Raw genomic sequence first — 57,671 nt, forward strand, 5'->3', positions numbered from 1 at the left:
ATGAACTCGGCAACGAGCACGGACGGGAACGAATCGTCTGCCCGCCCCGCGCCGGTATTCATGAACATGACAGGAGGTCAATGATGAAGAACTGGAACAAGACCGCACGCGTCGTTCTCGCCACGCTCGCTACCGGCGGCGCGCTGCTCGCAGCCGGCTCGGCGTTCGCCCAGTCGTCGCCGTATGCACTGGCCGACGGTCCGGCGCCCCAATACTCGCAGGCGCACATGGTGCCGGTCGGCGTGTCGATCAACATCGGCTGGCATGGCGACCGTTACTACGACGGTCACCGCTACTGGGCGCATGACGAATGGATGCACCGCCATCCGCACGATCCGGGTCCGCAGCACTGGCACGACGACGATCATCGTCCGCCCCCGCATCACGATTACTAACGTGATCGCCGCGTCGTCGGCCCCCGTTGGCGGGGCGTCGGCGACCGGGTAGCAAAGCCGAAGGCCGGTCTCTTCCGGGAGGAGAGACCGGCCTTCGGTGTATCTGGACGTCACCGCGTGGACGTCACCGCGCTCGACACCCGTCGAGCGTTCAGCGCTTCAGGGCATCCGCGCGCCTTGCAGCCACGGGTCGACGCGTTGCGGCGTCGCGTCCGGATCGACTGCCGCGACGATGCGCGCGCGCAGTCCCTTCGCGTAGTCGTTGCCATGCAGCGGTGCGACGCGTGCGATCGACGTCGCGCCTTGCTGCTTCGAGAACACCGGATCCTCGCTCTGCGTCGTGCGCTGGATGTGGTGATCGCGATACGGCGCGAGACTCATCAACTGCACCATCAGCGTCTCGGGAAAGAAGATCTGCCCGACGTGCGACACGTGGTTGGCCGCGTGCGCCGCGCCCGTGCCGCGCACCTTGAAGTGGATGTGATTGGTGCGTCCTTCGTAGAGCCCAGGCACGATCGACTGAAACGTCACGAGACCCTCGCGATTCGTGCGCTGGATACCGCGCAGGAAGGTCAGGTGATCGCTGGGTTCCATTTTCGGCGGCGGGCCGGGTGGCCCGGGTGGGCGGCCACCGCCGCCCGGAGGCGGCCCCGGCGGCTGTCCGCCTGGTGGTTGTCCTCCGGGTGGCGGACCATCGTGCGGCGGTCCGCCATGCGCATCGTCGAAGCCGCCTGGCGGCGGCATGTCGGGCGCGTGGCCACCACCTTGCGCCGAGCCCCATGCCGGAGGCGGTCCCGGCGGCGGCCCGCTCTTCGTGAAGCCCGAATAGAGGCCGTTGGCGTCGCACTGCCAGATGTCGACGATCGCATCGGCGAGCGGCACGCAGCGGCGCGCATCCATCAACACGATGTCGAGTATCAGCGGCACGCCGGGCTTGCCCTCGGTGATGTCGCTGCGCAACAGTTCGTCGTCGAGATAGTACGGGCCGACTTCCTGCTCAGGGCTCAGCTTGCAGAGTGCGGGATCGGTCGGTACGGCCCACGCGCCCTTCGAAAGCGGCAGCGCGGCGCCGAGTGCGAGCGTCGTCGAGAGAAACCGGCGGCGCGAGAACGGTGCTTCGAAAACCATGAAAAGCCTCGGGAAATTGCGTTCCGCCCAATGTATGTCGAAAGCCTTCGATTCGCGATTACGAGGCTCTTACACCGCCTTAACGGAAGCGCGTTCGTCATTGCGTCGCGCATGCCGTCGGGCTGCGAAAATTAATCGGGACGACGAACGAAACGATCGAGGCGCGCCGCGCGGCTCACAGGTCCCCGCCTTGAGTCGGGTCGCTTTCGAGCCGGTAACCGACGCCGTAGATCGAGCGGATCAGGTCCTGGTCGGGGCGGATAGCCTGCAGTTTGCGGCGCAGGTTCTTCACGTGCGTATCGACGGTGCGGTCCGCGACCACGCGATGATCGTCGTACAGCCGCCGCAGCAGATGGTCGCGCGGGAAGATGCGGCCCGGCGTGGAATGCAGCAGCGCGAGCAGACGCAGTTCGATCGGCGTCAGGCTGAGGTCCTTGCCGTCCAGCTGCGCGATGTGCCGGTCGACGTCGATCACGAACGGCGAGGGCGACGGGCTGCCCGCCGGCGTCGTCTTCGAGGCCGCTTCGACGCGGCGCAGGATCACCTTCACGCGCGCCACCACTTCGCGCGGGCTGAACGGCTTGCACACGTAGTCGTCGGCGCCGAGTTCGAGGCCGAGCAGACGATCGATTTCGTCGACGCGCGCGGTCAGGATGATCACGGGCAGGTCCGAAAACGTGCGCAGTTCGCGGCAGATTTCGAGGCCGCCGCGGCCGGGCAGCATCAGGTCGAGCAGGATCAGTGCGGGTGGCCGCGCCTGCACGGTGGGGATGACGTCGCGGCCATCCGCGATGACCTTCGTGTCGTAGCCCTCCGCGCGCAGATAGTCGGTCAGGAGCGCGGACAGCTTGGGCTCGTCTTCGACGATCAGGATCAGGGAACGGTTGACGTCGTCGGTCATGTCGGAGATTTGAGGGAGTGAAAACGCATGTTGATCCACAGGCCGCCGAAGGGCGACCGCATCGCGGTAATCGTGCCGCCGTGCTCGCGCACGATGTGCTGACAGAGCGCAAGACCCAGACCCGCGCCGCCGCTCTGGCGGCTGCGCGAGGCATCGACGCGGAACAGCCGGTCGAACAGATGCGGCAGCATGGGTTCGGGTACCGCGGGAAACGAATCCTGCACGTCGATCTGCACGAGGTCCGCATCCGCGGTGACGGCGACGCGAACCTTGCCGCCCGGGTCGGTGTAGCGCACGGCGTTTTCCAGCAGGTTCTTCAGCAGCTGCGTGAGCCGGTGCGGGTCGCCGGACATCAGCGCGGGCTCGTCGCCGAAGTGCGTTTCGAGCGCGAGATTGCGCGACGCGAGCCGCTCGCGGAACGCTTCGGCGGCGGACTCGACGAGCGGCGCGACGTCCACCGGCACCTTCTCGAACGACAGCGCGCCGATGTCGGCGAGCGACAGCTCGTACAGGTCGTCGATCAGCTGGCTCAGCATCGCGACCTCGGATTGCAGCGACGCGATGGTCGTTTTGTCCGGGCTGCGCACACCGTCTTCGATCGCTTCGAGTTCGCCGCGCAGCACCGCGAGCGGCGTGCGCAGTTCGTGCGAGATATCGGCAATGAAGTCGCGCCGCGCGCGCGCTGCCTTGTCGAGCGAATTCGCGAGCTGGTTGAAGTCGACCGCGAGCTGATGCAGCTCGTCGCCGCCTGCTTCGGGTACGCGCGCCGAATAGTCGCCGCTCGCGAGCCGGTGCGTGGCGAGCACCACGCGCCGGATCGGCGCGAGAATCAGCCGCGCGAGCACCATCGCGAAGGCAGCCGCGAGCAGCGCCGCGAAGCCGACGATGATCCACGTCGCGCGCACCTGCTGCGACTGGAACTGCCGGTCCGCGGCGTACAGCAGGTTGCTGGGCGATGCCACCACCAGCCAGCCGACGGTCTGGCCATTGACCGTGACTGCCTCGCGACGCGCGTCGGGCATCGGCGGCGGTCCGTTGCCGGCCACGCGCTGCATCTGCGTGTCGTACAGCGCGGTAGGGGGCGTGCGTTCCGGACCGGGGCCGAAGCCGGGCCCGAATCGGTCGGGCGGACCGTTGCCCGGGCCGCCGTTCGCGTTGTTGCCGCCATTGCCGCCGCCCGCGAAATCCGGCGGCGGGCCGGGCGGACCGTCGAGCGGTGCGCCGGGAGGCGGCCCTGGAGGTCCGCCCGGCGGACCCTGGAAGTCGCCGGACGGCGGGCCCTGGTCGTTGCCGTTGTTCGCGCCGGGTGGCCCGAAGCGGCGCTGGAAGCCGCCATTCGAGCCGTTGCCTGAGCGCGTGCCCAGCACGGTGCGGGCGACCAGCGCGTTCCATGCGCTCTGGTTGTTGCGCAGAAAGTCCCAGTTGCCGTGTTTCGCGTATTCCGTTTCGAGTCCGCGCGAGAGCTGTTCGGTACCGGCCGCGGCCTGGGCGCCGAGGTAGTCGATGAAGCCGCGCTGGAAGCTCAGCCGCACCGCGACGCCCATCGCGACCGCCACGAGAATGCAGGCGGCCGAGATGGCGAGGAACAGCTTCGACGTGATGCCAAGTTTCATGCGCGGATTCAGCGGCAAATCGGGCTGTGCTCGCACGCGGGACGTGATGCGGCGGGGTCCGGTGCGACCCGCTGCGGCCCGTGAGCGCGATCAGCCCACTGAAAGGTTTGGTATGGACGCGCATTGTCGCGCCTGGGCGCGGCCTTTGCACGACCTGTCAGTATCTTTCACATTTTCTCCGCATTTCCCCCATTCTGACTGCACAGTTGGTTTCTAAGATTCAGTCCTGTGATACCGGACGAGCCGCGTGCCCGTCCTCCCGGATGAATCCAGCAGTACAGAGAGGGTGTAACCGCGATGACGATCCAGCTTCTTCTTGTCGAACCCGACCAGGCCGTGCGCGACGAACTGCGCGCGCATCTGCAGAAACATCAGGTCGAGATGTCGGTGCTCTATGACGCGACCTCGCTGGTCCGGCGCCTCGAACTCGAAGTGCCGTCGGCGATCGTGCTGCGTCATGGCCTGCCGGCCATCGATGGCATGGCGGCACTGCGCCGGGTGCGCGAGGCGGGCTTCGATATGCCGGTGATCATCGTGAGCCGCTCGGCTGAAGTGATCGACAAGATTCTCGCGTTCGAACTGGGCGCGGACGACTACATGGTCGATCCGTTCGATCCGCACGAACTCGTCGCGCGTGTGCGCAATTCACTGCGCCGCCGGAATCAGGAGAGCAGCGCGACGCCGGTGTATCGCGAGCGCTTCCGCTTTGGCGACTGCGAGCTCGATTTCCTCGGCCGGCGTCTCTTCAGGAACGGCTCCGAAGTGCGTCTGCGCGCGAGCGAATTCGCGCTCCTGAAGATTTTCGCGACGCATCCGATGAAGACGCTTTCGCGTGCACGCATCATCGGCATGCTGGGCCGCACCGGTACGGGCGAAGCGGAGCGCGGGCTCGACGTGCTGGTGTTCCGCCTGCGCGCCGCGCTGCAGACGTCGCCGTCGGGACGTCAGTACATCCAGACGCTGCGCGGCCGTGGCTATATCTTCGTACCGGACGACAAGGTGGCGGAGCTGCAGATCGAAGACGATATCGAAGCCGATCACGAGCCGTTTGCGATGCCGCGCCGGGTCGTGCGTTACGACGCGGTCGTGCAGTAACGGAAGTTCGATCCAGCTGAATGAACTCGGGCCTGCCATCGCTATTGCGATGGCAGGCCCGATGCTTTTGACGCGTTAGAAACGGCTTGGCAGCTACTCAGATGCCGCTTAGAACCGATAGCCGATCGATGCGAACGACACGATCGGATCGAGCTTGATCTTCGTGGTGCTCGTCACGGTGCCGACTGTCGACGAATGCGTGGTCAGCGTGGCTCGGGTCGACAGCCACATGTACGAGATCGACAGGCCGGCGGACCAGTGCTTGTCGATGTTGTAGACGAAGCCCGCGTTCGCGACCGGCGCGAACGAGCTGCTGAGCTTCGCGGTCGTCGCGCCTTCGAGCGCCGTTCCATACGTCGACGAATACAGGAACGAGCCGCTCGAGATCGCCGAGCTCAGGCTGACGCCGCTATACCAGACGTACGCGCCGCCCACGCCGACGAACGGCCGGAAGCGGGCGTTTGCGTCGTTGAAGTAGTACTTGAAGAGCAGCGTCGGGCTCCATTCGTAAGCGGTGCCGAGCTTGCCGAGCTGCGCAAGCGAGCCGGTGCCCGACAGCGTGAATTTCGGCGGAATGCCGAACACGCCTTCCGCCGCGATGTGGTCGGTGATGAAGTACGCAGCCGTGATGCCGAGCGTATCCGTGTCGTCGACGCTCGCGCCGGTGCCCGACTCGGTGACGCTCGTACCGGCCGCGTTGACGGTCAGCGGTTTGCTCGAGTCCTGCGGCGCGAGATGCAGCCAGCCGAGGTTCACGACCACGTCGCCCGCGCTCTGTGCATGTACGGCAGTGCTGGCCAGCAAGGCAGCTGCCATGGCGATGGATCGAATCTGCATTGTCCTGTCTCCTCCGTTTTTGTCGGTTTGGTTAAAAAGGGTGAGGACGATTCTAATCACGCGATCATGTGGATTGTTTCGTGGTCCGTAGGTAAATGCCTCTGGGATTTGGTAAGGAATTCAGCACCCGCGATTGCCGCGGATGAACGCATGCGGGCGGGCGAGGGCCGTTTCTTGTATAACGTGGTCTGATTCGATCCACTCTTTTCCAGCGGTCATATGTCCACTCATTTCTACGACCCGCTCGAGGGTCACGGTCTTCGTCACGATCCGTTCAAGGCGATCGTCGCGCCGCGGCTGATCGGGTGGATCTCGTCGCGCGCGCCGGACGGCACACTGAATCTCGCGCCGTACAGCTTCTTCGGCGCGTTCGCAACGTTCCCGCCGGTGATCGGCTTTTCGAGCGAAGGCTACAAGGACAGCATCCGCAATATCGAGGCGACCGGCGAGTTCGCGTGGAATCTTGCGTCGAAGCCGCTCGCGGAGCAGATGAACCAGACCTCGGCGCCGGTAGCGAGCGAGGTCGACGAGTTCGCGCTTTCAGGACTCACGCCCGCGCCGGGACGCAACATCGCGGCGCCGCATGTCGCGGAGTCGCCTGCGTCGCTCGAATGCAAGCTGTTGCAGGTGATCCGCCTGAAGTCGCTCGACGGCAAGGAGATGGACAACTACCTGGCGCTTGGCCAGGTGGTCGGCGTGCACATTCGCAACGAGTATCTGAAGGACGGGCTCTTCGATACGCACGCGGCGCAGCCGGTCATGCGCGCGGGCTATCGCGCCGACTACGCGGAGATCGGCGCGATGTTCCAGATGATCCGCCCGAGCGCGTGAGGCTATCTCGCGATGGCGGTGCGTTTAGCCGCGCGCGCCGTGCCACGTTCTCAGCAGCAACGCATTCGTCACGACGCTCACGCTCGAAAACGCCATCGCCGCGCCGGCGAGCATCGGATTGAGCAGACCGAACGCCGCGAGCGGAATCCCGATCAGGTTGTAGACGAACGCCCAGAACAGGTTCTGGCGGATCTTGCGCCACGTGCGGCGCGAAATGTCGATCGCGTCCGCGACGAGCGACGGGTCGCCGCGCATCAGCGTGACGCCGGCGGCGTGCATCGCGACGTCGGTGCCCGTCGACATCGCGATGCCGAGATCGGCCGCGGCGAGCGCGGGCGCATCGTTGATGCCGTCGCCGACCATCGCGACGATGTCGCCCGTGCGGATCTTGAGGTCGCGCAGGATGCGGGCTTTGTCGTCGGGCAGCGCCGCTGCGTGATATTCGTCGATGCCGAGTGCTGCCGCGACGCTTGCGGCGCTGCCCGCGTTGTCGCCGGTCAGCAGTACGCTGCGCACGCCGATGCGGCGAAGCTGCGCGATCGCATCGCGGGCGGATGGCTTGACCGTGTCGCCGAAGGCCAGCAGCGCCAGCACCGCAGGCGCGTGATCGACGCGCATCAGCCACGACACCGTGTTGCCTTGCCGCTCGAGTTCGCGCGCTCGCGTCGTGAGCGCGGCGGGTAACGCGATGCCGAGTTCGTCGAGCCATCGGCTGCTGCCGACCGCGAAGCGCGCGCCGTCGATGTCGGCTTCGATGCCGCGGCCGGGCACGGCACGCGCGGCGCTGGCGGTGACGGTTGACGCGCGTGCCGTGGCGGTTGTGCCGGCGCTGGAAGCGACCGTGGCCTCTTCTTCCGATGCATCGCCACGGTCCTCCGCTTCACGAGCATCGACGAACGCCAGCAATGCATGCGCAAGCGGATGCTCGCTATGCCGCTGCACCGCGGCCGAGAGCCCGAGCGCCTTCGCGCGATCGACACCCTCGGCGGCTTCGAACGCAGTCAGCGACGGCTTGCCGAGCGTCAGCGTGCCGGTCTTGTCGAACGCGATCACGGTCACGCGGTGCGCGAGTTCCAGCGCTTCCGCGTCCTTGATCAGCACGCCGCGCCGCGCGGCCGCGCAGGTGCCGGCCATGATCGCGGCCGGCGTCGCGAGGCCGAGCGCGCACGGACACGCGATGACGAGCACCGCGACCGCGTTGAGGATCGCCGTCTCGCCATGAGCGCCCGCCAGCAGCCAGCCGATGAGCGTCAGCGCCGCGATCACGAGGATCGCCGGCACGAAGATCGCGCTGACGCGGTCGACGAGACGCTGGATCGGCGCCTTCTCCGCCTGCGCGCTTTCGACGAGCCGGATGATCCGCGCGAGCGTCGTTTCCGCGCCGGTCGCGCGGACGGTCACCGCGATCGCGCCTTCGCCGTTGATCGCACCGGCCGTTACGCGCTCGCCGGGCTGCTTCGGCACCGGCAGGCTTTCGCCGGTGATCAGCGATTCGTCGACGTGCGAGCGTCCTTCGAGCACGTCGCCGTCCGCCGGAATCCGCTCGCCCGGTCGCACCACGACCACCATGCCGACGCGGACCTGCGCGAGCGGCACGTCGCGCTCTTCGGCGGCCGCACCGGTGCCGGTGCGGATGCGCGCGCGTTCCGGCCGCAGCGCGTTGAGCGCGCGGATCGCGTCGGTGGTTTGCCGCTTCGCGCGCGCTTCGAGCCATTTGCCGAAGCGCACGAGCGTGATCACGACCGCCGAGGCCTCGAAGTAGAGCGCGCCGGTGTCGCCGGGATGCGCGATGAGCTGGTACACGCTCACCCCGTACGCCGCCGACGTGCCGAGCGCGACCAGCAGGTCCATGTTGCCGGCGCCGGCGCGGACCGCGCGCCAGGCGGCGCGGTAGAAGCGCGCGCCGAACACGAACTGCACCACGCTGGCCAGCGCGAGCTGGAGCACGGCTGGCAGGATCGCGCCGCCTGGATGGGCGCCCGCGCCGAGCCAGTCGCCGATCATCGGCATCAGCAGCGGCACCGTCAGCACCGCCGACGCGACCACTGCGAGCCATTCGCGGCGCGCGATCTCGTCGGGGGAGCGCGAGGCGCTTTTTGGGTGTACGGCGGCTTCCGCTTCGGCTTCGTTTTCAGCTGTCGGCACCGACGGCCCCACGTGTGACAGCAGCGTCGCGTCGTAGCCGGCCTTCTGCACGGCGTCGAGCAACTGCGCGGTCTGCGTCGCGGCGGCGAAGCGCACGCTGGCTTTTTCCGTCGCGAGATTGACCGACGCATGGTTGACGCCCGGCACTTTGGCGAGCGCCTTTTCGACGCGTGACGCGCACGACGCGCAGCTCATGCCGCCGATCGCGAGTTCGGCGGTGTCGTCGGAGGCGGATTCGGCGGGCTCGGGCGCGGCTGGGGGCGGCGCAACGACCTGCGCGTCATAGCCGGCGTGGCGAACCGCCGCGGCGAGCGTTCCGGCGTCGATGGGCGTGGCGGTGCCGACGGTGGCGCGTTCGGTCGCCAGATTGACGGACGCGCGGACGACGCCCGGCACTTTCGCGAGCGCCTTTTCGACGCGCGACGCGCACGACGCGCAGCTCATCCCGCCGATTTCGAGTTCGGCGGTGTGGCGCGGCGAATCAGGTGTGGCGCCGTCTTGCGGGCGTTGGGGAGCGGAGAGATCGGTCATGGTGATCAGAGCTTGACGCAGCATCGTGCTGCCGATGAAAGCAGTATCGACGTTCCCATCATGGGAAGGTCAAGCTCCGATCGCCCATCGCGGGCAAAGCGGGTCAGAAGGACGGCGGCGCGTCGAACATCGCCTGCGCGACGTCGCGCTGGCTTTCGTGCTCGCGCGATTGCAGCGTGGTTGCGGCGCCGCGGCGGTCTTCGGCGGCCTTGTTCTGGCCCAGCTTCCACTTGCCGGTCAGGCGCTCGACGGGAATTTCGATGCCGACGATCGCCGCCAGCATCTGCGAGATGAAGTCCGCGGGTGCGTCGCCCATTTTCCACGGCGTCGCTTCGCCGGCTTCCATCTTGCGCGTGAGCCGCGCAACGAGGCCACGCACGAAAGGTTCACCGTCGCGCACGATGATGTTGCCGTGGGCGTGCACGACCATGTAGTTGTAGGTCGGCACCTGACGGTGCGCGTCGTGCTTGCTCGGATACCAGGACGGCGAGATGTACGCCGAGGGCCCCTGGAAGATCACCAGCGCCTCCGCGCGATCCGCGGCCTCCTGCCAGACCGGGTTGCTTCGCGCGACGTGCGCGCGCAGCGTGCCGTGCGGTCCCTGCGCCGGGTCGAACTCGAACGGAATGTGATTCGCGTCGAGGCCGTTCGGACCCATCGTGACGAGCGCGCCGAGCGGATGGTCGGCGATCAGACGGTGCAGCACTTCCGTGCGCTCTTCGGCGAAATGGGCGGGGATGTACATGGGTGCTCCGGGTGGCGGGCGAGAGTCGGATCCAGTCTGCTGGCACGGCCGGGGCGTTGCTTGCGGACGCGCTCCGCGGGAGCGCTTTGCGACAAACACTGTCAAAGGACGCATCCCGCTCTTGCCTGGCCGTCAAGGATACGCTACAACCCGTTTTCGGGATCAGAAAGATCTGCTGAGCATTCGACGTGTATCCGTGTCGCGTAGCGCTCCGGCTTTCGAAACCGATTCCCATCGATTGCATGTTCGCTCGCCCTACGAATGATAAAAAATCGTCGAGACCCGTTTTCGCTTCAACGCACCTGCGTGTCGATCGCGGGCTTCGCATTGCTGGCAGCGTGTTCCACGCCGCCCAAGCTGGAGCCGCAACCGACCGGCTGGATCAAGGATGAAGTCGCCGACTCGTACGTGTTTGGCTACCCGCTCGTGGTGATGGACGCCGCGCGCGTTCAGGCGACGGGCACGGGTCCGGGGCAGGCGCCGGCCAATACGCTGCACAACGGCGCCGAGCTGCCGCCGCCCGGTACGGCGAATCCGCCGCAGCCGAACGTCGACACGGTGATGTCGACCGCGTGGCTCGATCTTTCCGCCGAGCCGGTGATCCTGTCGCTGCCGGATTCGCGCGGGCGCTACCTCGATGCGCGCGTGCTCGACATGTGGACGAACGTGGTCTGGTCGACCGGCCTCGATGGCGGCGGCCGCTATCCGGGCGTGCGCCGTCAGACCGTCGCGTTCGTCGGGCCGGGCTGGAAGGGCAATCTGCCCGATGGCGCGAAGCGCATCGACGCGCCGGGCCGCTATCTGTGGGTGGCGGTGCGGATCCAGTCGAACGGCGGGCACGATCTCGCGCAGGTGCGCAGGCTGCAACGCGGGATCCATCTCGAACCGCTGTCGAGCTATACCGACGACGAACCGACGGAACCCGTGGAAGGCGGTCCGGCCGATCTCGGGGCATCGGGCAGCGTGAGTTCGCAGGTCGCCGCGCTCGATCCGACTGCGTTCTTCAGCCGCCTCGCCGATGCGCTGCCGGACAATCCGCCGTCGCCGGCCGACCCGCATGCGCTGAAGATCCTGTCGGACCTCGGCGTGAAGCCGGGCGCGGCCGCCGCGCTGCCGACCAACGCCAGCGATGCCGTCGCCGCCGGATATGCCGACGGCCGCACGCGGGTCGCCGCGCCGCCGTCGAACCTGCTCGGCGCGAACGGCTGGACGTGGATCGCGGACGGCGCGGGCAACTACGGTCAGGACTACGCGCTGCGTTCGTATGCGGCGAGCACCGAACGCGGCCTCGGTACGCGCGACGACGAAGTGCGCGCCACCGCCACGCAGGATTCCGCGGGCGCGGCGCTGAACGGCGACAAGCGCTACGTGATCCATTTCACGGCGCGTCAGCTGCCGCCGGTACGGGGCTTCTGGTCGATCACCGCGTACACGAAAGACGGCGCGCTGGCGGACGAAGGCAAGGCGGTACGGCAGGCGGTCGGCGACCGCGGCGGCTTGCGGCGCAATCGCGATGGTTCCGTCGACGTGACGGTGTCGTCCGCCCGGCGCGGCGCGAACTGGCTGCAGGCGCCGCAGGGCGACTTCGTGCTGGTGATGCGGCTCTATGCGCCGAAGCCGCAGGCAACCGACGGCTCGTGGGCGCCGCCCGCGGTGACGCGGCAGTGAGCCTGGCGACATATACTTCTTTGCGCAGTCCGAGATTCCCACTCGCGGCGGATCGCCGCCGCGCCAACGGCGACCGAGCATGGCAAGTCTCGACAAAGCTCCATTCAGTGCTTCTCTCCGGGCGGTCCGCGGCGTAGCCAGCGCCCGCTGGACCCGCCGGCTCGTCATCGGTCTGCTGGTGTTTCTCGTGGTGGTCGGCCTGCTGGGCTTTTTCGCAGCGCCGCCGCTGATCCGTCACATCGCCCAGCAACAGCTGAGCCGGCAGCTCGACCGGCCATCGACCATTGGCCGCATCGCGCTCAATCCGTACACGCTCGCCTTCGAGGCCGACCGCGTGCATATCGGCGAGCGCGGCGGCGACGGCAATTTCGTCGACATCTCGCGCATCATCGTGCAAACGTCGTGGACGTCGCTGCTCCACCTCGCGCCGATCGTCGATGAGGTGAAGATCGACTCGCCACGCTTCCACATCATTCGCTACGATGCGCAGCGCTTTAACTTCTCCGATCTGATCGAGAAGTTCTCCAGGCCGTCGCCGGAACCGTCCAGCAAGCCGACGCAGTTTTCCATTTCGAACATCCACCTCGAAAACGGCCGGATCGAGTTCGACGACCGGCTGCTGAAGGTCCAGCACGTCATCGATCAATGGAGCCTCGGCATTCCGTTCATCGCAACGCTGCCGTCGAAAACCGACATCTTCGTGCAGCCGATGCTGCGCGCGCGCATTGACGGCGAGCCGCTCGCGATCGACGGCAAGACCAAGCCGTTCGCGACGTCGCGCGAATCGGACGTCACGCTGCGCTTCGACAATTTCGACGTGCCGCGCCTCCTGTCGTACTCGCCCGCGAAGCTGCCGGTGACGGTGCGGGCGGGCACGCTGTCGATGGATCTGCGGCTCAACTTCATCATGGCCGACGACAAGCCGACGCTGCGCGTGAGCGGTACGACCGATCTCACGCATCTCGACGTCGTCGACCAGAACCAGGCGCCGCTGCTGCAGGCGAACGCGGTGCACGTCGCGGCGGGCATGCTCGAGCCGCTGCAGAGCGTCTATCACTTCGACGACATCCGCATCGACGCGCCGAGCGTGCATCTCGCGCGCGATAAATCCGGCACGCTGAATCTGGAGCGGACCTTCGCGCCGGCTCCGGCTGCGGCTTCTGCTGCGGCGCAGCCTGCATCCGGCGTGGCGGCCTCGACAGCGAGTGCCGCGTCTGCGGCGAGCGCGCCCGCGGCGGCATCGGACGCCGCGGCGGCCGCGCAGAAGGCGCCGCCGCTCGACCTCTCCATCAAGCATTTCGCGCTCAACGGCGGCACCGTCGAGATGGTCGACCAGACGCCGGCCACGCCGGTGACCGTCGGGCTCGAGCACATCGGCGTCACGCTCACCGACCTGTCCACGCTCGCGAAAACGCCCGCGCACTACACGCTGAACACGGGCTTTCGCGATTCGCCGGGCTCGCTCGGCGTGACCGGCTCGCTTGGCTACGCGTCGAAAACCGCCGACGCGACGATCGATCTCGACAGCCTGCATCTGCCGCCGCTGCAGCCTTACCTGAATACGGCGACGGCCGCGCGCGTGATGGATGGCGCCGTCGGTGGCCATGTGGTCGTCAATGCGGACTGGGGCAAGTCGCCGGCCGCGGTGCAGGTGGGCGACAGCACGGTGAACCTGAAGTCGCTGAAGGTGGCGCTGCCGAATGCGTCCACGCCGGCCGTCACGCTCGCGGACGGCAGCGTGCACGTGAAGCAGGTGGATCTGGCGGCGCGCACCGCGCAGATCGACGCGGTGGACCTGACGGGGCTCGGCATCGACGCGCAGCGCCTGAGGGACGGCAGCATCGATCTGACCGCGCTCGCTGGGCCGCACGAAGCCGCGCAGCAGCGCACGGCGGTGCGCCACGTGCAGACGGCAGAGGCCGCGGGGCCGGCGTGGCACTACCGGATCGACGAGCTGAACCTGAAGGACGCGAGCGCGAACTTCACCGACAACACGACGCCGCGTCCGGTCAAGCTCGCGATCGCGCCGCTGCAGCTGAAAGTGCAGCAGATCAGCGACGATATGAGCCACCCGCTGCCGATCGACCTGCAGGCGACGCTGAACCGCAAGGGCACGCTCGGCGTGACGGGCGACGTGACCGCATCGCCGCTCAAGCTCGGGCTGAAGCTGAACGCGAACCGGCTCGACGCCGCGGCGTTCGAGCCGTACTTCGGCAGCAAGCTCAACGCGACCGTCGCGAGCGCGCTGCTCAACCTGAACGGCGACGTCGCGCTGAGCCAGCCACCGAAGGCGTCCGCGCCGAGCGTGTCGTATCGCGGCGATGTGGCGCTCGTCGACGTGCGGATGCTCGACAAGGCCACCTCCGACCCGTTTGCCGGCTGGCGTTCGCTCGCGCTGTCGAACCTGAAGGCGACCTACGACGCGCACGGCACCGACGTCGATGCGGCGCGCGTTACGTTCGCGGGCTTTTACGGGCGCGTGCTGCTCAATCCGCAAGGCAAGCTGAACCTGAGCGACGTGGTTGCGCATGAGAGCGGCTCGCCGCAGTCGCTGACGCGCGACAAGAACGCGAAGGGCGGCCGCGAGCCGATTCCGCTGTCGCCGCAACCGGCGTCCGAAGCGAGCGCCGAAACGGCGGTGTCGCCGCCGGTGGCGGCATCGTCCGCGGCGACGGTGGCGACGGCCGCCGCGGCTTCGGCGGCTTCGGCGGCGGGCGCGTCGAAACCCGGCCCGACGGTCACCGCCGCTACGCCGCCGCAAAGCCCGGTGCGCCTGCACTTCGGCCAGCTGCTGCTCGAAGACGGCCGCGTGAACTACACCGACGACTTCATCAAGCCGAACTTCACCGCGAACCTGGTCAGCATCCAGGGCAAGGTGGGCGCATTCGGCACGCAATCGACGACGCCCGCGCCGGTCGACATCGCCGCGAAGCTGGCCGCGAACGGTCCGATCTCGATCCGCGGCACGGTCAATCCGCTGATCGCCAAGCCGGCGCTCGATCTGACCGCGAGCGCGCACGACATCGAGCTGACCAATCTGACGCCGTACTCCGCGAAGTACGCGGGCTACCCGATCACGAAGGGCAAGCTGAACGTCGATCTGCACTACAAGCTCGACAACGACCAGCTGAGCGCGAACAACCACCTGTTCATCGACCAGCTGACCTTCGGCGATCACGTCGACAACGACACCGCGACGCATCTGCCGGTGCGCCTCGCAATCTCGCTCCTGAAGAACTCGCGCGGCGAGATCGACGTGAACATCCCGGTGTCGGGCTCGCTGTCGAATCCTGAGTTCAGCATCGGCGGGGTGATCTGGCATGCGGTGCTGAACCTGATCGAACGGGCCGTCACGGCGCCCTTCTCGCTGCTCGCGAACGCGTTCGGCGGCAGTAGCGAGGAACTCGGCTACGTCGAGTTCGCACCCGGCTCGGCGAAGCTGTCCGACGCGGCGGACCAGAAGCTCGACACGATTTCGAAGGCGCTGACCGACAAGCCGGCGGTGAAGATCGACCTGATCGGCCGCGTCGATCCGGCCGTCGACGAACCCGCGCTGCGCACCGAGTATGTCGACCGGCTGGTGCGGCAGCAGAAGCTGAAGGACACCGTCGGCAACGGCGAGAGTGTCGATCCGTCCACCGTGACGGTCGACCCGAAGGAATACGACAAATACCTGAAGGAGGCCTACAAGAACGGCGACTTCAAGAAGCCGCGCAATTTCATCGGCCTGACGAAGAGCATTCCGGACGACGACATGAAGAGCGCGCTCGCGCAGAACGCGCCGATCAGCGACGCCAGCCTGCGCGAACTCGCGCAGCAGCGCGCGCAGGCCGTCCAGCAGTATTTCGACGGCAAGGTGGACAGCAGCCGCGTGTTCATCGTCGCGCCGAAGCTCGATGCAAATGGCATCAAAGACAAGGGCGCGACGACACGCGTCGACTTCGGTTTGAAATAGACGCGCTCACCGCAAGGTTCCGTGCCTGTATCGGAATTGTCCGAGAGGATTGTTTCGCAACGCACGCTACGATCTCCAGCTACCCGCGACCCCGGGGCAATGCCCCGCCAGTGGCCCGACCCACGAAGTCGCACGACGCATCGTTCCTGGAGTACTTTCGGTTGGCTACTATCCTGATCGTTGACGATCACCCGGCGTTCCGGCTGGTCATCAAAACTCATCTGCTGCAAATGCCCGATGTCGACCTCGTGATCGAGGCCGACAACGGCCAGTCCGCTGTCGAACTGGCGCGCCAGCACACCCCGTCCCTCGTCGTGCTCGATCTCGACATTCCCCGCATCAACGGGCTCGACGTCATTCCCCGCCTGAAGCTGATCGATCCGGAATCGCGCGTGCTGATCCTGTCCGGACAGGATCCCACCACGTTCGTGCCGCGCGCGATGCGGGCGGGCGCGCACGCGTTCGTCGGCAAGGCGCAGGACCTGCGCGAATTCACCCGCGCGGTCGAGGCGGTGATGGCCGGCTACACGGTGTTTCCGCTCACGCGCGGCGTGGCGGGTACGCTGGTGGAAAACGCGTCAGACGAGGCGCACAAGCTTGCGCAGCTGTCCGACAAGGAACTCGTGATCCTGCAGATGCTGGCGCGCGGCATGTCGAACCAGGCGATCGGTGAGGCGCTCTTCATCAGCAACAAGACGGTCAGCAGCCACAAGACACGCGTGATGAAAAAGCTGATGGTCGACTCGCTCGTCGAGCTCGTCGATTTCGCGCGCCGCAGCCGCATCACCGCCGGGCACTGATGAGCCCGCATCCCATCCCCAGCGCGAACGGCGCCCGGCCGCTTTCCGCGCCGCGCGAGACGATTCTCGAAGCGCAGATTCTCAGCCTCGCATGCGGCAATCAGTCCACCGCCATTGATCTGATCCGCCTGCTGGCGGAGACGAATCAGAGCCTGCTGGGCTCGATGCAGAAAGCGTTGCACGAAGCGCGCTGGACCGCACTCGCGTCGGAGGCGCACCGCCTGCTCGGCGCCGCGCGTCTGATCGGCTGGCGCACCCTGTGCCGAATGACCACACGCGTCGAAGCGGCGGCGAAAGCCGGCGATCGCGAAGCCGCGCGAACAGCGCTGCTGATGCTCGAAAGCGTGATCGCTCGCCTCGATGCATCGCTTGCGCGGCTCCTCGACACGCATAAAAAAAGCCCGACCTGAGTCGGGCTTGAAGTCGGCTGCGCGCTCCGAAGAACGCGCAGCACCTGCAAAAGTGCAGACCGTTACGCTGCGAGCAGCGAACGCAGCACGAACGGCAGAATCCCGCCGTGCTTGTAGTAGTCGACTTCGATCGGCGTATCGATGCGCAGCAGCACCGGCACGCGTTGTTCCTTGCCATCCTTGCGATGGATCACGAGCGTCACTTCCTGTTGCGGCTTGAAGTCGTCGCCGAGACCTTCGATATCGTAGGTCTCTTCGCCGGTGATGCCGAGCGACTGGATGCTGTCCGAGCCCTTGAACTGCAGCGGCAGCACGCCCATGCCGACCAGGTTCGAACGGTGAATCCGCTCGAAGCTGCGCGCCACGACCGCCTTCACGCCCAGCAGCTGCGTACCCTTGGCCGCCCAGTCACGCGACGAACCCGTACCGTACTCTTCGCCGGCGAACACGATGGTTGGCGTGTCCGCGTCGATGTACTTCATCGCGGCGTCGTAGATCGACAGCTGTTCGCCGCTCGGCTGGTGAATCGTCAGGCCGCCTTCCACGCGCGTGCCGTCGGCCTTCGCCGGGATCATCAGGTTCTTGATGCGGACGTTCGCGAACGTGCCGCGCATCATCACGTCGTGGTTGCCGCGACGCGAGCCGTAGCTGTTGAAGTCGGCCTTCTGCACGCCGTTTTCCTTCAGCCACTTGCCGGCCGGCGAGTCTTCCTTGATCGAGCCGGCGGGGCTGATGTGGTCGGTCGTTACGGAGTCGCCGAACACGCCCAGCGCGCGGGCGCCCTGGATGGTCGGGATCGAATCGGCCGGCGTCATCGAGAAGTCGCTGCCGAAGAACGGCGGCTCAGCGATGTAGGTCGACTTCGGCCAGTCGTAGACCTGACCTTCTTCGCCCTCGATCTTGCTCCACAGGTCGCCCTTCTTCGTGAGCTGCGCGTAGTTCTTCTGGAACGCGTCGGCGTTCAGCGCGAACTTCAGCAGCGCGTTGACTTCGTCGCTCGTCGGCCAGATGTCGCCGAGGTAGATGTCCTTGCCGCCCTTGCCCTTGCCGACCGGCTCGGTCATCAGGTCGCGCGTGATGTTGCCGGCGATCGCGTACGCGACGACGAGCGGCGGCGACGCGAGGAAGTTCGCGCGGATGTTCGGGTGGATACGCGCTTCGAAGTTACGGTTGCCCGACAGCACCGCGGCCGCGACGATGTCGTTCTTCACGATCGCTTCGTTCAGCTCCGGCGTCAGGTCGCCGGCGTTGCCGATACAGGTCGTGCAGCCGTAGGCCGCGAGTTCGAAGCCGAGCTTCGACAGGAACGGCAGCAGGCCCGTCTTCGTCAGGTACTCGGTGACGATGCGCGATCCCGGCGCGAGCGACGTCTTGATGTGCGGCGCGACCGTCAGACCGGCTTCGACCGCCTTCTTCGCCAGCAGGCCGGCGGCGAGCAGCACGCTCGGGTTCGACGTGTTCGTGCACGACGTGATTGCGGCGATCAGCACGTCGCCGTTCTTCACGTTGACGCCGTTGGTCGTCTTGTAGTCGGCGTTCAGGTCGTCCGCTTTCTTCGCGAAGCCGTTTTCGCCGACCGGCTTCGAGAACAGGTCCGTGAAGGTCGACTTCACGTGGCCGATTTCGATGCGGTCCTGCGGACGCTTCGGGCCTGCCAGCGACGGCGCCACGGTGCCGAGATCCAGCGTCAGCGTCTTCGTGAAGTCGATCTGGCCAGCCTTCGGCACGCCGAACAGGTTCTGCGCCTTGAAGTAGTTTTCGAAGGCCGAGATTTCGGCTTCCGTGCGGCCCGTGCCCTTGAAGTAGTCGATCGTCTTTTCGTCGACCGGGAAGAAGCCCATCGTCGCGCCGTATTCCGGCGCCATGTTGCCGATCGTCGCGCGGTCCGGCACGCCGATCGAGGCCGTGCCTTCGCCGAAGAATTCGACGAACTTGCCGACGACCTTCTCCTTGCGCAGCATCTCGGTGATGGTCAGCACGAGGTCGGTCGCGGTCACGCCTTCGCGCAGCTTGCCCTTCAGCTCGACACCGACCACGTCCGGCGTCAGGAAGTACACCGGCTGGCCCAGCATGCCGGCTTCCGCTTCGATGCCGCCCACGCCCCAGCCCACCACGCCGATGCCGTTGATCATCGTCGTGTGCGAGTCGGTGCCGACGAGCGTATCCGGGTAGTAGACGGTATCGCTGCCGTCAGCCTTCTTGTGCACGCCGCGGGCCAGGTATTCGAGGTTCACCTGGTGCACGATGCCGACGCCCGGCGGCACGACCTTGAACGTGTCGAATGCCTGCATGCCCCACTTCATGAACTGGTAGCGCTCGTTGTTGCGCTGGAATTCCAGTTTCATGTTCAGATCGAGCGCGTCCTTCTGGCGGAAGTAGTCGATCTGCACCGAGTGGTCGACCACGAGATCGACCGGCACGAGCGGCTCGATCGACTTCGGGTTCTTGCCCGCGCGTTCCGCGACGCCGCGCATCGCAGCGATGTCGGCGAGCAGCGGCACGCCGGTGAAGTCCTGTAGCACGACGCGCGCCACCACGAACGGGATTTCGTCGACGCGGGCTGCGTTCGGCTTCCAGTTCACGAGTTGCTCGATGTGCTCTTCCGAGATCTTCTTGCCGTCGTAATTGCGCAGCACAGATTCCAGCACGAGACGGATCGACACCGGCAGGCGATCGATCTTGACGTTCAGTGCCTTACCCAGTTGCGGCAGCGAGTAGAACTTCGCCTTGCCGGAACCGCTATCGAATTCCTTCAGCGTTTTGTGGAGATTGTGGGCCATGGTTTTTCCCTGGTGTGATTCGCTTGAGTCGCGGATGGAACGTTGCCTTGCTGATTCAGATGATGCTGATGCGTTTCGATACTGTCCGTACTAGATGCATGTGACGTTGTCGTGAACCCGCGGTACGCGATGCATCGCGCGGTTCAGCGCTACGTCGGAAATCGCGGCCTGCCGTTGCAGTGCAAAGCGGCGCGCGAGCATTCGTTGCGGGCTTCGCGACCGGCAGCGTTATGCCGCGGATGCGGCGTCGCTCGTGGCCAGCCGGATACCCGGTGGATACAACGTGAAGCTGAAGCGCCTCGAGTCCGTTGCCCGGCGGAGCGTCGCCGCTCCCGGCGCGAAACGCGACGGAAGCGAAGCGGGCAATCGTGAGCGGTGCGGACATCGAGGCTTCCCGGACGTGGCTTAGTTGTTCGGGTTCTTGATCAGCTCGTTCGACTGCGTCGGAGCCGGCGCGCCTTGCGTCATTTCAGCCGTCTTGCATTCGTCGGCGAGACGCGAGCTGTCCTTGTCCGAGAACAGCATGGCCTTCGACGGGATCACGACGAGGTCCATGCCCGATGCCGCATCGTGGAAGCGGTCGGCGCCGGTCGTCGTCGATTCGCGCGGCAGGTTGTAGTTCTTCTCGGCCCAGTGCACGGTGACGATCTGGTCACGCTTCATGTCGCCCTTCAGCATGAACGATTCGCCATCGGCGCACGACCACTTCACCGAACCGTCCAGAATCGGATCGACCTTCGCTTCCTTCGAGGGGTTCGGCTTGCGCTTGATCAGACGACGTGCCGGAGCCGGGCGCTTCGACTTCGGCTTCGCCTTGGTCGCCGTCGTGCTCGAAGCCTGAGCGAAGGCGCTGGGCGCGGCCAGCATCGTCGTGGACAGGGCGCCGACAAGCGCGGCGATCAGCAATTTATTCATGGGAGAAAACCTTTTAAATCAAGATATTGGATGAGTACTGGATGGCCGTTGCCGGCGTCTCCATCCGGTCGGGCTCGCGCGCCTCGGCTGCGCACAGCACCCGCTATTTTCTCCTATTTAGCGGCGCGAACTTCAAATTCTCGGGTCCGGTGTAATTTGCACTCGGTCTGATGATCTTGTTGTCGATGCGTTGCTCGATGATGTGCGCGCTCCAGCCGGCAGTGCGCGAAATCACGAAGAGCGGCGTGAACATCGCAGTGGGCACGCCCATCATGTGATACGACACCGCGCTGAACCAGTCGAGATTCGGGAACATCTTCTTCGCATCCCACATGACCGTTTCGAGGCGTTCGGCGATGTCGAACAGCTTCAGGTTCGACTGCTCTTTCGAGAGTTTCTTCGCGACGTCCTTGATGACCTTGTTGCGCGGGTCCGAGATCGTGTACACGGGGTGCCCGAAGCCGATCACCACTTCCTTCGCTTCCACGCGGCGGCGAATGTCCGCTTCCGCTTCATCCGGCGTCTGATAGCGCGACTGGATTTCGAATGCGACCTCGTTCGCGCCGCCGTGCTTCGGGCCGCGCAGCGCACCGATCGCGCCGGTGATCGCCGAGTACATGTCCGAGCCCGTGCCCGCGATCACGCGGCCGGTGAACGTCGACGCGTTGAATTCGTGCTCGGCGTACAGGTTCAGCGACACATGCATCGCTTCGACCCACGACTTGCGCGGCTCCTCGCCGTGCAGCAGATGCAGGAAGTGACCGCCGATCGAGTCGTCGTCGGTTTCGACTTCGATGCGCTTGCCGTTGTGCGAGTAGTGATACCAGTAGAGCAGCGCGGAGCCGAGCGATGCCATCAAACGATCGGCGATATCGCGCGCGCCGGGCAGATTGTGATCGTCTTTCTCGGGCAGCACGGTGCCGAGCACGGAGACGGCGGTGCGCATCACGTCCATCGGATGCGCGGAAGCGGGCAGCCATTCGAGCGCGGCCTTCAGGTTCGCGGGCAGGCCGCGCAGCGCCTTCAGCTTCGTCTTGTACGCGGCGAGTTCGGCGACGTTCGGCAGCTTGCCGTGCACGAGCAGATACGCGATCTCCTCGAATTCGCACGCACCGGCGATGTCGAGAATGTCGTAGCCGCGATAGTGCAGGTCGTTGCCGGTACGGCCGACCGTGCACAGCGCGGTGTTGCCGGCCGTCACGCCGGACAATGCGACGGATTTCTTCGGCTTGAAGCCGGTGCCGGTGGATGCGGGTGCCGCGGTGCCTTGCGTCGTCGTTTCGCTCATGAAAGCGGTCTCCTTGTGAGCAGGCTTACTTCTTCTGGCTGAACAGCGCGTCGAGCTTCTGCTCGTACGCGTGATAACCGATGCGCTCGTACAGTTCGGCACGCGTCTGCATCGTGTCCAGCACCGCCTGTTGGCTGCCGTCGCGGCGGATCGCCGTGTAGACGTTTTCCGCGGCCTTGTTCATGGCGCGGAACGCCGACAGCGGATACAGCACGAGCGAGACGTCCGCGCCGCGCAGTTCGTCGACGGTGAAGAGCGGCGTCGAGCCGAACTCGGTGATGTTCGCGAGCACCGGCACCTTGACCGCCGCGGCGAACTGCCGGTACATGCCGAGCTCGGTCATCGCTTCGGGGAAGATCATGTCTGCGCCGGCCTCGACGCACGCGGCCGCACGATCGATCGCCGACTGCAGCCCTTCCACCGCGAGCGCATCCGTGCGCGCCATGATGACGAACTCGGGGTCCGTGCGCGCATCGACCGCGGCCTTGATGCGGTCGACCATCTCGTCCTGCGACACGATCGCCTTGCCCGGACGATGGCCGCAGCGCTTCGCGCCCACCTGGTCTTCGATGTGCATTGCACCGGCGCCGGCCTTCGTCAGTGCTTGCACGGTGCGGGCGATGTTGAACGCCGACGGACCGAAGCCGGTATCGACGTCGACGAGCACCGGCAGATCGCAGACGTCGGTGATGCGGCGCACGTCGGTCAGCACGTCGTCGAGCGTCGAGATGCCGAGGTCGGGCAGACCGAGCGAGCCCGCCGCGACACCGCCGCCCGACACGTAGATCGCCTTGAAGCCGGCGCGCTTCGCGAGCAGCGCGTGATTCGCGTTGATCGCGCCGACCACCTGCAGCGGTTTTTCAGCGGCGACAGCGGCGCGAAACATGGCGCCGGCGGAGGCGATGGCGGTCATCGTGTGGGCTCCTTCGAAAGATCGTCCAGGCCGAACAGCGGCGCGGCTTCGGCGGGCACCGTGCGGCCCGTGGCGCGCGCGCGGCGCAGCACCGACCAGTAGTAGCGGTAGCTCGCGCGATCGTGCAGCGTGTCGCCGTGGCGTGTCGGGCCCCACTGCGCGTGCTGCGCGGCGAGCAGGATCTCGGCGGCGGTCGCGATTTCCTCGTCGCGCGGTGCAAACGCGGCGACGATCGCCGGAATCTGCGCGGGGTGGATGCTCCACATGCGCGTGTAGCCGAACTCGTTGCGGGCGCGGGTCGCATCGTTCGCCACGACGCTCATGTCGCGCACTTCGGTCGTGACGTTGTGCGACGGCACGCAGCCATGCGCGTGGCACGCCGCGGCGATCTCGAGCTTGGCGCGCCGCACGAGCGGATGATCGAACTGGCCCGGCGAGCGCATCGCGGTGTCGGGAATCGCGCCGTCATGCGCGGAGACGAAGTCCATCAGCCCGAAGCTCAGCGCTTCGACGCCGCGCAGCGCGGCCAGCTGGAACACGCTCGCGAGCGCGCCATGCGTCTCGATCAGCAACTGCGCGGGAATCGGCTCGGGCAGGCTCATCTCGAGGCGCGCCGCTTCGATGAACGCGACCATCTCGGCGGCGTCGGCGGCGGAGCGGATTTTCGGCAGTGCGATGTAGGCGGGCGGGCGCTTCGCCGCGCGCAGGATCAGGCGGACGTCGTCGCGCCAGTGCGGATGATGGAAGTCGTGGATGCGCACGCCGATGCGGCCGTACCGGTCGTGCTCGCTGCCGAGCAGCGACGCGACCAGTTCCGCGTGCTCGGCCTCGCGGCCGACCTGCGCGCCGTCTTCGCAGTCGAGCGTGATGTCGAACACGGGGCCCAGCTGCTGTTGCAGCGCGAGCGACTTCAGCATCAGCTTCTCGCTGCCCGCGTAGTGATCGCAGGCAGGCAGCAGCTTGGGCGGCGCTTCGCCGTCAAACAGCACTTCGGCGGGAGTGAGGGCGCGCATCGTCGGCGTCAGGAGCGATTGCCAGCAGCGGCCGGGGATGCCGGCCATACGGTTGTCGGGACACGGATTCGGGCGCGCTCTGCAAGACGGTGGTGAAGCATCGTGGTCGGCCAGAGTCGAGCAAAGCGCGTTCGGATCAGTTGCGAAACTGCGGCGTGGCGGCGGTCATGCATCCGGCCATCCGCCGCTCACGTTGCACGGCGCCGGTGAAGGGCGCCTTGCGTGAACCACCGGAACTTCGCTCACTTCCCATGAAGGCTCGCGCGAAGCTCCGGTTTTCTGCATCGGCCGATCAGCCGAGCAGGTGTTGCACGCCGTCGCGCTCTTCGAGCAGTTCGTTCAGCGTGGCGTCCATCTTTTCGCGCGAGAACGCGTCGATCGCGAGGCCTTCGACACGCTTGTACTCGCCGTTTTCGCACGTGACCGGCACGCCGTAGACGATGTCTTCAGGAATGCCGTACGAGCCGTCCGACGGGATGCCCATCGTGACCCACTTGCCGTTCGTGCCGAGCACCCAGTCACGCACGTGGTCGATCGCCGCGTTCGCCGCCGATGCCGCCGACGACAGGCCGCGCGCTTCGATGATCGCCGCGCCGCGCTTGCCGACCGTCGGGATGAACGTGTTGCGGTTCCATTCGTCGTCGTTGATCAGCTTCGTCAGGTCCTGGCCTTCGACCGTCGCGACGCGGAAATCCGGGTACATGGTCGGCGAGTGATTGCCCCATACGGCGAGCTTTTCGATCGCGGCGACCGGCTTGCCCGACTTGGCAGCCAGTTGCGACAGCGCGCGGTTGTGGTCCAGACGCAGCATGGCGGTGAAGTTCTTCTTCGGCAGATCCGGCGCCGACTTCATCGCGATGTACGCGTTGGTGTTCGCCGGGTTGCCGACCACCAGCACCTTCACGTCGCGGCTGGCGACTTCGTTCAGCGCCTTGCCCTGCACCGTGAATATTTCGGCGTTGGCCGACAGCAGATCCTTGCGCTCCATGCCTTTCGAGCGCGGACGCGCGCCGACCAGCAGCGCGACGTCGGCATCCTTGAACGCGACCTTCGGGTCGTCCGTGACCACCACGCCGGCGAGCAGCGGGAACGCGCAATCTTCGAGTTCCATCACGACGCCCTTGACGGCCGCCTGAGCCTGCGGGAGATCGAGCAGTTGCAGGATGACCGGCTGGTCCTTGCCGAGCATGTCGCCGTTGGCGATGCGGAACAGCAGGGAGTAACCGATTTGACCTGCGGCGCCGGTGACGGCGACACGCTTTGCGGGCTTAGCCATTGATAATCTCCAGGACGATGCGTTAGACGCTTGGGAAAACGCCATTCTATATGCGCGATACGGGCCGCGCCGTGAAACGTACGGGCGGTGCCGCATGCGCTGGACGGCCGTGTCGACAGGTGCCGGCGCGGCGCCGGACTCGATGACAGCGGACGATTCGGGAGGGCGTCTGGCGAAGCCTCGACGTGCGGATCGAAACCTGACTGCGTGGGAGAACAGCGCGATGCGGCGGGGCTTCCGGTGCCGGTTTTTCCATACTTTTCAGATGGAACGGCTGCAAAATCAGCCCGCAGACCAGCCCGCAAACCCTTGCTCGCCAAGGAGTGTAGGAGTCGACCGAGGCAAAGTCAACCTTATCTTATGTCTTATATAAGACAGATGTATTGCCTGGAAAAGTCTGGACGCCGCGCGAGCCTTTATGATGAAATGCGCGCCATGAATGCGAACCAGGCGAGCCCAGCGAATCCGGACGGTCCGGCGCCCTCATCGGGCGACGCGGCACCCGTTGCTTCGCCCACGTTCAGCCCGCTTTACCAGCAGATCAAGGCGCTCATCACGCAGAGTCTCGAGTCTGGCGAATGGAAGCCGGGCGAGATCATCCCGAGCGAAGTCGAACTGGCGGGCCGCTACAAGGTGAGCCAGGGCACGGTGCGCAAGGCGATCGACGAACTCGCCGCGGACAACCTGCTGGTGCGCCGCCAGGGCAAAGGCACGTTTGTTGCGACGCACAACGAAGACCGCGCCCAGTTTCGCTTCCTCAGATTGCTGGCCGATGACGGCGTCGAGCACCCGCACGTGAGCAGGCTGCTCGAATGCCGGCGGCTGCGCGCGTCGGCGGAGATCGCGCGGCAGCTCGATCTGAAGCCTGCCGAGCCGGTCGTGCTGATCAAGCGCCTGCTGCAGTTCGACGGCGAAGCCACGGTGCTCGACGAAATCTGGCTGCCGGGCGGGGTGTTCCGCGGCCTCACGCTCGAGCGGCTGTCGGAGTACAAGGGCCCGCTGTACGCCATGTTCGAGGCGGAGTTCGGCACGCGGATGATCCGTGCGTCGGAGAAGATCCGCGCGGTCGCGGCCGAGCCTTCGGTGGCCGACCTGCTGAACGTGCCGCCGGGCTTTCCGCTGCTGTCGGTCGATCGCGTGTCCTACACGTACGGCGACCGGCCGGTCGAAGTGCGGCGCGGATGGTATGTCACAACCGGGTACTACTATCAGAACGACCTGAGTTGAAAGTTGACTCGAAGGGGCGATTCGACGGACGTCGCCGCGACCCACGCGCGGCCCGCTCCGATGGCGTCTTTATTGCGCGTTCCGCGCAGGTCCGATCCGGCGTTTCGCTGCATCGCGATATAAAAAGGCGCTAAAATTGCGGATTAGTGTTACTACATAGTAGGGGTCTAGCATGGCAGAAGCCGTAAAAAAACCGAGACCGGAATACCGGAACATCGGTATCGGGCAGATCTTGACGGCATATCGTCTCCCGCTAGCGGGGCGTGTGTCGATCCTGCACCGCGTGAGTGGTGCGCTGCTTTTCGTATTCCTTCCGTTCCTGCTGTACCTCTTCGATCAAAGCCTCACCTCCGAAATCAGCTTCGAAGTCTTCAAGGACTTCCTTGCCAATCCTCTCGTCAAGATCATCACGCTGGTGCTCGCGTGGGCCTTCCTGTTCCACTTCTGCGCCGGCATCCGTCACCTCGTGATGGACACGAACCACAACGCGGTGTCGAAGGAAAGCGGCAAGCGTACCTCGGTCATCGTGATCGTCGCCTCGTCCCTCCTCACGCTCGCCGTCGCGGCGAAACTCTTCGGAGCCTTCTGACCCATGTCAGCCAATAACCGAATCGGCTCGAAGCGCCTCGTCGTCGGCGCGCACTATGGCCTGCGCGACTGGCTCGCGCAACGCGTCACCGCCACCATCATGGCGATCTACACGGTGATCCTGCTCGTGTGGTTCTTCGTCGCGCAAGACTTCTCGTACGACGGCTGGGCATCGATCTTCGCCACCCAATGGATGAAGCTCGCCACGTTCGTCACGCTGCTGTCGCTGTTCTATCACGCGTGGGTCGGCATCCGCGACATCTGGATGGACTACATCAAGCCCGTCGGCCTGCGCCTGGTGCTTCAGGCACTGACGATCGTCTGGCTGCTCGCCTGTGCGGGCTACGCTGCGCAGATTCTCTGGAGAGTGTAAAAGAATGGCTGCAATCAAGAATTCTCTGCCGCGTCGCCGTTTTGACGTGGTGATCGTCGGCGCGGGCGGCTCCGGGATGCGCGCATCGCTGCAACTGGCGCGTGCCGGCCTGTCGGTCTGCGTGCTGTCGAAAGTGTTCCCCACGCGCTCGCACACGGTCGCGGCGCAAGGCGGCATCGGCGCATCGCTCGGCAACATGAGCGAAGACAACTGGCACTACCACTTCTACGACACGATCAAGGGTTCCGACTGGCTCGGCGACCAGGACGCGATCGAGTTCATGTGCCGTGAAGCGCCGAACGCCGTGTACGAACTCGAACACATGGGCATGCCGTTCGACCGCAACGCGGACGGCACGATCTACCAGCGTCCGTTCGGCGGCCACACCGCGAACTACGGCGAGAAGCCGGTGCAGCGCGCCTGCGCGGCCGCGGACCGTACCGGTCACGCGCTGCTGCACACGCTGTACCAGCAGAACGTCGCGGCGAAGACGCAGTTCTTCGTCGAGTGGATGGCGCTCGACCTGATCCGCGACGCTGACGGCGACGTGCTCGGCGTCACCGCGCTGGAAATGGAAACCGGCGACGTCTACATCCTCGAAGGCAAGTGCACGCTGTTCGCCACGGGCGGCGCGGGCCGGATCTTCGCGGCGTCCACCAACGCGTTCATCAACACCGGCGACGGCCTCGGCATGGCGGCGCGCTCGGGCATCGCGCTGCAGGACATGGAGTTCTGGCAGTTCCACCCCACCGGCGTGGCCGGCGCGGGCGTGCTGATCACCGAAGGCGTGCGCGGCGAAGGCGGCATTCTGCGCAACTCGAACGGCGAGCGCTTCATGGAGCGCTACGCGCCGACGCTGAAGGATCTGGCGCCGCGCGACTTCGTCTCGCGTTCGATGGACCAGGAAATCAAGGAAGGCCGCGGCGTGGGTCCGAACAAGGATCACGTGCTGCTCGACCTGTCGCACATCGGCGCCGAGACGATCATGAAGCGTCTTCCGTCGATCCGCGAGATCGCGCTGAAGTTCGCGAACGTCGACTGCATTAAAGAGCCGATCCCCGTCGTGCCGACCATTCACTACCAGATGGGCGGTATTCCGACCAACATGCACGGCCAGGTGGTCGGTACGTCGCGCGATCACGAAGAGCCGGTCAACGGCTTCTACGCGGTCGGCGAGTGCTCGTGCGTGTCGGTGCACGGCGCGAACCGTCTCGGCACGAACTCGCTGCTCGACCTCGTGGTGTTCGGCCGTGCGGCCGGCAACCACATCGTCAAGCACGTGAAAGAGATCAAGGACCACAAGCCGCTGCCGGCCGATGCCGCCGATTTTGCACTGGCGCGTCTCGACAAGCTCGAGAAGTCGGCGTCGGGCGAGTACACGCAGAACATCGCGAACGACATCCGCGCGACGATGCAGACGCACGCGGGCGTGTTCCGTACCTCGGCGCTGCTCGCCGAAGGCGTCGGCAAGGTGGCCGAACTGGCCGAGCGCGTGAACAACGTGCACCTGAAGGACAAGTCGAAGGTGTTCAACACGGCACGTGTCGAAGCGCTGGAACTGGCGAACCTGATCGAAGTGGCGCGCGCGACGATGGTGTCGGCGGAAGCCCGCAAGGAAAGCCGTGGCGCGCACGCGCAGAGCGACTTCGAACATCGCGACGACGAGAACTGGCTGCGTCACACGCTGTGGTTCAGCGAAGGCGATCGCCTCGACTACAAGCCGGTGCACATGAAGCCGCTGACCGTCGAATCGGTGCCGCCGAAGGCGCGTACGTTCTAAAGAGCCAAGCGGTCCGCGCAGTGCGCGGACCTCATCAAGGGAATTTCAAATGGCCAAGCGAATTTTTGAAGTCTACCGCTACGATCCGGACAAGGACGCAGCGCCGCGCATGCAGACGTACGAGCTCGAGATCGAACACGAGCGCATGCTGCTCGACGCGCTGGTGAAGCTGAAGGCGCTGGATGAAACGCTGTCGTTTCGCCGTTCGTGCCGCGAAGGCGTGTGCGGTTCGGACGCGATGAACATCAACGGCAAGAACGGCCTCGCGTGCCTGACGAACCTGAACGAACTGCCGCAGAAGATCGTGCTGCGTCCGCTGCCGGGTCTGCCCGTGGTGCGCGACCTGATCTGCGACTTCACGCAGTTCTTCAACCAGTACCACTCGATCAAGCCGTACCTGATCAACGACACGCCGCCGCCGGAGAAGGAGCGTCTGCAGTCGCCGGAAGAGCGCGACGAGCTGGACGGCCTGTACGAGTGCATTCTGTGCGCGAGCTGCTCGACGTCGTGCCCGAGCTTCTGGTGGAACCCGGACAAGTTCGTCGGTCCGGCGGGCCTGCTGCAGGCGTACCGCTTCATCGCCGACAGCCGCGACGAAGCCACGGGCGAGCGTCTCGACAACCTCGAAGATCCGTACCGCCTGTTCCGCTGCCACACCATCATGAACTGCGTCGATGTGTGCCCGAAGGGACTGAACCCCACGAAGGCCATCGGCAAGATCAAGGAATTGATGGTTCGCCGTACGGTCTGACATGGATTCCACGCATCAGTCTGACCCGCTGCGTCGTGCGCGCCTTCGCTGGCGCGCCCGGCGCGGCCTGCTGGAAAACGATCTCATCTTCGAGCGTTTCTTCGGCAAATACGAGCAGGATCTCAGCGATGCCGACGTGGGCGCACTCACGCGCCTGCTCGAGCTGAGCGATAACGACCTGATGGACTTGCTGCTCGCACGCAAGGAACCGGAAGGCGAGCTTGCCACCCCGGACATCGTACGGGTACTGGCGCTGCTGCGTACCGCGTGAGCGTCGCGGTGTCGCGAAGTCGCGCACGGCGTGAAAGCGCACGGCGTCTAGCGCACGTAATGTAGGGCCGGCGTGCAGATTATCGAAACCCCGTTTCCATTCTTCGATTGAGGATGTGCCATGACTCCGTCTGATGTAAAAGCCACGCTATCGTTCAGCGACAATTCGCCGAGCGTCGAAATGCCGATCTACAAGGGCACGATGGGCCCGGACGTGATCGACATCCGCAAGTTGTACGGTCAGACCGGCAAGTTCACGTACGACCCGGGTTTCATGTCGACGGCATCCTGCAATTCGGCAATCACGTACATCGATGGCGACAAGGGCGAACTGCTGTACCGCGGCTATCCCATCGACAACCTCGCGCAGAACGCCGACTTCCTCGAAACCTGCTATCTGCTGCTGAAGGGCGAACTGCCGAACGCCGCGCAGAACGAGGAGTTCGTGAACACCGTCACGAAGCACACGATGGTGCACGAGCAGATGCACTTCTTCTTCCGTGGCTTCCGTCGCGACGCGCACCCGATGGCGATTCTCGTCGCGGCCGTCGGCGCGCTGTCGGCGTTCTACCATGACTCGCTGAACATCAACGACCCGCGTCACCGTGACGTGTCGGCGATCCGCATGATCGCGAAGCTGCCGACGCTCGTCGCGATGGCGTACAAGTACAGCATCGGCCAGCCGTTCGTGTATCCGAAGAACGATCTGTCGTACAGCGCGAACTTCATGCACATGATGTTCTCGAACCCGTGCGAAGAGTACAAGGTCAACGACGTGCTGGTGCGCGCGCTGGACCGTATCCTGATCCTGCACGCCGATCACGAGCAGAACGCATCGACGTCCACCGTGCGTCTGGCCGGTTCGTCGGGTGCGAATCCGTTCGCGTGTATCGCGGCCGGTATCGCGTGTCTGTGGGGCCCGGCGCATGGCGGCGCGAACGAAGCCGCACTGAACATGCTCGAAGAGATCGGCACGGTCGACAACATCCCTGAGTTCATCAAGCAGGTGAAGGACAAGAACTCGGGCGTGAAGCTGATGGGCTTCGGTCACCGTGTGTACAAGAACTACGATCCGCGCGCGAAGCTGATGCGCGAAACGTGCCACGAAGTGCTCGAAGAACTGGGCCTGCACGACGATCCGCTGTTCAAGCTCGCGATGGCGCTCGAAAAGATCGCGCTCGAAGACGAATACTTCGTGTCGCGCAAGCTGTACCCGAACGTCGACTTCTACTCGGGCATCGTGCAGCGCGCGCTGGGCATCCCGACGTCGATGTTCACCTGCATCTTCGCGATGGCGCGTACGGTGGGCTGGATCGCGCAGTGGAACGAGATGATCGCCGACCCCGAGCAGAAGATCGGCCGTCCGCGCCAGCTCTTCATCGGCGAAACGCCGCGCGAGGCGAAGCCGATCGCGAAGCGCTAAGCCTTCTCAGGCAGTCGCTGCTCAAGAGCTTCTCAAGACACCCCGGTGGAGGTTTCACCGGGGTGTTTGTTTTTGTCGACGATGCCCGCGCGCGATTGCCGCGAAGCACAATCCGCCAAAACACAAAGAAATCAACGCTTCATTCGCGGGTGCCGCTGATACAGGTATCGCCACTACCACCCAACTCACTGTTTTTAATGAGTTTTTTCTGACGAGGGGGCTTCTCGGGGCGAACGGGCGTGGCATAATCGGTCGAACGCGGACGCGCTTCGATTGCCTCGCACCACCCGGTTCAATCGGCCGCGCGGGCCGCTGCTTCGACACCTCTATCCCCGCAAATCATGGCACAGACTCTCTACGACAAATTGTGGAACTCGCACGTGGTCCACACGGAAGAGGATGGCACCGCGCTCCTCTATATCGACCGTCACCTGCTGCATGAAGTCACGAGCCCGCAGGCGTTCGAAGGCCTGAAGCTCGCCGAGCGCCCGGTGTGGCGTATCAGCGCGAATCTGGCGGTCTCCGATCACAACGTGCCCACCACGGACCGCAGCCACGGTATCGCGGATCCGGTGTCGAAGCTGCAGGTCGACACGCTCGACAGCAACTGCGATAGCTACGGCATCACGCAGTTCAAGATGAACGACCTGCGCCAGGGCATCGTGCACATCATCGGGCCTGAGCAGGGCGCGACGCTGCCCGGCATGACGATCGTCTGCGGCGACTCGCATACGTCCACGCACGGCGCGTTCGGCGCGCTCGCGCACGGCATCGGCACGTCGGAAGTGGAGCACGTGCTGGCCACGCAGACGCTCCTGCAGAAGAAGAGCAAGAACATGCTCATCAAGGTCGAAGGCCCGCTGCCGCGCGGCTGTACCGCGAAGGACATCGTGCTCGCGATCATCGGCAAGATCGGCACTGCGGGCGGCACCGGCTATGCGATGGAATTCGGCGGCTCGACGATCCGTTCGCTGTCGATGGAAGGCCGCATGACGGTCTGCAACATGGCGATCGAAGCGGGCGCGCGCGCCGGCATGGTCTCCGTCGACGACACGACGATCCAGTACCTGAAAGACCGGCCGTTCTCGCCGACGGGCGTCGAGTGGGATCACGCGGTCGAGTACTGGAAGCAGTTTCATTCGGATGCGGGTGCGCATTTCGACCGCGTCGTCGAACTCAATGCCGCGGAGATCGTGCCGCAGGTCACGTGGGGCACGTCGCCGGAAATGGTGACGGCCATCGACGGACGCGTGCCGGACCCGGAACGCGAGAAGGATCCGGTCAAGCGCGACGCGATGGAACGCGCGCTGACCTACATGGCGCTCGATCCGAATACGCTGATCGAATCGATCAAGCCGGACAAGATCTTCATCGGCTCGTGCACGAATGCCCGCATCGAAGATCTGCGCGCGGCCGCGTACGTCGTGAAGAAGCTCGGCCGCCGCGTGGCGCCGAACATCCGTCTCGCGATGGTGGTGCCGGGCTCGGGTCTCGTGAAGGCGCAGGCCGAGCGCGAAGGTCTCGACAAGGTGTTCACGGACGCGGGCTTCGAATGGCGCGAGCCGGGCTGCTCGATGTGCCTCGCGATGAACGCCGACCGGCTCGACCCGGGCGAGCGCTGCGCGTCGACGTCGAACCGCAACTTCGAGGGACGTCAGGGCGCGGGCGGCCGCACCCACCTCGTGAGCCCCGCGATGGCGGCGGCAGCGGCGATCGAAGGTCACTTCGTCGACATCCGCAAGCTCGGTTAACGCACATCAGGTGACGGATCATGGATAAATTCGTTGTACATACCGGCGTCGTGGCGCCGCTCGATCGCGAAAACGTCGATACCGACGCGATCATCCCGAAGCAGTTCCTGAAGTCGATCAAGCGCTCGGGCTTCGGTCCGAATGCGTTCGACGAATGGCGCTATCTCGATCATGGCGAGCCGGGCCAGGACAACTCGAAGCGTCCGCTGAACCCGGACTTCGTGCTGAACCAGCCGCGATACCAGGGCGCGTCGATCCTGCTCGCGCGCAAGAACTTCGGCTGCGGCAGCTCGCGCGAGCACGCACCGTGGGCGTTGCAGCAGTACGGTTTCCGCGCGCTGATCGCGCCGAGCTTCGCCGATATCTTCTACAACAACTGCTTCAAGAACGGCGTCCTGCCGATCGTGCTGACCGAGCAGCAGGTCGACAAGCTGTTCAACGAGACGTATGCGTTCAACGGCTACACGCTGACGATCGACCTCGAAGCGCAGGTCGTGCGTAGCGGCGACGGCAGCGAGTATCCGTTCGAAGTCGCGGGCTTCCGCAAGTACTGCCTGCTGAACGGCTTCGACGACATCGGCCTCACGCTGCGCCACTCGGACAAGATCCGCCAGTTCGAGGCCGAGCGCCTCGCGAAGCAGCCGTGGCTCAACCACCGGCTCGTGCGCTGATCAGCCTGCTGAACGCGATGGCCGACCGATGCACGGTCGGCCATCGCTCGTCGGCATCAGCCGCCCCGTCATACAAACTCCAAAGGAAAATCGGATGAAGATCGCAGTCTTGCCCGGCGACGGTATCGGTCCCGAGATCGTCAAGGAAGCCGTCAAGGTGCTGAACGCGCTTGGCGAAAAATTCGAGCTCGAAGAAGCGCCGGTGGGCGGCGCCGGCTACGAGGCGAAGGGCCACCCGTTGCCCGATTCGACGCTCGCGCTCGCGAAGGAAGCGGACGCGATCCTGTTCGGCGCGGTCGGCGACTGGAAGTACGACTCGCTCGAGCGCGCACTGCGCCCGGAGCAGGCGATTCTCGGCCTGCGCAAGCATCTGCAGCTGTTCGCGAACTTCCGTCCGGCGATCTGCTATCCGCAGCTCACGGGGGCTTCGTCGCTGAAGGAAGAGATCGTGTCGGGCCTCGACATCCTGATCGTGCGCGAGCTGAACGGCGACATCTATTTCGGCCAGCCGCGCGGCGTGCGTCAGGCGCCGGACGGCCTGTTCGAAGGCGCGAAAGAAGGCTTCGACACGATGCGCTATTCGGAACCCGAAGTGCGCCGCATCGCGCACGTCGCGTTCCAGGCGGCGCAGAAGCGCGGCAAGAAGCTGACCTCCGTCGACAAAGCAAACGTGCTCGAAACGTCGCAGTTCTGGAAGGACATCATGATCGACGTGTCGAAGGAATACGCGGACGTCGAGCTGTCGCACATGTACGTCGACAACGCGGCCATGCAGCTCGTGAAGGCGCCGAAGTCGTTCGACGTGATCGTCACGGGCAACATGTTCGGCGACATCCTGTCCGACGAAGCCGCGATGCTGACCGGTTCGATCGGCATGCTGCCGTCGGCGTCGCTCGACAAGAACAACAAGGGTCTCTACGAGCCGTCGCACGGCTCGGCGCCGGACATCGCGGGCAAGGGTGTGGCGAACCCGCTGGCCACGATTCTTTCGGCCGCGATGATGCTGCGTTACTCGCTGAACAAGGCCGAGCAGGCCGATCGCATCGAAAGCGCGGTGAAGAAGGTGCTGGAGCAGGGCTACCGCACCGGCGACATCGCGACGCCGGGCTGCCAGCAGGTCGGCACGGCCGCGATGGGCGACGCGGTGCTGAAGGCGCTGTAAGCGCCGGTCACGTCTCCGCAGGAAGCCGGCCCGCGCGCATCCGCATGGGCCGGCTGAAGCAAAAAGACGGCCAGTATCAACGGTTTAGGTCTCATTTAGCGGGTTTTCGTGTAGACTGTCGCGATGGCACAGATGGCTCAACCCTCCTCGATTGCACACCTCCGCGGCAAAACGGCCCGCGCGGTTGAGCTCGCCATCACCACCAAAACGATTACCCGCAAAGCGATCACGAAGCGCTGATCGTCTGTCGTGCCCGCTCGTCTTCCCCGCGCGGTCACGCCGGGCGGCAGAGTAGCGGGGAAGTTTCCAGTCGAAGGGTAAAGAAATCATGAACGTAGGTCTCGTAGGTTGGCGCGGCATGGTCGGCAGCGTCCTGATGCAGCGTATGCAGCAGGAAGGCGATTTCGATCTGATCGAACCCGTGTTTTTCAGCACGAGCAATGCGGGTGGCAACGCGCCGTCGTTCGCCAAAAACGAGACGAAGCTGAAGGACGCGTCGAGCATCGACGACCTGAAGCAGTGCGACACGATCATCTCGTGCCAGGGCGGCGACTACACCAACGAGGTCTTCCCGAAGCTGCGCGCGGCAGGCTGGAACGGCTACTGGATCGACGCGGCCTCGTCGCTGCGCATGAAGGACGACGCGGTCATCATCCTCGACCCGGTCAACCTCGACGTGATCAAGAACGCGCTGATGAAGGGCCAGAAGAACTTCATCGGCGGCAACTGCACGGTCAGCCTGATGCTGATGGCGCTGGGCGGCCTGTTCCGCGAGAACCTCGTCGACTGGATGACGGCCATGACGTATCAGGCCGCGTCGGGCGCGGGTGCGCAGAACATGCGCGAACTGCTCGCGCAGATGGGCACGCTGCACGGCGCGGTGAAGGACGATCTCGCGAATCCGTCGTCGGCGATCCTCGATATCGACCGCCGCGTGCTCGCCGCGATGAACAGCGACAGCATGCCGACGGATCACTTCGGCGTGCCGCTCGCGGGCTCGCTGATTCCGTGGATCGACAAGGATCTCGGCAACGGCATGTCGAAGGAAGAGTGGAAGGGCGGCGCCGAAACCAACAAGATTCTCGGCAAGCCGGCCATGGGCGAGCCCGGTTCGATTCCGGTCGACGGCCTGTGCGTGCGGATCGGCGCGATGCGCTGCCACTCGCAGGCGCTCACGATCAAGCTGAAGAAGGACGTGCCGCTCGACGAAGTGCACGGCATCCTCGCGTCGGCGAACGACTGGGTCAAGGTCGTGCCGAACGAGCGCGAAGCGTCGATGCGTGATCTGTCGCCCGCAGTGGTGACCGGCACGCTGACGGTGCCAGTTGGCCGTGTGCGCAAGCTCGCGATGGGCGGCGAATATCTGTCGGCATTCACGGTGGGCGACCAGTTGCTGTGGGGCGCTGCTGAACCGCTGCGTCGTATGCTGCGCATTCTGCTCGACAAGTGAAGTAAACTACGCGCGTTGATTGGCCTCACGACGCGCGAACAAACCAAAAGCGTCGCGATTTCGCGGCGCTTTTTTCATTGCCGCGCCGGTTCTGGAATCCGCCGTTCTTCTTCTTTCTGCAAACGCTGCCACGCTGCGATGACGAGCCAGGAATCCCGATGACCACCCGATTCACTCCCGTTGTTTTGCCGCTGACACATGCCGCCCGTGCGATCGTCGCGCTGGCTGCCGCATTCGCCCTGACTGGGTCGGTGTATGCCGCCGACGATGCCGCGAGCGCCGCCGTCGAGGCGTCCGCTCCGCTCGTTGCGGGTACGCATATCGCGATCAAGCCCGGGGCGTCGCTGAACGACCTCGCGATCGAAGTGACCGGTTCGCACGATCGCAACACGGTTTCGCGCGCTGCGAAGGCGCTCTTCGACGCGAATCCGTCCGCGTTCTTCAGCCATGATCCGAGCCGCCTGAAACTCGGTGCGACGGTGATCGTGCCGGCACTCGATGCAACCGGTGCGCCCGTCGCGTCCGAAGCCAGCGCGGCGTCGGCGCCGGCGGGCTCGGCTTCGTCGGCGGCCGCGGCATCGACGCCAGCGGCCGCTTCGGCTGCTGCGGCGACTGCGACTGCTCCGGCAGCTTCTGCTGCCACGGCCGCTGCGGCTTCGAACGCGCCCGCCGCGGCGACGACTGCGTCGACTGCTGTGGCTGCATCCAGTGCGCCTGGTGCAGCCGCTGCCAGCGCATCGGCTGCTGCGACAGCGCAGGCTTCGAATGGGCATTCGGTGTCCGGCGCAATCCAGGCGTCGCCGGCTGCTGCGGCGAACACGGGCGCATCGCAACCGACCGTGTCGAGCCTCCAGCAACTGCTGGCGTTGAAGAACCGCGTGCTGCAGGAGCTGGACCACAGCAACGCGCACCCCGCATCGTCTGGCGCTGCCGCGCCGGCGAGCGCGGCGCCGGGCGCCGCGGCTAGCGGTGCCGCTCCCAATGGCGCGGCGAGCGGTGCCGTGGCCGCGCCGCCGTCGAACAATGCCGCCGAGCATATCGGGCCGCCGGCCATCATCGGTGCCGCGCTGGCGGCGCTGGTGATCGGCTGGCTGCTGCGCCGTCGCAAGCACAAGGTGCATGCGGATGCGGTCGCGCTCGACCCGCCGGCGGAGGGCGAAGGCTGGCCGAAGCCGGGTTCGCTCGCGTACGACGCGCGCAAGGCCGCCGCCGCAGAGGAGGCCGTGGATGTGGAGGCGCACGCGCCCGGCGAGGTGGAGGAAGGAGCCGAAGCGGCAGCGTCGCCGGAAGCCGGTGGCTATGAGGCCGAGGCGGCGCATGCCGCCGATCTGGCCGGCGCCGATGTGGCAGCGAGCGAGCTGATGGGGGCTTCGTCCGCGGCTCACGAAGAGACCGAGGCTGCGGCGGCGGAAGCATCGCCGCATGCCGAACCCGAGCCGGTGGCGGACCATCACGAAGCCGAACCCGAGCAGCCGCTCGATACGACGTCCGCGGAGGCCCATGAGGCCGCGGAACACGCCGCGACCGAAGCGCCGTCGGAGCCCGAACAGCACCCGGTGACCGAGTTGGCGCCGGAGGCTGCCCTCGAGCGCCGTACGGTCGAACTCGATCCGCCGATGCCGCCGCTCGTCTCCATGGACGAAAAGGTCGTCGAGCATACGCCGACGCTGCCCGCATCGCCGGCGCGCGCGCCCGCGCCCATGCTGCACGACATGCTTGCCGGCATGCTGGCGGCGGAAGCGTCGCGTACCACCTCGAAGCTCAAGGCCCAGGTGCCGCCGCGTTCCTATTCGCCGGTCCAGCCGCCAGCGGGCGCTACGCCAGCTGTCACGCCAACTGGTGCGACCGCGCAGAGCCCGGCCGCTCCTGCTGCTCCCGCTGCTGAGACTCAACCTGCGGCGTCGACGCCGTCCGCGGCAGAATTGCCGCCGCAGGAGCCGTTCGATACGCAGGCCGCCGCTTCGGCAGAACACGAGCCGCAGGAAGCGCGCGCCGCCGAACCGCCGGTCGAGGAGTCGCAGGCCGGCCCGACCTCGAGCGTGGAACCCGAAGTCTTCGAGCCTCAACCGCCCCATGTGGCGGAACCGTCGGTTCACGAGCCTCACATGGCTGCGGAAACGGGCCACGACGAACAACCACAGCCGTACGCACCGGAAGGAGCCGGCTGGGCGGCAACGGAACCCACGCCGCCGGCGCAGCACGTTACGGAACCGGAGCCGACGCATGCTCCGGCCGAGCCCTCGCCCGAACCCGCTCCACCGGTCGTGACGGAAGAAATCGGGGCGCACCACGCACCCGACACGCTCGAAGCGGACGAAGACCAGCACGAGCCGTCCGAAGCGTTCACGCCGCCGCTCGGACGGACGCCGAAATTCCCGCAGGAAGCGATCGACGCCCTTGGCAGTCTCGACCTGACGCTGCCGCCGCGCAACGAAGCGGCAGAGCCGGCAGCGGTATCCGCGCCGGAAGCTGGGCCTCAACCGGACCCGTGGCGTCCGCGCGAAGCCGCAGCGGACGGCGCGACCTCAACCGAGATACCCGCCGAGCCGCAACCGTCGTCTGAGGGCGCCCCCAGCGATCACGAGACGCACGCGCACGAACCCTCGCCTTTCATCGCGAGCGAGCCGCTTGCCGCGCCCGAATCCGCGTTGTTCGACGGTGATGGCCACAGTCACGGCCATGCGCAGACTGTGGAAGAACAAACGAGCCATGAAGCCGAGCCTCCGCACGCCGCCGAAGAAATCGAGGCCGGCATCGTTGGCGCCGCATCGGTAGCGGGCCTCGGCGCTGCGACTTTCGGGGCATTGAACCTGGATTTCAACCTCGACCTGCCGCCCACGTCCGAGGAGCCGCCGCCGTTCACGCCGAACCAGCTCGCGCGGATCGCACGCAACAAGCTGGACCTTGCGAGCGCGTATATCGAGCTCGGCGATCTGGGCGGCGCGCGCACGCTGATCAACGAAGTGATCGAGTCCAACGATGCCGCGACGCGCGACGAAGCGCGCGCGCTGCTGTCGACGCTCGCGCCGCTGTCCTGATGCGTATTGCACTCGGCGTTCAGTACGACGGCGCGGCGTATTGCGGCTGGCAGTCGCAGCCGCACGGCAAGACAGTGCAGGACGAACTCGAGCGCGCGCTGTGCGAATTCGCGCAGACGCCGCTCCAGACGATCGTCGCAGGGCGCACGGACACTGGCGTGCACGGTCTCGGCCAGGTCGTGCACTTCGATACGGACCTCGAGCGCACGCCGTTCTCGTGGGTGCGCGGCACCAACGCGTTCCTGCCGTCCACCGTCGCCGTGCAGTGGGCGCAGACCATGCCCGACGCGTTCCACGCCCGCTTCTCGGCGTTCGAGCGCACGTATTACTACGTGCTGTACGTGCACCCCGTGCGCTCGCCGATGCTGTCCGGCCGCGCGGGCTGGATCCATACGCCGCTCGACGTCGACGCGATGCGCGCCGCGGCCGCATGTCTGATCGGCGAGCACGATTTCTCGGCGTTCCGGTCGTCGGAGTGCCAGGCGAAGACGCCCGTCAAGCATCTGTACCAGATCGACATCCGGCAGCAGGGTCACTACGTCCACTTTCGTTTCCGCGCGAATGCGTTTCTGCATCACATGGTGCGCAATCTGATGGGATGCTTCGTCGCGGTGGGGCGTGGCCGCTATCCGGCCGAATGGCTCGCGGACGTGCTCGCGAGCCGCGACCGCAACCAGGCGGCGCCGACCTTCATGCCCGACGGCCTGTATCTCGCGCAAGTCGGCTATCCTGAGGAATTCGCGGTGCCTGCGGCCGAAACCGGCAGCGTGCCGTGGAGCGCGATCTGGCGCGACGAGTGAGCCCCACCACACCACGGCCGGACGCCAGACCGTTTGCCCAGCAGCAGTGAATTGCCTACCAGCCACATCATGACTTCAGCCGATTTCCCGACTACCGATGCGTCGCCCGCCGCGGCGCAAGCCGCATCGTCCGCCGCGCCGCGCCGGACGCGCGTCAAGCTGTGCGGCCTGTCGAAACCCAGCGACGTCGCGCACGCGATCGACCTCGGCGCCGACGCGATCGGCTTCGTGTTCTACCCGCCGAGCCCGCGCGCGATCAACGTCGCGCAGGCGGTGCAGCTGACGCGTGATATTCCGCCGTTCGTCTCGGTGGTTGGGTTGTTCGTCAACGCGACCCCGGACTGGATCAGCGAAGTGGTCAGCAACGTGCCGCTCAACCTGCTGCAGTTCCACGGCGACGAGACGCCGGCGCAGTGCGAAACCCTCGCGAGCGTTGCGGGTTTGCCTTGGTTGCGTGCGCTGAGGGTTGCGGCGGATACTCGGCAGGCCGATTTGCTAGAATCGGTATCCAGTTATTCGGCTGCCAGTGGCTTTCTGCTCGACACACACGTCGAGGGCTATGGCGGCGGCGGAAAGGTCTTCGATTGGTCACTTATTCCTGCAGAGCTCGCGCGTCGGGCCGTTTTGAGTGGTGGGTTGAACTCGCAAAACGTCAGTGATGCGATCCATCGCGTGCGCCCGTTTGCAGTCGATGTCTCGAGCGGCATCGAGGTGCCGGGCGCAAAAGGCGTGAAAGATCACGCCCGGATGGCGGCGTTCGTACGCGCGGTGCGCGAAGCGGACGCCGGATGATGCCCGCAGCGCCGCGCCCCGTGTTTCAGCACCGCGCGGCCTGCTCTGGAGAGTGATGCAATGTATAACTTACCCGATGAACGAGGCCATTTCGGCCAATATGGCGGCGTGTTCGTCGCTGAAACGCTCGTCCACGCGCTCAACGAATTGCGCGAAGCGTACGAGAAATTCCAGAAAGATGACGACTTCGTCGCCGAATACGAGCGCGAACTGAAGTATTTCGTCGGTCGTCCGTCCCCCGTTTACCACGCCCGCCGCTGGAGCGAACTGCTCGGCGGCGCGCAAGTGTTCCTGAAGCGCGAGGACCTGAATCACACGGGCGCGCACAAGGTAAACAACGTGATCGGGCAGGCGCTGCTCGCGCGCCGGATGGGCAAGCAGCGGGTGATCGCGGAAACCGGCGCGGGCCAGCACGGCGTTGCGACGGCCACGATCGCCGCGCGCTTCGGCATGGAGTGCGTCGTGTACATGGGCTCGGAAGACGTGCGTCGCCAGGCGGCGAACGTGTACCGGATGAAGCTGCTGGGCGCGACAGTGGTGCCGGTCGAGTCGGGCTCGAAGACGCTGAAGGACGCGCTGAACGAAGCGATGCGCGATTGGGTCACGAACGTCGAAAGCACGTTCTACATCATCGGCACGGTCGCGGGTCCGCATCCGTATCCGATGATGGTGCGCGACTTCCAGCGCGTGATTGGCGACGAGTGCAAGGTGCAGATGCCCGAACTGATCGGCCGGCAGCCGGACGCCGTGATTGCGTGCGTTGGCGGCGGATCGAACGCGATGGGTATCTTTTATCCGTATATCGAAGATACTTCGGTGAAGTTGATCGGCGTCGAAGCAGCCGGCGACGGCATCGAGTCGGGCCGCCACGCGGCTTCGCTGATCGGCGGCAGCCCGGGCGTGCTGCACGGTAACCGCACCTATCTGCTGCAGGACGCGGATGGTCAGATCATCGAGACGCATTCGATCTCGGCCGGTCTCGACTACCCGGGCGTCGGTCCCGAGCACGCGTGGCTCAAGGACAGCGGGCGCGCGGAATACGTCGGCATTACGGACGAAGAGGCGCTCAAGGCGTTCCACGACTGCTGCCGGATCGAAGGCATCATTCCGGCGCTGGAGTCGAGTCACGCGCTCGCGTACGCCGCGAAGCTCGCGCCGACGCTGCCGAAGGACAAGGCGCTGCTCGTGAATCTGTCGGGCCGCGGTGACAAGGACATGCACACGGTCGCCGAGCGATCGGGCATCAACCTGTAACCGTGACAATGCGCGACGAGTTCGACGATTCGCAGCCCCCGGCGCCCGAACTGGACGCCGAGGACGTGACCGCCACCGCCGACGCGGAATCCGTGCCGTCTCTGGGCACGGACGAAGCGGTAGCGGAAGCAGTGGCGGCGCCGGTGCAGGCGGAGGCGCAGATTCAGCCGGCCAAAACACCCGCTTCGGGCGTCATGTCGGCTATTCCGAAGCTTCCCGCCGGCATCACGCTGCATAATCGCGACTTCTTCGCCGAAGCGGCGAACCTGCCGGACGCCTCGATCGATCTGATCCTGGCGGATCCGCCTTACGGTCTCGGCAAGGACTACGGCAACGACTCGGACATGCGTTCCGGCGACGATTTTCTCGCGTGGACGCGTGCCTGGCTCGAACTGGCCATTCCGAAGCTGAAGCCGTCGGGTTCGCTGTACGTGTTCTGCACCTGGCAATACGCGCCGGAAATCTTCTGCTTCCTGAAGACGAAGCTCACGATGGTCAACGAGATCATCTGGGACCGGCGCGTGCCGAGCATGGGCGGCACCACCCGCCGCTTTACGTCGGTGCACGACAATATCGGCTACTTCGCGGTGTCGAAGGACTATTACTTCGATCTCGATCCCGTCCGCATTCCGTACGACGCAGCAACCAAGAAGGCCCGTTCGCGCAAGCTGTTCGAGGGCAGCAAGTGGCTGGAAATCGGCTACAACCCGAAGGACGTCTGGTCGGTGTCCCGACTGCATCGGCAGCATGCCGAGCGAGTCGATCATCCGACGCAGAAGCCGCTGGAAATCGTTGAGCGGATGGTGCTCGCGAGCTGCCCACCGGGCGGCCGCGTGCTCGACCCGTTCATGGGCAGCGGCACCACGGCCGTCGCCTGCGCGCGGCAGCGGCGCGAATTCGTTGGCTACGAGATCAATGAGACTTACTGCACGATCGCGCGAGAACGCGTCAGCGCGGTCACGCCGGTCGCCGTCGCGATCTAGCGGTTTATGCGCATAATCTGCGCCAGATGACTGCGATAGTCGTGCAGTTACACGATATTCAGGAAAATTCCATGTCGCGTATCAAAGGTACGTTTGCGGCGCTCGCCGCTGAAGGCAAAAAAGGGCTGATTCCGTTCATCACCGCCGGCGATCCCGATCCGGCGCGCACGGTCGATCTGATGCACGCGCTCGCCGCGGGCGGGGCCGACGTGATCGAACTGGGCGTGCCGTTCTCCGACCCGATGGCGGACGGCCCCGTGATCCAGCGCTCGTCGGAGCGCGCGCTCGCGAAGGGCGTGTCGCTGCGTCACGTGCTGGCCGACGTGAAGCGTTTTCGCGAAACCAATGACCGCACGCCGGTCGTGCTGATGGGCTACGCGAACCCGATCGAGCGGATGGGCATCGACAGATTCGCGAAAGCCGCGCAGGAAGCCGGTGTGGATGGCGTGCTGGTGGTCGACTATCCGCCGGAAGAATCGGCGGAATTCGCGGAAAAGATGCGATCTGCTGGCATCGATCCGATCTTCCTCCTGGCGCCGACTTCAACCGACGAACGCATCGCGGCGGTCGGCCGGGTAGCGAGCGGATACGTGTATTACGTGTCGCTGAAAGGGGTGACCGGTTCGGCAAATCTGGACGTTTCCAGCATCGCGGGTAAAATCCCGGCCATCAAGTCGCATGTACCGCTGCCGGTGGGCGTCGGTTTCGGCATTCGCGATGCGCAAACCGCGCGCGCCGTTGCCGAAGTTTCCGATGCCGTCGTGATCGGCAGCCGTATCGTGCAGTTGCTCGAAGAAGCGGCGCCGGAACACGCTGTCGACACGCTCACGCGCTTCATCGCGGAAGTGCGTGCCGCGCTCGATGGCATCGGCGCTGCTTCGCGATAACCGTCGCGATAATCAATATCGTCCGTTGACCAACGCCCGGCCCCGCCGGGCGGCACGGACTCAGGAAGGGATCTGTCATGAGCTGGCTCGACAAACTGCTGCCGCCGAAAATCAAGCAAACCGACCCGAAGAGCCGCAAAGGCATTCCGGAAGGCTTGTGGATCAAGTGCCCGTCGTGCGAAGCGGTGCTCTACCGCAACGACGTCGAGGCGAATCTGCACGTCTGCCCGAAGTGCGAGCACCACATGCGGATCGGTGCGCGCGAGCGCCTCGATGCGCTGCTCGACGCGGAAGGCCGCTATGAGATCGGCCAGGAGATCGTTCCCGTCGACGCGCTGAAGTTCAAGGACAGCCGCAAGTATCCGGACCGTCTGAAGGAAGCGATGGACGAGACCGGCGAAACCGACGCGATGGTCGTGATGGGCGGCGCGATTCACACGCTGCCGGTCGTCGTCGCGTGCTTCGAATTCGCGTTCATGGGCGGCTCGATGGGCTCGGTCGTCGGTGAGCGCTTTGCCCGCGGCGCGCAGAATGCGCTCGAGCAGCAGGTGCCGTTCATCTGCTTCACGGCATCGGGCGGCGCGCGGATGCAGGAAAGCCTGCTGTCGCTGATGCAGATGGCGAAGACCACTGCGATGCTGACGAAGCTCGCCGAAGCGAAGCTGCCGTTCATCTCCGTGCTGACCGACCCGACCATGGGCGGCGTGTCCGCGAGCTTCGCGTTCCTCGGCGACGTGGTGATCGCCGAGCCGAAGGCGCTGATCGGCTTCGCCGGCCCGCGCGTGATCGAGCAGACGGTGCGCGAGAAACTGCCGGAAGGCTTCCAGCGCGCCGAATTCCTGCTGCAGAAGGGCGCGGTCGACATGATCGTCGACCGTCGCAAGCTGCGCGAGGAAATCGCGCGCCTGATGGCGCTGATGACGCGCCAGCCGGCCGACGCGGTCGCCTGAGCCGCGCGCTTCCCTCGCTGACTGCCGACCGCGCGGTGATGCGCGATACGGCACCCAAAAAAGCAACGCGCCGCACGAAGTCTTTCGTGCGGCGCGTTGTCGTTTCCGGGATAATGCCGGTCCGTTGTCATGGTTCTTTCAATGAGCACCTTCCCCACCCTCGACGCGTGGCTCACGCACCTCGAATCCGCCCATCCTGTCGGTATCGACATGGGTTTGACGCGTATCGGCAAGGTGCGCGATGCAATGGAGCTGTCGTTCGCGTGCCCGATCGTCACGGTCGGCGGCACCAACGGCAAGGGCTCGACCTGCGCGATCATGGAGTCGATCCTGCTGAAGGCCGGCTACACGGTGGGCTGCCATACGTCGCCGCATCTGCTCGCATTCAACGAGCGCGCGCGCATCAACGGCGTGAACGCGACGGATGACGAACTGCTGCCGCATTTCGAAGCCGTCGAAGCGGCGCGCGTGAGCTTCCCCGAGCCGGTCTCGCTCACGTATTTCGAATTCACGACGCTCGCGATCCTGCATCTGTTCGCATCGCGCGGGCTCGACGCGGTGATCCTCGAAGTCGGCCTTGGCGGCCGTCTCGACGCGGTCAACATCCTCGATGCCGACTGCGCGATCATCACGAGCATCGATCTCGACCACATGGATTACCTCGGCGATACGCGCGAGAAGATCGCCTTCGAAAAAGCCGGCATCTTCCGCGCGAATCGCCCCGCGATCTGCGCCGATCCGGTTCCGCCGCAAACGCTGATCGATCATGCGCAGAAAATCGGCGCCGATCTGTGGCTGTTCGGCCGCGATTTCCGCTACGAAGGGCAGGCGGGCAGCGAGCGCCAGCAATGGAACTGCGTGGGCCGCACGCTGAAGCGGTCGGCGCTCGCGTATCCGGCGCTGCGCGGCGCGAATCAGCTGATCAATACGTCGGCCGCACTGGCCGGGCTGGAAGCACTGCGCGACCGCCTGCCGGTGTCCGCGCAGGACATCCGCCTGGGTCTCGCGAACGTCGAACTGCCGGGCCGCTTCCAGGTGCTGCCGGGCAAGCCGTCCATCATCCTCGACGTTGGGCACAACCCGCACGCCGCGGCCGTGCTCGCGCAAAACCTCGGCAACATGGGCTATTTCCCGTTCACCTACGCGGTATTCGGCTCGATGCGCGACAAGGACATCGCGGGCGTGCTCGCGCACGTGAAGGGCGAAATCGACCACTGGTGCGTGACCGATCTGCCAACGCCGCGCGCGGCGTCGGCCGAGGCGCTGGAAGGCCTGTTGCGGGACGCGGGCGTGACGGATGGCGCCGACAGCAGCGTTACACGCTTCGAATCGCCTGCAGAAGCCTTCCAGGACGCGCTAAAACGAGCGTCCGACAATGATAGAATCGTGGTTTTCGGAAGTTTCTATACGGTAGCTGGCGTGATGGCCTATCGTAAGTCGCAGCAACACTGATCACGCGCAGCCTCCTTCAGGCCATACATGGGAATTTTCTCGTTCGGCAACGGTAAGCAAGAAGACGCGCCAGCACGGCGCGGATCCGGTCGCAATACCCGCAATCCGCGGGTAGAACGGCGTAGCCGGCGAACGACCCAGGCAGGCGATGCGGAAGCGATGCTGCTCGACCCGACGCTGCCTGAGAAACAACGGGCGCGGCGCCGTCTGGTCGGCGCGATCGCACTGGTCGTGGCGGCCATCGTGATCCTGCCGATGCTGCTCGACTCGCATCCGAAGCCCGTCACCGACGACATCGCAATCGATATCCCGAACCGGCCGGTCGCCAAGGTGACCACGCCGCCGCAGGACACGCAGGCTGGCGTCGCGCCGGACAGCCCCTCGGCCGGCGCAGGCCTTGCCGCGTCGGGTCTGGCCGCTGCAACGGCCGGCACGGCGGCACAAAGCGCCGCAACGGCCAGCCAGGCAGGTACGCAATCCGCGACGAAATCGCCGAGCAAGCCCGCCGCCAGCCAGCAGACGCAGAGCACGGCAATGAATCCGGCGCCGCCGGCCACGAGCCCGTCGAAACCGGCGAAGCCGTCGGCAGCGCCCACGCAGTCCACCGAATCCACCGCGCGCACCGCAGCCGCCGCCAACGCCGATTCGGGCACTCCGGCCGCACCCGCCGGCGCGCGCTTCGCGCTGCAGCTCGGCGTGTTCCCGGACGACGCGAGCGCGAAAGCATGGGCGACGAAGTTGAAAGCGGCCGGTGTGCCGGCATATACCGAACGACGCAAGCAGACTGACGGCACCACGCAGACGCTGCTGCGCGCCGGTCCGTTCCCGGATCGGGCGGCGGCGTCAGCGGCGATCGCGAAAGTGCGCTCGGCCGGGCTGTCGTCGAGCGCGAATAGCGGTGCTGCCCAATAAGCCGCCGTGTTGACCGCATTCGACTACGCTGTAATAGCGGTGATCGTGCTGTCGGCGCTGCGAGGCTTGTGGCGCGGTCTGCTGTCCGAGCTGTTCGGGCTGGTGGGCTGGGTGGTCGCGTTCCTGCTGGCGATCCACTTCGTCACGCAGCTCGCGCCGATGATTCCGGCCACGTGGCCGGGCGGCACGGTCACACAGTGGCTCGTCGCGTTTCTTGTGATCGTCGTCGGCGTGATGATCGTCACCGGCGTGGCGAATGCGCTGCTGAGCAGGCTGGTGTCGGTTTCGGGGCTGGGTGGCGTCGACCGCTCGCTCGGCCTGTTGTTCGGCCTCATCCGTGGGGTCGTGCTGGTGCTGCTGCTGGTCGCCCTCGCGGGGCTGACCGAGTTGCCCCAGCAAGGTTTCTGGCGCAACGCGCTGCTGCGGCCCTATGTCGAGCAGGGCATGCGCGAAGTGTTACCGCTGCTTCCGCCGCAGCTTGGGCAATACGTCCACATCTGACGCGGCGATGACAGGAAGCGGGGAGAATGCGGGCCGGCCGTCGGCGTGACGGCTGCCCCTGCGGCATGATCCGGCCAGGCCTCCGGCACCGGCAGCCGCAACGAGTTTCGATCTTTTGAAGGACCATGCCATGTGCGGCATCGTAGGCGTAGTTTCCCGATCTCCCGTCAACCAGCTGCTGTATGACAGCCTGCTGCTGCTGCAGCATCGCGGCCAGGACGCAGCCGGCATCGCCACGGCGAACGGCAGCACCTTCCACATGCACAAGGCGAACGGCATGGTGCGCGACGTGTTCCGCACGCGCAACATGCGCAGTCTGCCGGGGATGGTCGGCATCGGCCAGGTGCGCTACCCGACGGCCGGTTCGGCGTCGAGCGAGGAAGAGGCCCAGCCGTTCTACGTCAACGCGCCGTTCGGCATCATCCTCGCGCACAACGGCAACCTGACGAACTGGCCCCAGCTGAAGGACGAGATGTTCCGCGTCGACCGCCGGCACGTGAACACGAACTCCGACACCGAAGTGCTGCTCAACGTGCTCGCGCACGAACTGCAGCTGTCCAGCTCGGGCCTCCAGCTCGATCCGACGGCGCTCTTCAAGGCCGTGTCGGGCGTGCACCGCCGCGTGCGCGGCTCGTACGCGATCGTGTCGCTGATCTCCGAGGTCGGGCTGCTCGCGTTCCGCGATCCGTTCGGCATCCGGCCGCTGTGCATCGGCAAGCAGGAAACGGCGGAAGGCACCGAGTGGATGGTGGCGTCGGAATCGGTGGCGCTCGAAGGCATCGGCTTCGAATTCGTGCGCGACGTGGCGCCGGGCGAAGCGATCTTCATCGATCTCGAAGGCAACTTCTACGCGCAGCAGTGCGCGAACACGCCGAGCCTGAACCCATGCATTTTCGAGCTCGTGTATCTGGCCCGTCCGGATTCGGTGCTCGATGGCGTGCCCGTCTACAACGCGCGTCTGCGCATGGGCGACTATCTCGCCGAGAAGATCCAGCGCGTGCTGCCGAAGGACGTGAAGATCGACGTCGTGATGCCGATTCCCGATTCGTCGCGTCCCGCGGCGATGCAGGTCGCGGCGAAGCTCGGTGTCGAGTATCGCGAAGGTTTCTTCAAGAACCGCTACGTCGGCCGCACGTTCATCATGCCGGGCCAGGCGGTGCGCAAGAAGTCGGTGCGCCAGAAGCTGAACGCGATGGGCATCGAGTTCAAGGGCAAGAACGTGCTGATCGTCGACGACTCGATCGTGCGCGGCACCACCTCGCATGAAATCGTGCAGATGGCGCGCGATGCGGGTGCGAACAAGGTGATCTTCGCGTCGGCGGCGCCGCCGGTGAAGTTCCCGAACGTGTACGGCATCGACATGCCGACGCGCGGCGAACTCGTCGCGCACGGCCGTTCGGACGAAGAAGTCGCGAAGATCATCGGCGCCGACTTCCTCGTGTATCAGGATGTGGCCGATCTGAAGCAGGCGATACGCGACATCAACCCGGCGCTGAAGGGCTTCGACGCTTCGTGCTTCGATGGCAACTACATCACCGGCGACGTGACGACGGAATACCTCGACGGCGTCGAGCTCGCGCGTCTCGCGCCCGATGCGCAGTCGGATCGCGACGCGGCGAGCGAAGCGATGGACGGCGGTACGTCGCGCTCGCAGCTGCATCTGCAGCTTTCGATGGAATGAGCGTGAAGGGCGGTCCGCTGCACGCAGCGCGCCGCCCGTGTTAACATGCAGGCTTGCGTCGATTTGAATTCAGCTTGCGGACGCGGGGCAACCCAAAACAGCTAAAGCGAACGGCGAAGTCCGCATTGCTCGCCAACGCTCCAGCTTCCCCGCCATGAAGCCCGCTTTTGCTCTCGACGCAAGCGGGCTTTTTTGTTGCCGCTCCCTTTTGATTTTTGCTTGACGGCGGACGGATGAACGACACGTCCGCTATCGAGCGAGCCGAGCCGGAAGGACACAGAACGAACATGGACGACCAATTCAACTTCGACACCCTCGCGGTCCGTTCGGGCACGCTGCGCAGCGAGTTCGGCGAGCATTCCGAAGCGCTGTACCTGACCTCGAGCTTCGTGTTCGCGAGCGCCGCGGACGCCGCCGAGCGCTTCAAGAAGTCCGAGGACTACTACACGTACTCGCGCTTCACGAACCCCACCGTCACGATGTTCCAGGATCGTCTGGCGGCGCTCGAAGGCGGCGAAGCGTGCATGGCCACCGCGTCGGGCATGAGCGCGATCCTGTCGGTGGTGATGGCCGCGTTGCAGGCGGGCGATCACCTGGTCAGCTCGCAGAGCCTGTTTGGCTCAACGCTCGGCATGTTCTCGCAGATCTTCTCGAAGTTCGGCATCACGACGACCTTCGTCGATCCGACCGACCTCGACGCGTGGAAGAACGCGGTGCGTCCGGAAACGAAGATGTTCTTCCTCGAAACGCCGTCGAACCCGCTCACCGAGATCGCCGACATCGAAGCGATCTCGAAGATCGCGAAGGCGGCGAATGCGATCTTCGTGGTCGACAACTGTTTCTGCAGCCCGGCGCTGCAGCAGCCGCTGAAGCTGGGCGCCGACGTCGTGATGCATTCGGCCACCAAGTTTCTCGACGGTCAGGGCCGCGTGCTCGGCGGTGCGCTGGTGGGCTCGAAGCAGTTCATCATGGAGAAGGTGTTCCCGTTCGTGCGCAGCGCGGGGCCGACGCTGTCCGCGTTCAACGCGTGGGTGCTGTTGAAGGGCATGGAAACGCTGTCGCTGCGCGTCGACAAACAGTCGTCGAACGCGCTCGACATCGCGCGCTGGCTCGAACAGCATCCGGCCGTGAACCGCGTGTTCTACCCGGGCCTCGAATCGCATCCGCAGTACGAGATCGCGAAGCGTCAGCAGAAGTCGGGCGGTGCGATCGTGTCGTTCGAGCTGAAGGGCGACACGCCCGAAGCGATGCGCGCGAACGCATGGCGCGTGATCGACAGCACGAAGATCTGCTCGATCACCGGCAATCTCGGCGACACGCGTACGACCATCACGCATCCCGCCACCACGACGCACGCCCGCATCACGCCGGAAGCGCGCGCGGCGGCCGGCATCAGCGAAGGGCTGATCCGGCTGGCAGTGGGCCTGGAAAACGCGGGCGACATCCGCGCGGATCTCGCGCGCGGTCTCGGCGCTTGATCAGCTCGATGAGCGAATCGGGAAACCGATAGAAGTGAAAGACGGCGTCTGCGCTCAGTGTTTGCGCAGGCGCCACTTCCCGGGCGCCACGCCGAAGCGCCGCGTGAACGCGTGCGTGAACGCGCTCTGATCGGCGAAACCGACGTCGAGCGCGATGTCGGTGAGCGAGCGGCGCTCGTCGGCGAACAGCATCACGGCGGTGTCGAGCCGCAGGCGTTGCAGATAGCGGTTCGGCGTCTCGCCGAATGCCTCGCAGAAAAGTTCGTGGAAACGCCGCATGCCGAAGCCGCAATGCGCGGCGAGATCGGCCACGCGCAGCGGTTCCGCGAGGTGCGCGCGTAACCAGCGGTCTATACGGGGGAAGTCGAGCTTCACGGCTTGCATGTCGCCGCTCTCGATGCGCACGTCGCCGCAACCCTCCACCAGCGCCGCGCAGAGCTGCGTCGCCGCGAACCAGTCGAAGCGATGCGCGGCCACGTCCAGCGTGTGCTGCGTCTTGGCGGAACCTGCAAGCGCGACCGATGCCGCGTCCGCCACACGCGCGTGCGTGGCAAGCGAAAACACCAGCTGCGTCAAGCGCGCATCGAGATCGACCGGCCGCGCGCGATCGAACAGGCGCCGCGGTACCGCGAGCGACGTGCCCGGCAGATCGAGCACCAGCTGGCGGTTCTCGCCGATGCCCGCGTAATCGTGCCGCGAGCCGGCCGGCACGAGCCACGCGGAAGCACGATCGATCCGCTGTCCGAGCCCATTCACCGACATCACCATCTCCCCATCCAGCCCGAGCACGACCTGATGGAAGTCGTGCACGTCCCACGCTTCGACGTCCGAAAAGTGACGTAGCGTGACAGTGGGTGCGGTGACGGTGGCGTGATGATGGTCCATGGTGCAACAGCAGCGAGCGAGCCGCGCGATGTGCAAATCAAAATCAAAAACTCGCGCGGCAGGCGCCCGCAAAAAACATCAGACTTCGAGCAGTTCCACTTCGAACACGAGCGTCGCATTAGGCGGAATCACGCCGCCCGCGCCACGCACGCCGTAGCCCAGTTGCGGCGGAATCGTCAGCTTGCGCACGCCGCCCACCTTCATGCCTTGCACGCCTTCGTCCCAGCCCTTGATGACCATGCCGCCGCCGAGCACGAACGCGAACGGGTCGTTGCGATCCTTGCTGGAGTCGAATTTCTGGCCGTCGGTGAGCCAGCCGGTGTAGTGCACCGTGACGGTCTGGCCGGCTTTCGCTTCGGCGCCCGAGCCTTCGGTGAGATCTTCGTATTTGAGGCCGGATTCGGTCGTGACGGTCGCCATGAAATGCTCCTTGTTGACGGTGGTTCGAAACCGCCATTGTAGGCGTGTTTGCCGACCCGCCGATGTCGGCGGCCCGATGGATCTGAGCTGGACCGCGTCGTGCGACGAGTCGTCGAGAGGAGAGGCCGATGCGTATGCAGCCATATCAGGCACACGGATTGCATCACGGTTCGGCTTTGCCCGCGAGCGCCCCGCGTGACGCCACAACGATAGCGTGCCGCACAGCGGCGCGTGCCTATAATGAAGAATCTGCTACATCAATCACGTCGTGCTACACCGTGCCGCGCTCGCGACGAGTCCGAGCATGCCTGACGAACAAGGGTTCACACAGTGACGACCATTCCCTCCGATTCCGTGCCGCACGCCGCGGACAGTCTCGTGCCCGCCATCTCTCCCCGCACTGCATGGCTGTGTGCCGAGACCGCGCTCTTCATGCGCGACTACGTGCTGTCGCTCGCATCGCACGATCTGCGCAGCCCGCTCAACGCCATCCATAGCTGGGCCTATGTGCTCGAGCGCAAGATCGACGCAGGCGATGCAACCGGTCAGCGCGCGCTGGCCGGCATCCGCACCGGCATCGACCAGCAGGTGAAGATGCTGGAGAGCGTCGTCGACCGGACGCGCGCCGCCACGCGCGCGCTCGCGGTCAGCGTGGCGCCGTTTGCGCCGCGCGCGTTGATCGACGAAACCGTGGCCGAAGCGAAGGAGCCGCTGGCCTCGTTGCGCAACGTCGCGCTGGCGGTCGAATCGTCGCTGGCCGGCGAGACCGTTAACGGCGACCGCACGCGTCTCGGCCAGGCGCTCTGGCTGATGCTGACGTTCGCGATCGAAGCGAGCGCGAGCGGCGCGTCGGTCACGCTCGCGAGCGCGTTCGACGCTTCGATGTGGCGCTCCACGGTGACCTTCACCGTACAAGCCGCAACGCCCGACGATGCGTCCCAGCCGCATCTGCTCGAACCGTTCGCCCGCGCGCAGGCACGCGAGCCGCGCGAGGGCGGCCGGGTGGCCTGGGTGCTGGCGCTCTGCAAGCGCGTCGCGGAAGCGCACAACGGCACGTTCGAGCAGACCGACATCAAGGACGACCAACCCGCTACGCTCACGCTCAGCGTGCCGCTCGCCGGCGGCTGACGCTGTCCCCCTCACCGCGCACCCTATACTGACGACTTTCCTCTCCGGAGTTTGCCGTCTTGATTCAGGTCGTCGCCCTCATCGGTGCGTTGCTGCTGGTTGCGCTCAACGGTTTTTTCGTCGCGGCCGAATTCGGCCTGGTCAAGCTGCGGCAGACGCGCGTGCAGGCGCTCGCCACCGAACACGGCGTGCGCGGCAAGCTGCTCGCGAAGGTGCACCGCAGGCTCGACGCGTATCTGTCGGCGTGTCAGCTCGGCATCACGCTCGCGTCGCTGGGTCTCGGCTGGATCGGCGAGCCGGCGTTCTCCGATGTGCTGATGCCGCTGTTTCGCCTGTTCGGCATCGCGTCGCCGGACCTGATTCACGGCATCTCGCTGTTCTTCGCGTTTTTGTGCATTTCGTTTCTGCACATCGTGGTGGGCGAACTCGCGCCGAAGTCGCTTGCAATCCGCCAGTCGGAGCGCATCGGCCTGTGGGTCGCGCTGCCGCTGTACGCGTTCTACTGGGCGATGTACCCCGCCATCTGGCTGCTGAACACGAGCGCGAACACCGTGCTGCGCATTGCGGGCCTCGCATCCGGGCACGGCAGCGACGCGCACTATTCCACCGACGAACTGAAGCTGATCCTGCGCAGCCGCCGCGTCGGCAATGTCGCGGCCACGGAAAGCACGCTCGCCGGCTACAGCCAGGACGAGTGGAACACGATCGCGCACTCGCTCGATTTTTCGCGCCTGACGGTGTCGGACCTGATGCGGCCCGCGCACGAAATGGTCGCGCTGCGCCGTGATCTGCCGCTGCGCGACAACATGCAGGTCGTTGCGCGGCATCGCTTCAGCCGCTATCCGCTGTTCGAGGATGCGAGCGGCGAACGCGTGGCCGGCATGATTCACCTGAAGGATCTGCTGCTCGCGCGCCAGGCGGGCAGCACGCTCGAAGATCTCGCGGACTACGTGCGCGCCGTGCAGTACGTGAAGCCGGATATGCCTGCGCTCGAACTGTTTCGCCGCTTTCGCAAGGGCGCGCCGCATCTCGCGCTGGTGGGCGAGAAGCATGCGAAGCCGATCGGCTTTCTCACGCTCGACAACCTGCTGGGCGCGCTCGTCGGGCAGATCCACGACGAATTTCGCCAGGGCGACGCCGACTGGACCCGCATGGACGACGGCACGCTGATGGGCAAGGGCAGTCTGCCGGTGGTGTCGCTCGAACGCGCGCTCGGCATCGACATCGACGAAGGCCGCGCGGAATCGGTCGGCGGCCTGGTGATCCAGGCGCTGAACGATCTGCCCACCGAAGGGCAACGCATCACGTTCGACCGCTTCGACGTGGTCGTGAAGAAGATGAAGGGCCCGCGCATCGTGCTGGTGCGCGTGTATCCGAAAGATCTCGAAGACGAGGGCGGTTGAACGTCGACCACCGAAAAACGCAAGGGAGGAGAAGCGCAAATGACCACCACGAACGATCGCGTCCGCATGATCCACACCGCGGTGCTGTCCGACGACTGGTACGTGCTGCGCAAGGTCACGTTCGACTTCCTGCGCCGCGACGGCAGCTGGCAGCGGCAGAATCGCGAAACCTACGACCGCGGCAACGGCGCGACGATCCTGCTGCACGACCCGCGCACCGGCAACGTCGTGCTGACGCGCCAGTTCCGCATGCCGGCCTATGTGAACGGTCATCACGGCATGCTCATCGAAACGCCGGGCGGCCTGCTCGATAACGCGACGCCCGAGGAGCGCATCCGCGCGGAGGTCGAGGAAGAAACCGGCTACCGCGTGAGCCACGTCCGCAAGATCTTCGAGGCATTCATGAGCCCCGGTTCGGTCACGGAGAAGCTCTACTTCTACGTCGGCGAATACGATGCGTCGATGCGCGTCAGCGACGGCGGCGGACTGCATGACGAAGGCGAAGACCTCGAAGTGGTCGAGATTCCGCTCGCCACCGCGCTCGAATGGATCGAGCGCGGCGAGATCATGGATGGCAAGACGATCATGCTGCTGCAATACGCGGCACTGCGCCAGCAAAGCGGCAAGCGCATCGCGTAACGCACCTGCCGCACGCTCAGCGCGGCACGCCGTCTTCCACCAGCATCGCAACCGGCATCGCGGCGAGCACGTCGCGCAGATACAGCAGCCGGTCGTCGCCGACCTTCGGCGCCGCCGGGCTGAACCAGTCGAACAGCGCGCGCGAGGCCAGAATCTCCGGTACTTCGACGGCCGTGTCGTCCCACGCGTCGGTGGGTACGAGCGGCATCTCGCCGCCCGCATCGAGCAACGGCAACGACAGACGCGTCGCAATGATCACCGCGTACGCACTGCCATGACGCCGCGCGAACGCGATCGCGCGCGACGCGTGCGCGCCGCGCAGCTTCAGCGGCAGGTATTCGCCGATGCCGAGCACGTTCGGCAGATGAGTGCGCAGAGACAGCGCGCGCTGCACGACCGCGAGCTTCACGCGGCCATCGCGCCAGTCCGCGATGAACTCCGACGGCGGCTGATCGACGAGCCACGTCGCGCGCTGCTCGAAATCGACGGGCCGCCGGTTGTCCGGATCGACGAGACTGAAGTCCCATAGTTCGGTGCCCTGATAAAGATCGGGCACACCCGGCGACGTGAGGCGCAGCACCGTCTGCTGCAGGCTGTTGATCGCGCCGGCGCGTGCGATCCGCTGCACGAACGCATGCAGCTCGCCGAGGAAACCTTCCTTGCGGCGCGGCGCGACGATGTCGAACAGGAACTCGCGACAAGCGTTCTCGTAGTCTTCATCCGGCGCGAGCCAGCTGGTGCGCAGCTTCGCTTCGCGCACCGCTTTCAGCTGCCATTGCGCGACGCGCTCGGCGAGCGCCGCGACGCCGGCTTCGTCGTCGGGTTGCAGGTCCGGCGGCCAGCAGCCGATCAGCGTCTGATACAGCATCGACTCCATCGCGGGCCCCGGCGCCCACGTCTCGTTGCTCGACGAATACAGCGACGACGAAGGCCGCCGCAGCGGCGTGTTCAGCGTCGACCACGCGCGCTGCGTCGTGCTCCACTCGTCCGGCATCTCGCTCAGCACCGCGAGCCGCGCGCGCACGTCTTCGCCGCGCTTGTGGTCGTGCGTCGCGGTGGCGAGCAGCGCGTGCGGAAAGCGCCGCGCGCGTTCCGAATTCGCGCGATGGAATGCGTCCACCGACATCGCGAACTCGCCGGGGTCTGCGCCCACCTCGTTGCGCGACAGCAGCCGGCCATAGCGGTAGCAGGCCGTATCTTCGACCGCTTTCGCCGCGACCGGCGCGGTGAGCTGCGAGAACAGCGTCAGCGCCGCGCGGCGCGACGAGCCCGCGTGCTGCTGCGGGTTGCCGGCATTCGCGTTCGCGCTGGATCCCGACCCGCCGCCAGCACCACCATTCGCGTCGTCCGAAGCCACGCCGCCGAGCCATTCGTTCACACGCTCGAGCACTTCGTGATCGACGCGGTACAGGTTGCGGCGCGCGTTGTCGGCGGCGGGCTCGAAGTAGTGGTTGTCGATCTCGCTGCGCGCGCCGTTCTGCGGATAGATCCGGTACACGGTGAAATGCGTGCCGAGTTCGATCAGCACGCGCTTGATCGCGGCGAACGTGTAGTCGCGCGTGTTTTGCGCATCGCGGGCGATCCGGTGCAGCGCGCGCGCCGAGCGGTCCAGTTCGGCCGAAAGGCTCGATGCCAGAATGCGGCGTCGCGCGATCAGCGCTTCGTCGGCGAAGTTCGCGCTGCGGCCGCTCAGCTCGGCCCACGCAGAAGCGAGCGGCGCGGCGCCGTGCGGATCGTGCAGCAGCGCGCCGACGTCGTTCATGAAGTCGTAGCCCGTCGTGCC

Annotated in this window: 48 protein-coding genes (1 of these 48 running past the window's edge); 33 read left to right on the forward strand and 15 right to left on the reverse strand. The window is 65.7% G+C overall.

From position 1 onward, the window contains the following. Positions 1 to 83: 83 nt before the first annotated feature. Positions 84 to 395, forward strand: coding sequence for a hypothetical protein (locus tag DVS29_RS16155; protein ID WP_118181575.1), 312 nt, complete (start codon positions 84 to 86; stop codon positions 393 to 395). A 159-nt stretch (positions 396 to 554) separates the two neighbouring features. On the opposite strand, the gene DVS29_RS37635 is transcribed toward DVS29_RS16155, so the two are convergent. The 3 genes from DVS29_RS37635 to DVS29_RS16170 form a co-directional block, all read right to left on the reverse strand. Next, positions 555 to 1,523, reverse strand: coding sequence for an intradiol ring-cleavage dioxygenase (locus DVS29_RS37635; RefSeq protein ID WP_205962463.1), 969 nt, complete (start codon positions 1,521 to 1,523; stop codon positions 555 to 557). Between the two features lie 175 nt (positions 1,524 to 1,698). Continuing rightward, a complete protein-coding gene (locus tag DVS29_RS16165) occupies positions 1,699 to 2,424 on the reverse strand; it encodes a response regulator (RefSeq protein ID WP_118181477.1) in 726 nt (241 codons plus the stop codon). Further along, positions 2,421 to 4,037: an ATP-binding protein gene (locus tag DVS29_RS16170; protein ID WP_118181576.1), complete on the reverse strand. Its 1,617-nt coding sequence runs from the start codon at positions 4,035 to 4,037 to the stop codon at positions 2,421 to 2,423. Before DVS29_RS16170 ends, DVS29_RS16165 begins: the two co-directional genes overlap by 4 nt. A gap of 297 nt (positions 4,038 to 4,334) precedes the next feature. Here DVS29_RS16170 and DVS29_RS16175 point away from each other — a divergent pair, with 297 nt between their 5' ends. Further along, a complete protein-coding gene (locus tag DVS29_RS16175; protein WP_118181478.1) occupies positions 4,335 to 5,132 on the forward strand; it encodes a response regulator in 798 nt (265 codons plus the stop codon). A 108-nt stretch (positions 5,133 to 5,240) separates the two neighbouring features. On the opposite strand, the gene DVS29_RS16180 is transcribed toward DVS29_RS16175, so the two are convergent. Continuing rightward, positions 5,241 to 5,969, reverse strand: a complete 729-nt coding sequence (locus DVS29_RS16180) for an OmpW/AlkL family protein (RefSeq protein WP_118181479.1) — start codon at positions 5,967 to 5,969, stop codon at positions 5,241 to 5,243. 219 nt (positions 5,970 to 6,188) lie between these two features. On the opposite strand from DVS29_RS16180, the gene DVS29_RS16185 reads away from it, so the two are divergent. Continuing rightward, positions 6,189 to 6,800: a flavin reductase family protein gene (locus DVS29_RS16185; RefSeq protein WP_118181480.1), complete on the forward strand. Its 612-nt coding sequence runs from the start codon at positions 6,189 to 6,191 to the stop codon at positions 6,798 to 6,800. 24 nt (positions 6,801 to 6,824) lie between these two features. Here DVS29_RS16185 and DVS29_RS16190 read toward each other — a convergent pair whose 3' ends face one another. Together DVS29_RS16190 and DVS29_RS16195 are read right to left on the reverse strand one after the other, a co-directional pair. Next, positions 6,825 to 9,476, reverse strand: coding sequence for a heavy metal translocating P-type ATPase (locus DVS29_RS16190; RefSeq protein WP_118181577.1), 2,652 nt, complete (start codon positions 9,474 to 9,476; stop codon positions 6,825 to 6,827). Between the two features lie 103 nt (positions 9,477 to 9,579). Beyond that, entirely contained in the window at positions 9,580 to 10,221 is a 642-nt protein-coding gene (locus DVS29_RS16195; protein ID WP_118181481.1) for an FMN-binding negative transcriptional regulator, read from the reverse strand. A gap of 261 nt (positions 10,222 to 10,482) precedes the next feature. Between DVS29_RS16195 and DVS29_RS16200 the strand changes: the two genes are divergently transcribed. From DVS29_RS16200 to DVS29_RS16215, 4 genes are all read left to right on the forward strand, one after another. After that, a complete protein-coding gene (locus DVS29_RS16200; RefSeq protein ID WP_118181482.1) occupies positions 10,483 to 11,889 on the forward strand; it encodes a DUF1254 domain-containing protein in 1,407 nt (468 codons plus the stop codon). Positions 11,890 to 11,968: 79 nt separating this feature from the next. Then, on the forward strand, positions 11,969 to 15,844 hold the full coding sequence (locus tag DVS29_RS16205) for a DUF748 domain-containing protein (RefSeq protein ID WP_118181483.1): 3,876 nt from the start codon (positions 11,969 to 11,971) through the stop codon (positions 15,842 to 15,844). A 161-nt stretch (positions 15,845 to 16,005) separates the two neighbouring features. Then, positions 16,006 to 16,644, forward strand: a complete 639-nt coding sequence (locus tag DVS29_RS16210) for a response regulator transcription factor (RefSeq protein ID WP_118181484.1) — start codon at positions 16,006 to 16,008, stop codon at positions 16,642 to 16,644. Further along, positions 16,644 to 17,054 (forward strand): Hpt domain-containing protein, encoded by a 411-nt coding sequence (locus DVS29_RS16215; RefSeq protein WP_118181485.1) that lies wholly within the window; start codon positions 16,644 to 16,646, stop codon positions 17,052 to 17,054. The genes DVS29_RS16210 and DVS29_RS16215 overlap by 1 nt, the downstream gene beginning before the upstream one ends. Positions 17,055 to 17,116: 62 nt before the next feature. Here DVS29_RS16215 and acnA read toward each other — a convergent pair whose 3' ends face one another. The 6 genes from acnA to DVS29_RS16245 form a co-directional block, all read right to left on the reverse strand. Next, complete coding sequence (gene acnA, locus DVS29_RS16220; protein WP_118181486.1) at positions 17,117 to 19,834, reverse strand: aconitate hydratase AcnA; 2,718 nt, start codon at positions 19,832 to 19,834, stop codon at positions 17,117 to 17,119. A 405-nt stretch (positions 19,835 to 20,239) separates the two neighbouring features. Beyond that, the gene (locus DVS29_RS16225) at positions 20,240 to 20,749 is read right to left on the reverse strand and encodes a hypothetical protein (RefSeq protein WP_118181487.1); all 510 of its coding nucleotides are present in this window, start codon (positions 20,747 to 20,749) and stop codon (positions 20,240 to 20,242) included. A 103-nt stretch (positions 20,750 to 20,852) separates the two neighbouring features. Beyond that, on the reverse strand, positions 20,853 to 22,037 hold the full coding sequence (gene prpC / locus DVS29_RS16230) for a bifunctional 2-methylcitrate synthase/citrate synthase (protein WP_118181488.1): 1,185 nt from the start codon (positions 22,035 to 22,037) through the stop codon (positions 20,853 to 20,855). A gap of 25 nt (positions 22,038 to 22,062) precedes the next feature. Continuing rightward, positions 22,063 to 22,950: a methylisocitrate lyase gene (gene prpB / locus DVS29_RS16235; protein ID WP_118181489.1), complete on the reverse strand. Its 888-nt coding sequence runs from the start codon at positions 22,948 to 22,950 to the stop codon at positions 22,063 to 22,065. Further along, positions 22,947 to 23,963 carry an HpcH/HpaI aldolase/citrate lyase family protein gene (locus tag DVS29_RS16240; protein ID WP_118181578.1) on the reverse strand — a complete coding sequence of 339 codons (1,017 nt, stop codon included), beginning with the start codon at positions 23,961 to 23,963 and terminating at the stop codon, positions 22,947 to 22,949. Before DVS29_RS16240 ends, prpB begins: the two co-directional genes overlap by 4 nt. Before the next feature lie 292 nt (positions 23,964 to 24,255). After that, entirely contained in the window at positions 24,256 to 25,239 is a 984-nt protein-coding gene (locus DVS29_RS16245) for a malate dehydrogenase (protein WP_118181490.1), read from the reverse strand. A gap of 435 nt (positions 25,240 to 25,674) precedes the next feature. Here DVS29_RS16245 and DVS29_RS16250 point away from each other — a divergent pair, with 435 nt between their 5' ends. The 23 genes from DVS29_RS16250 (at position 25,675) to DVS29_RS16360 (ending at position 51,413) form a co-directional block, all read left to right on the forward strand. Continuing rightward, positions 25,675 to 26,466, forward strand: a complete 792-nt coding sequence (locus DVS29_RS16250; protein WP_118181579.1) for a GntR family transcriptional regulator — start codon at positions 25,675 to 25,677, stop codon at positions 26,464 to 26,466. Positions 26,467 to 26,638: 172 nt separating this feature from the next. Then, on the forward strand, positions 26,639 to 27,055 hold the full coding sequence (gene sdhC / locus DVS29_RS16255) for a succinate dehydrogenase, cytochrome b556 subunit (protein ID WP_118181491.1): 417 nt from the start codon (positions 26,639 to 26,641) through the stop codon (positions 27,053 to 27,055). A gap of 3 nt (positions 27,056 to 27,058) precedes the next feature. Beyond that, positions 27,059 to 27,427: a succinate dehydrogenase, hydrophobic membrane anchor protein gene (gene sdhD, locus DVS29_RS16260; protein ID WP_118181492.1), complete on the forward strand. Its 369-nt coding sequence runs from the start codon at positions 27,059 to 27,061 to the stop codon at positions 27,425 to 27,427. 4 nt (positions 27,428 to 27,431) lie between these two features. Beyond that, positions 27,432 to 29,207 (forward strand): succinate dehydrogenase flavoprotein subunit, encoded by a 1,776-nt coding sequence (sdhA, locus tag DVS29_RS16265; protein ID WP_118181493.1) that lies wholly within the window; start codon positions 27,432 to 27,434, stop codon positions 29,205 to 29,207. 49 nt (positions 29,208 to 29,256) lie between these two features. Then, entirely contained in the window at positions 29,257 to 29,958 is a 702-nt protein-coding gene (locus DVS29_RS16270; RefSeq protein WP_118181494.1) for a succinate dehydrogenase iron-sulfur subunit, read from the forward strand. Between the two features lies 1 nt (position 29,959). Further along, positions 29,960 to 30,229: an FAD assembly factor SdhE gene (locus DVS29_RS16275; RefSeq protein WP_118181495.1), complete on the forward strand. Its 270-nt coding sequence runs from the start codon at positions 29,960 to 29,962 to the stop codon at positions 30,227 to 30,229. A gap of 120 nt (positions 30,230 to 30,349) precedes the next feature. After that, positions 30,350 to 31,651: a citrate synthase gene (gene gltA, locus DVS29_RS16280; RefSeq protein ID WP_118181496.1), complete on the forward strand. Its 1,302-nt coding sequence runs from the start codon at positions 30,350 to 30,352 to the stop codon at positions 31,649 to 31,651. Positions 31,652 to 31,992: 341 nt separating this feature from the next. Continuing rightward, complete coding sequence (leuC, locus tag DVS29_RS16285) at positions 31,993 to 33,402, forward strand: 3-isopropylmalate dehydratase large subunit (RefSeq protein ID WP_118181497.1); 1,410 nt, start codon at positions 31,993 to 31,995, stop codon at positions 33,400 to 33,402. Between the two features lie 20 nt (positions 33,403 to 33,422). Continuing rightward, entirely contained in the window at positions 33,423 to 34,073 is a 651-nt protein-coding gene (gene leuD / locus DVS29_RS16290; RefSeq protein WP_118181498.1) for a 3-isopropylmalate dehydratase small subunit, read from the forward strand. A 94-nt stretch (positions 34,074 to 34,167) separates the two neighbouring features. Further along, positions 34,168 to 35,235, forward strand: a complete 1,068-nt coding sequence (gene leuB / locus DVS29_RS16295) for a 3-isopropylmalate dehydrogenase (protein ID WP_118181499.1) — start codon at positions 34,168 to 34,170, stop codon at positions 35,233 to 35,235. 328 nt (positions 35,236 to 35,563) lie between these two features. Further along, positions 35,564 to 36,685, forward strand: a complete 1,122-nt coding sequence (gene asd / locus DVS29_RS16300) for an aspartate-semialdehyde dehydrogenase (protein ID WP_118181500.1) — start codon at positions 35,564 to 35,566, stop codon at positions 36,683 to 36,685. 158 nt (positions 36,686 to 36,843) lie between these two features. Further along, complete coding sequence (locus DVS29_RS16305) at positions 36,844 to 39,723, forward strand: FimV/HubP family polar landmark protein (RefSeq protein WP_118181501.1); 2,880 nt, start codon at positions 36,844 to 36,846, stop codon at positions 39,721 to 39,723. Then, on the forward strand, positions 39,723 to 40,523 hold the full coding sequence (truA, locus tag DVS29_RS16310) for a tRNA pseudouridine(38-40) synthase TruA (protein WP_118181502.1): 801 nt from the start codon (positions 39,723 to 39,725) through the stop codon (positions 40,521 to 40,523). Before DVS29_RS16305 ends, truA begins: the two co-directional genes overlap by 1 nt. A 69-nt stretch (positions 40,524 to 40,592) precedes the next feature. Further along, positions 40,593 to 41,315 (forward strand): phosphoribosylanthranilate isomerase, encoded by a 723-nt coding sequence (locus DVS29_RS16315; protein ID WP_118181503.1) that lies wholly within the window; start codon positions 40,593 to 40,595, stop codon positions 41,313 to 41,315. Positions 41,316 to 41,375: 60 nt separating this feature from the next. Then, entirely contained in the window at positions 41,376 to 42,569 is a 1,194-nt protein-coding gene (gene trpB, locus DVS29_RS16320) for a tryptophan synthase subunit beta (protein ID WP_118181504.1), read from the forward strand. A gap of 8 nt (positions 42,570 to 42,577) precedes the next feature. After that, positions 42,578 to 43,552, forward strand: coding sequence for a DNA-methyltransferase (locus DVS29_RS16325; RefSeq protein WP_420816116.1), 975 nt, complete (start codon positions 42,578 to 42,580; stop codon positions 43,550 to 43,552). A gap of 71 nt (positions 43,553 to 43,623) precedes the next feature. Then, positions 43,624 to 44,439, forward strand: a complete 816-nt coding sequence (gene trpA, locus DVS29_RS16330) for a tryptophan synthase subunit alpha (RefSeq protein ID WP_118181505.1) — start codon at positions 43,624 to 43,626, stop codon at positions 44,437 to 44,439. A 77-nt stretch (positions 44,440 to 44,516) separates the two neighbouring features. Next, positions 44,517 to 45,389 carry an acetyl-CoA carboxylase, carboxyltransferase subunit beta gene (gene accD / locus DVS29_RS16335; RefSeq protein WP_118181506.1) on the forward strand — a complete coding sequence of 291 codons (873 nt, stop codon included), beginning with the start codon at positions 44,517 to 44,519 and terminating at the stop codon, positions 45,387 to 45,389. Positions 45,390 to 45,530: 141 nt separating this feature from the next. Beyond that, the gene (gene folC, locus DVS29_RS16340; protein ID WP_118181507.1) at positions 45,531 to 46,841 is read left to right on the forward strand and encodes a bifunctional tetrahydrofolate synthase/dihydrofolate synthase; all 1,311 of its coding nucleotides are present in this window, start codon (positions 45,531 to 45,533) and stop codon (positions 46,839 to 46,841) included. A 27-nt stretch (positions 46,842 to 46,868) separates the two neighbouring features. Further along, a complete protein-coding gene (locus tag DVS29_RS16345) occupies positions 46,869 to 47,753 on the forward strand; it encodes an SPOR domain-containing protein (protein ID WP_118181508.1) in 885 nt (294 codons plus the stop codon). 6 nt (positions 47,754 to 47,759) lie between these two features. Continuing rightward, positions 47,760 to 48,254 carry a CvpA family protein gene (locus DVS29_RS16350; protein ID WP_118181509.1) on the forward strand — a complete coding sequence of 165 codons (495 nt, stop codon included), beginning with the start codon at positions 47,760 to 47,762 and terminating at the stop codon, positions 48,252 to 48,254. Between the two features lie 130 nt (positions 48,255 to 48,384). Then, on the forward strand, positions 48,385 to 49,935 hold the full coding sequence (gene purF, locus DVS29_RS16355) for an amidophosphoribosyltransferase (RefSeq protein WP_118181510.1): 1,551 nt from the start codon (positions 48,385 to 48,387) through the stop codon (positions 49,933 to 49,935). A gap of 287 nt (positions 49,936 to 50,222) precedes the next feature. Continuing rightward, on the forward strand, positions 50,223 to 51,413 hold the full coding sequence (locus DVS29_RS16360) for an O-succinylhomoserine sulfhydrylase (protein ID WP_118181511.1): 1,191 nt from the start codon (positions 50,223 to 50,225) through the stop codon (positions 51,411 to 51,413). 54 nt (positions 51,414 to 51,467) lie between these two features. On the opposite strand, the gene DVS29_RS16365 is transcribed toward DVS29_RS16360, so the two are convergent. Both DVS29_RS16365 and DVS29_RS16370 read right to left on the reverse strand, forming a co-directional pair. Continuing rightward, positions 51,468 to 52,298, reverse strand: a complete 831-nt coding sequence (locus DVS29_RS16365; RefSeq protein ID WP_118181512.1) for a helix-turn-helix domain-containing protein — start codon at positions 52,296 to 52,298, stop codon at positions 51,468 to 51,470. Positions 52,299 to 52,376: 78 nt separating this feature from the next. Beyond that, complete coding sequence (locus DVS29_RS16370) at positions 52,377 to 52,718, reverse strand: FKBP-type peptidyl-prolyl cis-trans isomerase (protein ID WP_118181513.1); 342 nt, start codon at positions 52,716 to 52,718, stop codon at positions 52,377 to 52,379. A 339-nt stretch (positions 52,719 to 53,057) separates the two neighbouring features. Between DVS29_RS16370 and DVS29_RS16375 the strand changes: the two genes are divergently transcribed. The 3 genes from DVS29_RS16375 to DVS29_RS16385 are packed head-to-tail and all read left to right on the forward strand — an operon-like array spanning position 53,058 to position 55,888. Further along, positions 53,058 to 53,846 (forward strand): sensor histidine kinase, encoded by a 789-nt coding sequence (locus DVS29_RS16375; RefSeq protein ID WP_420816117.1) that lies wholly within the window; start codon positions 53,058 to 53,060, stop codon positions 53,844 to 53,846. Positions 53,847 to 53,905: 59 nt separating this feature from the next. Beyond that, complete coding sequence (locus tag DVS29_RS16380) at positions 53,906 to 55,249, forward strand: hemolysin family protein (protein ID WP_118181515.1); 1,344 nt, start codon at positions 53,906 to 53,908, stop codon at positions 55,247 to 55,249. 39 nt (positions 55,250 to 55,288) lie between these two features. Beyond that, positions 55,289 to 55,888, forward strand: a complete 600-nt coding sequence (locus tag DVS29_RS16385; RefSeq protein ID WP_118181516.1) for an NUDIX domain-containing protein — start codon at positions 55,289 to 55,291, stop codon at positions 55,886 to 55,888. 16 nt (positions 55,889 to 55,904) lie between these two features. Here DVS29_RS16385 and treY read toward each other — a convergent pair whose 3' ends face one another. Continuing rightward, a protein-coding gene (gene treY, locus DVS29_RS16390) for a malto-oligosyltrehalose synthase (protein ID WP_118181517.1) crosses the window boundary here: on the reverse strand, positions 55,905 to 57,671 show its 3' portion. Its footprint extends 1,083 nt past the window's final position; 1,767 of the gene's 2,850 nt are visible here — the last part of the coding sequence; the start codon falls outside the window, past its right edge; the stop codon is at positions 55,905 to 55,907.

It is taken from the genome of Paraburkholderia phosphatilytica (genome assembly GCF_003443895.1).
Lineage (GTDB): Bacteria > Pseudomonadota > Gammaproteobacteria > Burkholderiales > Burkholderiaceae > Paraburkholderia > Paraburkholderia phosphatilytica.

Bases quoted from the DNA above. Each gene is read 5' to 3' on its own strand.
- DVS29_RS16155 (WP_118181575.1), top strand. From the start codon at position 84: ATGAAGAACTGGAACAAGACCGCACGCGTCGTTCTCGCCACGCTCGCT.
- DVS29_RS37635 (WP_205962463.1), bottom strand. From the start codon at position 1,523: ATGGTTTTCGAAGCACCGTTCTCGCGCCGCCGGTTTCTCTCGACGACG.
- DVS29_RS16165 (WP_118181477.1), bottom strand. From the start codon at position 2,424: ATGACCGACGACGTCAACCGTTCCCTGATCCTGATCGTCGAAGACGAG.
- DVS29_RS16170 (WP_118181576.1), bottom strand. From the start codon at position 4,037: ATGAAACTTGGCATCACGTCGAAGCTGTTCCTCGCCATCTCGGCCGCC.
- DVS29_RS16175 (WP_118181478.1), top strand. From the start codon at position 4,335: ATGACGATCCAGCTTCTTCTTGTCGAACCCGACCAGGCCGTGCGCGAC.
- DVS29_RS16180 (WP_118181479.1), bottom strand. From the start codon at position 5,969: ATGCAGATTCGATCCATCGCCATGGCAGCTGCCTTGCTGGCCAGCACT.
- DVS29_RS16185 (WP_118181480.1), top strand. From the start codon at position 6,189: ATGTCCACTCATTTCTACGACCCGCTCGAGGGTCACGGTCTTCGTCAC.
- DVS29_RS16190 (WP_118181577.1), bottom strand. From the start codon at position 9,476: ATGACCGATCTCTCCGCTCCCCAACGCCCGCAAGACGGCGCCACACCT.
- DVS29_RS16195 (WP_118181481.1), bottom strand. From the start codon at position 10,221: ATGTACATCCCCGCCCATTTCGCCGAAGAGCGCACGGAAGTGCTGCAC.
- DVS29_RS16200 (WP_118181482.1), top strand. From the start codon at position 10,483: ATGATAAAAAATCGTCGAGACCCGTTTTCGCTTCAACGCACCTGCGTG.
- DVS29_RS16205 (WP_118181483.1), top strand. From the start codon at position 11,969: ATGGCAAGTCTCGACAAAGCTCCATTCAGTGCTTCTCTCCGGGCGGTC.
- DVS29_RS16215 (WP_118181485.1), top strand. From the start codon at position 16,644: ATGAGCCCGCATCCCATCCCCAGCGCGAACGGCGCCCGGCCGCTTTCC.
- acnA (WP_118181486.1), bottom strand. From the start codon at position 19,834: ATGGCCCACAATCTCCACAAAACGCTGAAGGAATTCGATAGCGGTTCC.
- DVS29_RS16225 (WP_118181487.1), bottom strand. From the start codon at position 20,749: ATGAATAAATTGCTGATCGCCGCGCTTGTCGGCGCCCTGTCCACGACG.
- prpC (WP_118181488.1), bottom strand. From the start codon at position 22,037: ATGAGCGAAACGACGACGCAAGGCACCGCGGCACCCGCATCCACCGGC.
- prpB (WP_118181489.1), bottom strand. From the start codon at position 22,950: ATGACCGCCATCGCCTCCGCCGGCGCCATGTTTCGCGCCGCTGTCGCC.
- DVS29_RS16240 (WP_118181578.1), bottom strand. From the start codon at position 23,963: ATGCGCGCCCTCACTCCCGCCGAAGTGCTGTTTGACGGCGAAGCGCCG.
- DVS29_RS16245 (WP_118181490.1), bottom strand. From the start codon at position 25,239: ATGGCTAAGCCCGCAAAGCGTGTCGCCGTCACCGGCGCCGCAGGTCAA.
- DVS29_RS16250 (WP_118181579.1), top strand. From the start codon at position 25,675: ATGAATGCGAACCAGGCGAGCCCAGCGAATCCGGACGGTCCGGCGCCC.
- sdhC (WP_118181491.1), top strand. From the start codon at position 26,639: ATGGCAGAAGCCGTAAAAAAACCGAGACCGGAATACCGGAACATCGGT.
- sdhD (WP_118181492.1), top strand. From the start codon at position 27,059: ATGTCAGCCAATAACCGAATCGGCTCGAAGCGCCTCGTCGTCGGCGCG.
- sdhA (WP_118181493.1), top strand. From the start codon at position 27,432: ATGGCTGCAATCAAGAATTCTCTGCCGCGTCGCCGTTTTGACGTGGTG.
- DVS29_RS16270 (WP_118181494.1), top strand. From the start codon at position 29,257: ATGGCCAAGCGAATTTTTGAAGTCTACCGCTACGATCCGGACAAGGAC.
- DVS29_RS16275 (WP_118181495.1), top strand. From the start codon at position 29,960: ATGGATTCCACGCATCAGTCTGACCCGCTGCGTCGTGCGCGCCTTCGC.
- gltA (WP_118181496.1), top strand. From the start codon at position 30,350: ATGACTCCGTCTGATGTAAAAGCCACGCTATCGTTCAGCGACAATTCG.
- leuC (WP_118181497.1), top strand. From the start codon at position 31,993: ATGGCACAGACTCTCTACGACAAATTGTGGAACTCGCACGTGGTCCAC.
- leuD (WP_118181498.1), top strand. From the start codon at position 33,423: ATGGATAAATTCGTTGTACATACCGGCGTCGTGGCGCCGCTCGATCGC.
- leuB (WP_118181499.1), top strand. From the start codon at position 34,168: ATGAAGATCGCAGTCTTGCCCGGCGACGGTATCGGTCCCGAGATCGTC.
- asd (WP_118181500.1), top strand. From the start codon at position 35,564: ATGAACGTAGGTCTCGTAGGTTGGCGCGGCATGGTCGGCAGCGTCCTG.
- DVS29_RS16305 (WP_118181501.1), top strand. From the start codon at position 36,844: ATGACCACCCGATTCACTCCCGTTGTTTTGCCGCTGACACATGCCGCC.
- truA (WP_118181502.1), top strand. From the start codon at position 39,723: ATGCGTATTGCACTCGGCGTTCAGTACGACGGCGCGGCGTATTGCGGC.
- DVS29_RS16315 (WP_118181503.1), top strand. From the start codon at position 40,593: ATGACTTCAGCCGATTTCCCGACTACCGATGCGTCGCCCGCCGCGGCG.
- trpB (WP_118181504.1), top strand. From the start codon at position 41,376: ATGTATAACTTACCCGATGAACGAGGCCATTTCGGCCAATATGGCGGC.
- DVS29_RS16325 (WP_420816116.1), top strand. From the start codon at position 42,578: ATGCGCGACGAGTTCGACGATTCGCAGCCCCCGGCGCCCGAACTGGAC.
- trpA (WP_118181505.1), top strand. From the start codon at position 43,624: ATGTCGCGTATCAAAGGTACGTTTGCGGCGCTCGCCGCTGAAGGCAAA.
- accD (WP_118181506.1), top strand. From the start codon at position 44,517: ATGAGCTGGCTCGACAAACTGCTGCCGCCGAAAATCAAGCAAACCGAC.
- folC (WP_118181507.1), top strand. From the start codon at position 45,531: ATGAGCACCTTCCCCACCCTCGACGCGTGGCTCACGCACCTCGAATCC.
- DVS29_RS16345 (WP_118181508.1), top strand. From the start codon at position 46,869: ATGGGAATTTTCTCGTTCGGCAACGGTAAGCAAGAAGACGCGCCAGCA.
- purF (WP_118181510.1), top strand. From the start codon at position 48,385: ATGTGCGGCATCGTAGGCGTAGTTTCCCGATCTCCCGTCAACCAGCTG.
- DVS29_RS16360 (WP_118181511.1), top strand. From the start codon at position 50,223: ATGGACGACCAATTCAACTTCGACACCCTCGCGGTCCGTTCGGGCACG.
- DVS29_RS16365 (WP_118181512.1), bottom strand. From the start codon at position 52,298: ATGGACCATCATCACGCCACCGTCACCGCACCCACTGTCACGCTACGT.
- DVS29_RS16370 (WP_118181513.1), bottom strand. From the start codon at position 52,718: ATGGCGACCGTCACGACCGAATCCGGCCTCAAATACGAAGATCTCACC.
- DVS29_RS16385 (WP_118181516.1), top strand. From the start codon at position 55,289: ATGACCACCACGAACGATCGCGTCCGCATGATCCACACCGCGGTGCTG.